Raw genomic sequence first — 55,846 nt, 5'->3', positions numbered from 1 at the left:
GAGTGGACGTCGAGTAGCGACAGCGCGTCCGGCGTAGCCAGGCCGCTGGCAGTATTGTCGAAGATGCACCAGGTAGGAATACCAGCCGCTACGGACGCGCTCAACACACGCGCATACGCCTGAACGCGTGAAGCCCCATAGCCACTGTGATAGACACGCGGTGTTCCGTGCAGACGCCAATAATGCACGCCTTGCCAACCGGCCGGCACCTCTCCCGCCGGGATCACCGGCGGGTCGGCAGCCACCCGCCCGATCTGCAGAGCCTGCATCATCTCTTCAGCCGCCAACCAGCTCGCGTGCCGTGGTTCAAGCACCACGTCACCGGTAAAACGTTGGCGCAACGCCGTGAAGAATGCGTCGGCAACACTCGGTTCGTATTGCAACGAAGGCGGTAATTGCACCAGCAGGCAACCCAGCTTTTCACCCAGTTGCAGACATTGCCCAAGAAACGCCTCCAGTGCGGCCTGGCAGCCATGCAAGCGCAATTCATGGGTGATGCGCTTGGGCACCTTGACCGAAAAACGAAAGCCCGACGGCACCGAGTGCGCCCACCGCGCGTACGTCTTCGCCAAGTGCGGGCGATAGAACGAACTGTTGATTTCCACCGCATTGAAGCGCGACGCATAACGCTCCAAATGCGTGCCCTCCTCGGCAAATGCTGCCCAGTACTCACGCGGCAAACTCCAGCCGGCACAGCCCACAAACAGCGTTGCCGTCAAAACAGCACCTTGGCGGCATCACGCATGAAAATCTCGATGGTCTTGGGCCCGACCCCGTCGAACGCCCCAAGGCGTTTTTCGAAGGCCTCTCGGCTCTCGCTGGCACTGCGCATATGAGTGATCTTGCCGGCATACTCGGCGTTCAACTTGGCGCTGAGGTCGAGTAAACGTTGGGCGGTGGTTTCATCATAGCGCACGTAATGCGCGCGTCCGAGCATGGCTACCAACTCACGCGACGTGCAGTGCTGCAGCTTACGCGCGGTATCGCGGCCTTGCTCTTCAACGATCACTTTGTAGGCCTGTGCGGCAATCGGTGCCTGGATCCGCTTGCCCATCAGGAAGCTGGCGATAAACCACTTGAACAGGCTGCCGTCATCGCCAGGTTTGAGCTCGATGCCCAACTCCGACGCAGAGATAGAACGGGCCATGTTCAGTGGCCCAGCTTGCGCTCGGCCTTGGCGGCCTGTTCGTTGATGGCATCGGTCTGGCGCTCGGTGTCCTTGATCGAGGTGGGCGTCAGCACTTTATCGACGGTTTCGGTCTTGGGATTCGGGCGTTCCAGGGTCTGGCCTTTTGTGGCTTTATCAGTGCCCTTCTGAGTTTCTTCGGAACTGATGGGGGCTGGGGTCTTATCGGCAGTCATGGTGGTTCTCCAATCAATGGCGCGGGTAAAAAGATATCGAGCGCCTATGCAGCAGAAGCCTGTGGCCCTGGATAGTTCAAGGAAATTGCCCGCGCCAACCCGGTGCAAATTTGCTGAAAATTAATTTAAACCTTTGCCACCCGACCCGGATCAACTCTCCCATATCCCATCCTTCGTACACCCATCAGGAGACACTCGATCATGAGTTCAAAGCTTAACGGCAAGAAGATTCTGGTCATCACGTCCAACACCGGTATCGAGCGCGATGAACTGCTCAAACCATTGGCAGCGCTGCGCGGTTATGGCGCGACAGTGACCCACGGCTCCAGCACAGGCGGCATCACCCAGACCTTCGTCGGCGATACCGAGAAGGACACGACGGCTGAGTCCGATGCGAAGCTGTCCGAGCTGTCGGGCAGTGATTTCGATGCACTGGTGATCCCTGGCGGCACCGTCAACGCTGACACATTGCGCCAGGATGCAGCGGCGCAGAAGTTGATCAACGAGTTCGTCAAGGCAGGCAAAACCGTGGCGGCAATCTGTCATGGCCCCTGGGCGCTGATCGATGCCGGTGTGATCAAAGGCAAGACCCTGACCTCCTATAAGAGCGTGCGCATCGATCTGGAAAACGCCGGAGCCGCCGGATGGGTCGATGAAGAGGTCAAGGTCTGCAAAGCCAATGGCTGGACCCTGATTACCTCACGCACCCCGGATGATCTGCCGGCGTTCAATGAGGCGATCGCCAAGGCATTGGCAGGCTGATAAGCCTACCGCGCAACGAAAACAGGCGCCTCGACGGCGCCTGTTCTCTATCGACTCCTGCCTCAGCTTTTATGCTGCTGCGGCATTTCGCGTTTCGGCCCGAACATCGCCCAAGCGATAAGGCCCAAAAGTGGCACAAAGATAAGCACCACCACCCACAATCCTTTGGTCTCCCAGCCCCCAGTGCTGCGCAATACGATATTGATCGCCCACAATTCCAGTAGCAGTAGAACCACCGCCAAACCGATCCAGATATATTGAATTTCCATGCTTCACCTCCTAGGTCGTACACGTTAGGTCAAGTGTTTAGCGCGAGGGTTCATTAAAATTTGCGCGAATGTCCCGGGGTTGTGGAATGCAACGTGCAACCGCACCGACCATGCAACCTGCACGACAGGTTCAGTCGCCATGTCATCGTAGGCCTTTGAATTTCCTCACGAATTAAAAACAGCTCAAGTTGGTACAACTGATGCACTCCTGTCATGGACGAGGTGTGCATGTCGACACGCCCTGATTTCCCCGTGAGGTGTCACCCATGAATGCGATTGACCTGCTCAAAGCCGACCACGAACGCGTAAAGGCCCTGTTGACTCAGTTGAGTGAATCCACCGAACGTGGGGTGAAAAAACGCACTGAGTTGTTGGCCAAGCTGGAAGCCGAAATCAGCCTGCATACCAGGCTGGAAGAAGAAATCCTCTACCCGGCGTTCAGGAAGGCTGGTGGCAAGGAACAAGACATCATGTACCACGAGGCCAAGGAAGAGCATCGCACCGTTGACACCCTGGTACTGCCGGACCTGAAGCAGACCGAGCCTTCGACAACGGAGTTTTCCGGCCGCGTCAAAGTGGTCAAGGAATTGCTGGAGCACCATATCGAGGAAGAGGAAACCGAGATGTTCCCGCAAGCTAAAAAGCTGCTAGGCAAAGCGCTGCTGGAAGAACTGGGCGCCGAAATGGAAGCGATGAAAGCAGCGCACAAGAAGTTGCAGTCGACCAAGCCCATGGCGGCTTGATCGAGGCATGACCAGGGCCTGAGAGTAATCCAGGCTCTGGAACCATCACACGAGGGGATTGCGTCATGAAGACCAGATCGTCCCAAAGGATTTTACTCATTGTCGGCCTGTCCGCTTTGCTCACTGGCCCCGCCCTCGCCGCGTTCGGCGATAACCCAGAGCCAGCCGCGAACGCCTTGAATGGTAACGGTGCCGCCGGTTCTGCCCTGCCGCCGGGGACCTACCCCAGCAGCCCCTCCGACAGCAGTAAGAAGACCAAAGACACCGACAAGCAGCCGCCCAGGCCGGCCAAGCCTGCTGATACCCATAAGCCCAGTAAAGATAAACCCCGCTCAAGCAGCTGACGGCTCATCCTTATCCGGCGGCTCGGGCGTAACGCCCCAGTCGCCGTGCTCATACCAGTCATCACCGAGCATCTCCGCAGGGTGCATGGTGCGGTCGGCTCCGTTGCCACAGGCCAGGTCGCTCGCAGCGCAGTAGCGATCACACCCCCAGCAGATACGCTCGGGATGCTTGGGGTGCAGCGGAAAAGGCTTGGCCATGGCATTTGCCTTGTTGGAGACGGTGTTCACACCCTAGTGTTAAAACACCCATGCTGCCTTGACCGAAATCAAGCGCCCAGCCTCACTCTCGATCACGCACTGTTTCGATGCTCGCCGCCGCTATTCACGCCCTGGCGAAGTGCAGTTTTTTGCCGGTATCTGGCTACACTTTAAAGCGCGCCACGGTCTGGTGCAGCGCCCCCGCCATCCCCGCCAGGTCATGCCCCGCCGTCTCGGTATGCAACGCCCCTTGCAGCACCTGCTGCGACAGATTGCGAATGCCCACCAGATTGCGATCCACTTCCCGCGCCACCAACGCCTGCTCCTCGGTGGCGCTGGCAATCATCATGTTGCGCTCGTTGATCTGCGAAATAGACCGGGTAATCTCATCCAAGGCTTCACCCGAACGCTGCGCCACACTCAGTGTCGCCTGCACGCGCTCGCTGCTGCTGTGCATGGCCGCGACCGCATGCTCGGTATCCTGGCGGATATTGCCGATCATCTGCTCGATCTCCTGGGTCGAAGCCTGGGTGCGATGGGCCAACGCCCGCACTTCATCAGCCACCACCGCAAACCCACGCCCGGCGTCCCCAGCCCGCGCTGCTTCAATGGCGGCGTTGAGGGCTAGCAGGTTCGTCTGGTCGGCAATGCTGCGGATCACTTCCAGCACACTGCTGATGTCTTGTACGCGGCCCGCCAGTTGCTGGATGCGTTCGGAGGTTTCCACTACGCCGGTGGCCAGGGTGTTGATCGACGCCACGGTTTCCTGCACCTGGGCACGACCGCGCTGGGCGGTCTGTTCCGACAGACGCGAAGCCTCGCTGGTGCTCACCGCGTTGCGCGCCACTTCATCCACGGCAGCGGTCATTTCATTCACCGCCGTCGCCGCCTGTTCGATCTCCTGGCCCTGGGACTGCAAGCTGCTGCTGGTCTGGCTGCTCACCGCGCTCAGTTCTTCGGAGGAACTGGCCACGCCGTCCACCGACGTCGCAATGTGCCGCACCATCTGGTTCAGGTTCTGCTGCATCTGGTGCAGGTTGCGCATCACGCTGCCTTCGGCGCTGTTGCCCACTGGCACCACGATGGTCAGGTCGCCCTGGGCAATATGGCTCAGCACGCGCGCGGCTTCGTCCGGCTCGCCGCCCAATGGGCGAATCACGCTGCGGGTGACGATAATCGCGGCGGCAACCACCAGGGCCAAACACAACAGGAACAACCCGATCATGTTGCGCCGGGCCTCGTCGTACAGGACCTGCGCCGCCTGCTCGCGTTCAGCGAACAGACGTCCCTGCATGGCCATCAACGCGTCCAGGCTCTTGAACACCGCAAGCTCGGCGGGCATCACCTGTTGCTTCAGCTGGGCCAGGCCCTGTTCGCGAGCGCCTTGCTTGATCAGCGCCTGCACCTGGGTGAAAGCGGCCACATAGGCTTCCCGATGGGTTTTCAAGGTCGCATAGGCGGCCTTGCCTTCGGCGGTATCGAGCAGCGGCTCAAGGGTGGCGAACGCCTCGGTGATGCGTTGCCGGGTGGTGCCGATGGCTTCCTGGGCTTGTTGGTTGTCCTGGTCGATCAGCAAGTCACGGGTGTTGCGGCCGTTATCGCGTACGCCGGTGGCGATCACCATGATCGGCGCTATTTTCGGCCAGTCCTGCTGCACAATCTGTTCGGATTGTTGCTTGAGGGTTGCGAGGTCGTGCAGGGCGTAGAACACCAAACCGACCAGAGCCAGCGGCGCAATCGCGAAACCGATGACAATGCGTTGTGCCGTGGTTAACTGCTTCATTCTGAACCTTCCTTGATGAACACCTGCCCACCAGGGGCAGCATCGATAAAAACGCGGTTGAGGGCGCGGGTCACCCTCGTAATACAAACGCGGGAAACAACTCACGCAAGCGGCCCCACAGCTCCGGTAACGCAGCCTGTGCCGGGGAACTCGGCAGTTGCGTGTCGAGCATGCTGGCGGTGCGCACCATCTGCACGGCGAAGCGCTGCACGCCACGGGCTTGCAAACGTTGGGCCAGCCGCAGCAGGCGGGCTGGGTCGATCAGGTGCCAATGCACCGTGGTACGGCATTCGTAGTCCATGCCGCTGGCGAGCAAAATATCGAGACTGCGCCAGTTGGCGGCGCCGCTGCCCTTGACCTGGGTGATCGACTGGCAGTCTTCGGCCAGGGCCTTTACGTCAAAACCAACCCAGTCGGCATGCCGCAAAGCATGGGCAAACCCCGCCGGCTTGATCCCCGCGCTGTGCAGGCCGATGTGAAAACCCATCGCCCGGACTTCATCCATCGCCGCCGGCAAACCCTCTTGCAAGGTCGGCTCGCCGCCGCTGAACACCACGGCGTCGAGCAGGTCTCGGCGCCGTTGCAGAAACAGCAACACCCGGCGCCAATCCATTTGCGTGCTCGCGCGCGGCGGGATCAGGTCCGGGTTGTGGCAGTAACGGCAACGCCAGGCACAGCCCTGGCAGAACAGCACACAGGCGAGCATGCCGGGGTAGTCGAGGGTGGTCAGGGGCACCAGGCCCCCGACCCGCAGCGCTCGACTCATTGGCGACCGGCCGCAGCGGCCGTTTCAGTGAAGTGCGCACGCTCCTTGTGCTCGGATTGCTTGCCTGGATTGAACGCCGACACCGGCCGGTGGTAACCCATTACTCGGGTCCAGACTTCGCAGCGCTGGCGTTGTGGCTGGGAGGTTTGCATGGTGAATCTCCTTGGGGTGGAGTTGAGTTGAATGGCTTCATACGGGAGCAAGCAAGCTCGCTCCTACAGGGCCAGGACTTCATCGCACTTGGGGCAGAACTCATGTTCACCGGCGAGGTAGCCATGCACCGGGCAGATCGAAAATGTCGGCGTCACCGTCAGGTACGGCAGCCGGAAACGCCCCAGCGCCTTGCGCACCAATTGCTTGCAGGCCTGGGTCGACGAGATCTGCTCGGCCATGTACAGGTGCAACACAGTGCCGCCGGTGTATTTGCATTGCAGTTCGTCTTGCAGCTCCAGGGCTTCGAAGGGGTCCTGGGTAAAGCCCACCGGCAGTTGCGAGGAATTGGTGTAATACGGCGCGATGTCGCTGCCCGCTTGCAGGATGTTTGGGTAGCGCTTGCGGTCTTCCTTGGCAAAACGGTAGGTGGTGCCTTCCGCCGGGGTGGCTTCAAGGTTGTAGAGGTGGCCGGTGTCTTCCTGGAAGCGCAGCAAAGTGGCGCGCACATGGTCGAGCAATTTGAGGGCAAAGGCGCGGCCCTGTTCGGTGTGCATGCCCTCCTCGTCAGCGCTGAAATTGCGCAGCATCTCGTGCATGCCATTAAGGCCGATGGTGGAGAAGTGATTGCGCAGCGTGCCCAGGTAACGCTTGGTGTAGGGATACAGGCCCGCATCCATGTGGTGTTGGATCACCTTGCGCTTGACCTCCAGGCTTTCCATGGCCATTTCCATCAGGCTGTCCAGGCGTTGCAGCAAGCCTGAGGTGTCGCCATTGAACAGGTAGCCCAGGCGTGCGCAGTTGATTGTCACCACCCCCAGGGAGCCCGTCTGTTCCGCCGAACCGAACAGCCCGCCACCGCGCTTGAGCAATTCACGCACGTCCAGTTGCAGGCGGCAGCACATCGAGCGCACCTGATTGGGCTGCATATCGGAATTGAGGAAGTTCTGGAAATACGGCAAACCGTAGCGCGCCGTCATCTCGAACAGGCGGTCAGCATTGTCGCTGTCCCAGGGGAAATCATGGGTGATGTTGTAGGTGGGAATCGGAAAGGTGAACACCCGGCCCTTGGCATCCCCGGCCTGCATCACCTCGATGTAGGCGCGGTTGATCAGCTCCATTTCGGCTTGCAGGTCGCCGTAGGCAAACGGCATTTCTTCACCGCCGATCACCGGCACCTGTTCACGTAAATCTTCTGGGCAGACCCAATCGAAGGTCAGGTTGGTAAACGGTGTCTGGGTGCCCCAGCGCGACGGCACGTTGAGGTTGTAGATGAACTCCTGCACGGCCTGGCGCACTTGCGGGTAGCTCAGTTGATCCTTGCGCACATAGGGTGCGAGATAGGTGTCGAACGAACTGAAGGCCTGGGCGCCGGCCCATTCGTTTTGCAGGGTACCGAGGAAGTTGACCATCTGCCCCAAGGCGCTGCTCAAGTGCTTGGGGGGGCCCGCTTCGACCCGGCCCGGCACACCGTTTAGGCCTTCGTGCAACAGCGAACGCAGTGACCAACCGGCGCAGTAGCCGGCAAGCATGTCCAGGTCATGGATATGCAGATCCGCTTCGCGGTGCGCGCGGCCGATCTGCTCGCTGTAGACCTCGTCCAGCCAGTAATTGGCAGTGACCTTGCCTGCCACATTGAGCACCAATCCGCCCAGGGAATAGCCCTGATTGGCATTGGCCTGCACGCGCCAGTCTTCGCGATCGAGGTATTCGTTCATGGAGGTGGCGACCTCTACCAGGGTCTTGCGGTCACGGCGCATGCGGCCGTGTTGTTCGCGGTAGACGATGTAGGCGCGCATCGATTGGAAGTAACCGGCGTCCATCAGCACGCGTTCGACGCTGTCCTGGATGAGTTCGACGTCCAGTTGTTCGATGCCCCTTAGGCGTGCCAATACTGCGCCCAGCAACAGGTCGGCGTCGTTCGCTTGAAACTCCGCGGTGGCAGTGCCGGCGGCGATCAGGGCTTGGCGGATTTTTTCGGCGTCGAAGGGGGCCAGGCTGCCGTCGCGTTTGTGGAGGTGGGTGCTGGTGAGCGGGGTGAGCGTGCTTTGCATTGGAAGCTCCAAACACTACATATAGACAATCCGATAACATAAAACACAATATGCAGTGATATTACGGAGAGAAGCGTTGGAAACCCTTGATCGGGATCAACGTTTTCTGATCGGGGCATATCCCTTTATTCCGTCACGGCTATCCATGGTTCCGCCCTTACGGTGCCCCCCAACCTCACCCACCGCTCATGCTCATAAAGCGCACCACCTGAACCTCCCCCGCCCCCGAAAAATCATGCCGCGCTGGCTTTCCCCTCAACGCCCGATGCAACGCCTCAACCAACGGCCGATCATCCAACGGAGACCGCCTGAGCAACTCACGAAAATCCAGCGCGTCGTCCTGCCCGAGGCACAACAAAAGCCGCCCCTCCACCGTCATCCTTAGCCGATTACAACTCCCACAAAAACTCTGTGAATTGGGCGAGATAAACCCGATGCGCGTGTCGGGGTAACGCGCCAAACGCACATACCGCGCCGGCCCCCCACTGCTTTCCGCAGTGTCGAGCAACAGATGCTCACGAGCGATCACCTCCCGCACCTCATCACTGGCACAAAACGCCTCCCCCCGCGAACGCCCTACATCCCCCAAAGGCATTTCTTCGATGAAACTGATATCGATCCCTTGCTCGATCGCATACCGCACCAACGCGGGCACCTCATCAAAATTACGCCCTTTCATCACCACGCAATTGAGCTTGACCCGCTCGAACCCGGCGTCCCGCGCCGCCTCTATCCCCTCCTGCACCTGGCGCAAATCACCGTTGCGCGTGATCGCCCGAAACCGCACGGGATCCAGACTGTCGAGGCTGATATTCATGCGCTTGACCCCCGCCGCCGCCAGCGGCTGCGCCAGCCGCGCCAACTGTGAGCCATTGCTGGTCATCACCAACTCACGCAAGCCTGGCAACGCAGCAATAGTGCGGCACAACCCCACAATGCCAGGACGGATCAAAGGTTCACCGCCGGTCAAGCGGATCTTGCGCACGCCCTGGCCCACAAACAGCCGGGCCAGGCGCTCCAGCTCTTGCAGGCTCAACACCTGCTGGCGCGGCAGGAAGGTCATGGTTTTCGCCATGCAGTACACACAGCGAAAATCACAACGGTCGGTCACCGACAGACGCAGGTAATCGATTGAACGGCCGAGCCCATCCACCAGGCTCATGTCACTGCACCAACGGCGAGTCGGCGCCTTGCAGCGCGAGACCACGGATGTCCGCGGCGCCAATCAGGGTTTGCAGGTACTGCACCAGCGCCTTCTGCCACACCCCCTGCTGCAACTGGGTGCGAATGGCGCCCGCCACTGCTTCGTAAGGCAACGGCTGGCCTTCGATGCGCTGGTCGACGCTGATCACATGCCAGCCGTAACGGCTTTCCAAGGGCTTATCGGCCAGGCCGGGCGCCAGGGTAAACAACTGGCGCTCCAGCTCCGGCACGGTCTGGCCCTTGCTGATCTGGCCCAATGAGCCACCCTGGGCCTTGGACGGGCACGCCGAATACTTGAGCGCCAGTTCGGCGAAGCTGGCGGGTGTCTGCGCCAGGCTCAGCTGTAGGATTTCTGCCTGCACATGGGCCATCTGCCGTGCCTCGGCATCGTCCGGCGCGCATTCGAGCAAGATGTGCCGCACCGCCAGCAACGGTGCGCTGTGGAAGCGCCCACGATTGCTTTCAAAATAATGCCGGCAGGTCGCCTCGTCGCACTGCGGCACGGTGATCTCGCGCTCCAGCAACAAGCGCGTGGCGGCTTCTTCTTCGTTCTCGCCGGGGGCGATGTCCACCGCCAGGCCCAACTCGGTGATGCGCTGTTGCAGCAGCTCGCGAATCACCAGCGCGCGAGCGGCCAGGTACACCGCGGCTTCGCGGCTTTCGGCAGGATGGTATTGCAGCTCCAGGGCCATCGCCTCGGGCGTGATCGACACGCCGTTGACGCTGACGATGGGCCATTCCTGTTCACTGCTGGCAATCAATTCAGGCTGGGTCATCATGTGTTCCTCACGACTTCTGCCGCACGATTTGATAACGACGGCCCAGGTACCAGACCGGCGCGCTGACCATGTGCACCAGGCGGGTAAACGGGAACAGCACGAACAGGGTCAGACCCAGCGCCACGTGGGCCTTGTAGATCAGCGACACCGGTGCAATCGACTCCGCCGCCTGCACTGGCCGCAGCAACACCACGTTCTGCGCCCAATCGGCGAGCATCACCATCACCGAGCCGTCCATATGCCCGGTGGAGGCCACAATGGTCAGCAAGCCCAGCAGCAACTGCGCGAGCAGTACCAGCAGGATCAGAATGTCGGACGCGCTCGACGTAGCCCGCACACGCGGGTCACTCAGACGACGCTTGATCAGCATCAGCAACCCCACCAGGCACAGCAGGCCGAAAAAACCGCCGGAGACCATTGCCAGCAGTTGCTTGTTTTCCGTGCTGATCACGTGGTGGTACACCGACGCGGGCGTCAGCAAGCCGACAAAGTGCCCGGCCAGCACAAACAGCACGCCGATATGGAAGAAGTTGCTCGCCACGCGCATGCCACGGTTGTTCAGCATCTGGCTGGAGCCGGCCTTCCAGGTGTACTGCGACAGGTCGAACCGCGCCCAACTGCCCAACAGGCAGATCGCCAGGGCCACATAAGGGTACACCCCGAATACCAGCAAATTCCACTTAGACATTACCCACCTCCCCGGCAGGCAGCACGGCCCGCCCTTCCTGCTGAAAATCCACCCAGTGCAACGGCACGGCGCTTTCTTCCCGCGCCTTGCCCGGAGCGCTCGGCAGCGCACTGCAACGGTCCTGCTGTTCGGCCTGCATGAAGTCCACGGCCTCTTCTTCCCACACCTTGTCAAGGGCTTCGAGGGAGTCGTCACGCGGCTCGGCAGCGACCTGGGCGCGCACTTCGGCCACCGCCTGGTGCGGCTCGGCGCCGGCGATTTGCAGCAGTGCCCGGAAGCAACTGGCATAGGCGCTTTCACGTTCTTCGAGGCGCGCCGCGAGCAACGCCAGCAAGTGCGCCACATCCGCCAGGCCCTCGCGGGCCTCGATGTCCTCGCGGGTGGAGAGAAACTCCAGGTACAGCGGGATGAAGTCGGGCAGCTCCTTGACGCCGATGGCAAAACCAGCCGCCTCGTACTGGGCCATCATGTCGACCATCGCCTGACCACGGTCGCGGGATTCGCCGTGCACATGCTCGAACAGCAACAACGACAGCGAACGCCCGCGCCCGAACAACGCGCCGTAGTGTTCCTGGCCATCCATCAGGTCGTTAGCGCAGATCAGCTCCAGCAGTTCGAACAAGGCGCCGCGTTGTTTGGGACTGATTTCCCGTGACTCGATAATCGCCTGCTCCAGCTCATCGCGGCCGCTCACCAGGTGTTCCGTGGGATAGTCCAGCAGCAGCGAGATCACTTTAAGAATGCGCATGGTTCAGTCCTCCCAGATCTGTACGGTTTTCAACACGTCGCGGCGGTTGGCCTTCTTCGCGCCGAACATATTGGTGTCGGAACTGCCGCTGCAGCCGCTGCCAAAGCTGAAACCACAGCCCGAACGCTCAGCGAAGGCATCGCTCATGGCGTCCTCGCGGTGGGCGCTTGGCACTACAAAGCGGTCCTCGTAATTAGCGATGGCCAGGTAGCGATACATCTCTTCCACTTGCGGCACGCTCAAGCCCACGTCTTCAAGGACTTGCAGGTCCTGGACGCCGTCCACCTGCTGGGAACGCTTGAAGGCGCGCATTGCCAGCAGGCGCTTGAGGGCACGCTTGACCGGCTTTTCATCGCCCGCCGTGAGCATGTTGGCCAGGTAACGCAAAGGAATGCGCAGGCTGTCCACATCCGGGATCACCCCATTCATGCCCACGGTGCCGGCAGCGGCGGCGTTCTGGATCGGCGACAGCGGCGGCACGTACCAGACCATCGGCAAGGTGCGGTATTCCGGGTGCAGCGGCAGCGCGAGCTTCCAGTCCACCGCCATTTTGTAGACGGGCGAGCGCTGCGCCGAGTCGATCACCGACTGCGGCACGCCATCGGCCAGGGCCTGACGGATCACAGCCGGGTCATTCGGGTCGAGGAAGATCTCCAGCTGTTTCTCGTACAAGTCGTGCTCGTTGGCGGTGCTGGCGACTTCGCTGATGCGGTCGGCGTCGTACAGCAGAACACCGAGATAGCGGATACGGCCGACACAGGTTTCGGCGCACACCGTGGGCATGCCGGCTTCGATGCGCGGGTAGCAGAAGATGCACTTTTCGGACTTGCCGCTCTTCCAGTTGAAGTAGATTTTCTTGTACGGGCAACCGCTGATGCACATGCGCCAGCCGCGACATTTTTCCTGGTCGATCAGCACAATGCCGTCTTCTTCACGCTTGTAGATCGCACCGCTGGGGCATGACGCTGCGCATGCCGGGTTGAGGCAGTGCTCGCACAGGCGCGGCAGGTACATCATGAAGGTGTTTTCGTACTCGCCGTAGATATCGGCCTGGATCTGGTCGAAGTTCTTGTCCTTGCGGCGCTTGGCGAACTCAGTGCCGAGGATCTCCTCCCAGTTGGGCCCCCACTCGATTTTCTGCATGCGCTTGCCCGACACCACCGAACGCGGGCGCGCGGTGGGCTGGTGTTCGCCCAGGGGCGCGGTGTGCAAGTGCTGGTAGTCGAAGTCGAACGGCTCGTAGTAGTCGTCCAGGCTAGGCAAGTCTGGGTTGGCGAAGATGTTTGCCAGCACGCGGAATTTGCCGCCGATACGCGGGTTGATCGTGCCATTGGCGTTACGGATCCAGCCGCCCTTCCACTTGTCCTGGTTCTCCCATTCTTTGGGGTAGCCGATGCCGGGCTTGGATTCGACGTTGTTGAACCAGGCGTATTCCATGCCTTCGCGGCTGGTCCACACGTTCTTGCAGGTGATCGAGCAAGTGTGGCAGCCGATGCATTTGTCCAGGTTCAGCACCATGCCGATCTGTGAGCGAATTTTCATCTCAGTTCTCCTCGATATCGGTCGGCAATGGGCGTGGCAGATCATCGCCGTCGGAGCCATCGAGCCAATCGACCTTGGCCATCTTGCGCACCACGACGAACTCATCGCGATTGCAGCCGACCGTGCCGTAGTAGTTGAAGCCGTAGGCCTGCTGGGCATAACCGCCGATCATATGGGTCGGTTTGAGCACCACGCGGGTCACCGAGTTGTGGTGGCCGCCGCGGGTTTTGGTGGTCTCCGAACCCGGCACGTTCACGATGCGTTCCTGGGCGTGATACATCATCACCATGCCCTCCTTGACCCGCTGGCTCACCACCGCACGGGCGGTGAGCGCGCCGTTGACGTTGAAGCACTCAATCCAATCGTTGTCCTCGATACCGGCGCGCTGGGCGTCGATTTCCGAGAGCCACACGATCGGCCCCCCACGGCTCAGGGTGAGCATCAGCAGGTTGTCGCTGTAGGTGCTGTGGATCCCCCATTTCTGGTGCGGGGTGATCCAGTTCAGTACGATCTCGGTCTCGCCATTACTGCGCTTGCCCTTCACCCCTTCGATGGTGCGGGTGTTGACCGGTGGTCGATAGCTCATCAACTGCTCGCCGAATGCCTGCATCCACGGGTGATCCTGGTAGAACTGCTGGCGCCCGGTGAGGGTGCGCCATGGGATGTTTTCATGGACGTTGGTGTAGCCGGCGTTGTAGCTCACGTGATCGTCTTCCAGGCCCGACCAGGTGGGGCTGGAAATGATCTTGCGTGGCTGCGCCTGGATGTCGCGGAAGCGGATCGCCTCGTGAGCCTTGGGCAATGCCAGGTGGCTGTGGTCGATGCCGGTGAACTCCGACAGCGCAGCCCAGGCCTTGACAGCCACGTGGCCGTTGGTTTCCGGGGCCAGGGACAGGATCACTTCGGCGGCGTCGATGGCCGTGTCGATTTTCGGCCGCCCCAGGCTGATGCCCGCGTCGCCTTCGTGATGGTTCAGTTCACCGAGGAATTTCACTTCCTCATCGGTATTCCAGTTGATGCCCTTGCCGCCATTGCCGAGTTTTTCCAGCAGCGGGCCAAGGGAGGTGAATTTCTTGTAGATATTCGGGTAGTCGCGCTCCACCACCGCCATGTTCGGCGCGTTCTTGCCCGGCACTGGTGCCACACCGGCACTTTTCCAGTCAGTGCCGCCGAAAGGCTGGGCCAACTCGCCGACGCTGTCATGCATCAGCGGCACGGTGACCAGGTCCTTCTCGACACCCAGGTGGCCGACCGCCATGGCCGAGAACGCCTTGGCGATGCCCTTGTAGATGTCCCAATCGGACCGCGACTCCCACGCCGGGTCGATAGCTGCCGACAACGGGTGGATGAACGGGTGCATGTCCGAGGTGTTCATGTCGTCTTTTTCGTACCAGGTGGCGGTCGGCAAGACGATGTCGGAATACACACAGGTGGACGACATGCGGAAGTCCAACGTGGTCACCAGATCGAGTTTGCCGATGGCACCATCGTCAACCCACTCGGCTTCGGTGGGCTTGCTTTCGCCGCCAAAACCGATGTCTTCGTTCATCACGCCGTTCTTGGTGCCCAGCAGGTACTTGAGCATGTACTCATGGCCCTTGCCCGACGAACCGAGCAGGTTGGAACGCCAGATAAACATGTTGCGCGGGAAGTTCGCCGGGCTGTCCGGTTGCTCGCAGGCAAAGCGTAGGGTGCCGTCCTGCCAGGCCTTGACCACATAGTCTTTGGGATCCATGCCAACAGCAGCCGCCTCACGGCAGATGTGCAACGGGTTGGTGTTGAGTTGCGGCGCGCTCGGCAGCCAGCCGGCGCGCTCGGCGCGGATGTTGTAGTCCAGGGCGTGGGTGGGGAACTGCGACTTGTCCGCCATGGGCGAGAGCACATCGTGCATGTTCATTTTTTCGTGGCGCCACTGCGAGCTATGGCCGTAGAAGAAGCTGGTACCATTCATCTGCCGGGGTGGGCGGCTCCAGTCTAGGCCGAACGCCAGGGGCAGCCAGCCGCATTGCGGGCGCAGTTTTTCCTGGCCGACGTAGTGGGCCCAGCCGCCGCCGGTCTGGCCGACGCAACCGCAGAGCATGAGCATGTTGATCAGCCCGCGGTAGTTCATGTCCATGTGGTACCAGTGGTTCATCGCCGCACCGACGATGATCATCGAGCGGCCCTTAGTCTTGTCGGCGTTGTCGGCGAACTCACGGGCGATCTGGATGGCTTTCTCGCGGCTGACGCCGGTGATCGCTTCCTGCCACGCCGGGGTGCCGGGCACACTGGCGTCGTCGTAGTCCTTGGCAACGTTGCTGCCGCCCAGGCCACGGTCGATGGCCAGGTTGGCGGCCGACAGGTCGAACACCGTGGCGACCTTGGCCACGCTGCCATCGGCCAACGTCACGCTGTGCACCGGCACGCGGCGAAACTGCACGGCATCGCCCGCCACGTGCTGGAAGTGCTCGTGGGATTCGCCGGCAAAATACGGGAAGCCCACCTCCGCTACGTCCGCCCCCATCAGGCTCAGTTTGAGGTCGATGGCGCGACCTTCCCCGCCTTCCTTGGCGAGGATGTTCCACTTGCCCTTCTCGCCCCAGCGATAGCCGATGGAACCTTGGGGCGAGACCAGCTCGCCGCTTTCGTCAAGGGCAATGGTTTTCCATTCCGGGTTATTGTCCTGGCCAAGGTTGTCCACAAGGTCCGAGGCACGCAGGAAGCGGTCAGGCTGGAACCCGGCGCCCGGTGCAAAACCGGTCACGGGCTTGAGCATCACCAGCACCGGCAAGTCGGTGAAGCGCTTGGCGTAGTCGGTGAAATAGGGGCTTGGGTGGTCGAGGTGAAACTCCTTGAAGATCACGTGATTGAAGGCCTGGGCCAACGCGGCGTCGGTACCCTGCTTGGGGTTGAGCCACAGATCAGTGAGCTTGGCCACTTCCGAATAATCGGGGGTGATGGCCACGGTCTTGGTGCCCTTGTAGCGCACCTCGGTGAAAAAGTGCGCGTCCGGTGTACGGGTCTGCGGGACGTTGGAACCCCAGGCGATGATGTAGTTGGAGTTGTACCAGTCGGCCGATTCCGGCACGTCGGTCTGCTCGCCCCACACCATCGGCGAAGCCGGTGGCAGGTCGCAGTACCAGTCATAGAAACTCAGACACACCCCGCCGAGCAGTGACAGGTAACGTGAGCCGGCGGCGTAGCTGACCATGGACATGGCCGGGATCGGCGAGAAGCCGACGATGCGGTCCGGGCCGTACTGCTTGATGGTGTAGACGTTGGAAGCGGCGATGATCTCGTTCACTTCGTCCCAGTTGGAGCGGATGAATCCCCCCATGCCACGCTTGCTCTTGTAGGACTCGGCCTTGGCCTTGTCCTCGACAATGCTCGCCCAGGCGTCTACCGGGGCCAGGGTCAGGCGCGCTTCACGCCACAGTTTGAGCAGTGGTTTGCGAATTTTCGGGTACTTGAGCCGGTTGGCGCTGTAGATGTACCAGCTGTAGCTGGCGCCACGCGGGCAGCCTCGGGGTTCGTGGTTGGGCAAGTCGTTGCGGGTACGCGGGTAGTCGGTCTGCTGGGTTTCCCAGGTAATCAGGCCGTTTTTCACGTAGATCTTCCACGAACAGGAACCGGTGCAGTTCACCCCGTGGGTGGAGCGCACGATCTTGTCGTACTGCCAGCGCGAACGGTAGACGTTCTCCCAATCGCGGGACTCTTTGCGGGTCTCGCCGTGGCCCTCGGAGAACTCGTTTTGCTTGCGGTTGAAGAACCGCAGTTGATCCAGTAGGTGACTCATGATGCTTTCCTCATCAGGCGTGCCGTGGGGTGCGTTGCCCCGCGAATTCGGGTCGGACTAGCAGGGTGTGGCGCAGCCTTTGCGGGCGTACCACCACCAGGTCACGACGATGCAGCTCAGGTAGAAACCGACAAACAGGTAGAAGGCCATGGCCGGGCTGCCGGTGGCGGCCATGGAACTGCCGAAGGATTTGGGAATGAAGAACGCGCCGAACGCGCCCATGGCCGAGCTGAACCCGAGCACGGCGGCGGATTCCTTGCTGGCGTCCTTCAAGGCCTGTTCACGCACGGCGGCGGGTTTGCCGACACTGGCTTTTTCGTGGAGGGTGCGGAAGATCACCGGGATCATGCGGAAGGTGGAGCCGTTGCCGATGCCGGTGGTGATGAACAGCAGCATAAACAGGCCGAGAAAACCGTAGAAGTTGCCGCCCTGCTGGTTCTGCGGCAAAAAGTGCAGCACGCCGAACACCATCACGATCATCAGCACGAAGTTCCACAGGGTCACTCGCGCGCCGCCCAGCTTGTCGGCCAGCCAGCCGCCCAGTGGCCGCACCAGTGCGCCAACCAGTGGGCCGAGGAAGGCGAACTTCAGCGCTACCACGTCCGGAAACGAGGTCTTGATCAGCAGCGGAAACGCCGCCGAGAAGCCGATGAACGAACCGAAAGTCGCCAGGTACAACCAGCACATCAGCCAGTTGTGCTTGCGCTTGAAGATCACCGCCTGGTCGCTGAACGACGCGCGGGCGCTGGATAGGTCATTCATGCCGAACCACGCCGCCACGGTGACGAGGATGATGAATGGCACCCAGATGAAGCCGGCGTTCTGCAGCCACAGTTGGCTACCGTCCGCCAGGGTTTGCGGTTGCCCGCCGATCAGCCCGAATACCCCAAAGGTGATCACCAACGGCACGCAGAACTGCATCACCGAAACGCCCAGGTTGCCCAGGCCGGCGTTCAACCCCAGGGCGGTGCCCTGCTGGGCCTTAGGGTAGAAGAAGCTGATGTTGGACATGCTGGAGGCAAAGTTGCCGCCGCCAAAACCGCAGAGTAAGGCGATCAACACGAAGACGCTGTAAGGCGTGTTCGGATCCTGCACCGCAAAGCCCATCCACAGTGACGGCAGCAAGAGCGACGCGGTGCTCAGGGCGGTCCAGCGGCGCCCGCCGAAGATCGGCACCATGAACGAGTAGAACACCCGCAACGTCGCGCCGGACAAACCCGGCAGCGCCGCGAGCCAGAACAACTGGTCAGTGGTGAAGCTGAAGCCAATGGCGTTGAGGCGCACAATCACCGTGCTCCACACCATCCACACTGCAAAGGCCAGCAAAAGCGCAGGGATCGAAATCCACAAGTTGCGGGTGGCGGTCTTCTTGCCGCTGGCGCCCCAGAACGCCGGGTCTTCAGGGCGCCAGTCGTGGATCACCGGCCCCGATTCGGGCTTTTGCGCGATAGACATGATCATTCTCCTTGGAGCGCTTGTTTGCCGAGCAACGGCTGTTTACGGATCTCGCTGATGTACATCCAGGTCAGGGAGACCCAGACCACGCCGTACATCAACATGAAGCAGGAGGAGCGCACACCGGTGAGGTCCACCAGGGCGCCGAATAGAATCGGCAGTACAAAGCCGCCCAGGCCGCCGGCCAGGCCGACAATGCCGGACACCGCGCCCATGTTCTGCGGGTAGTCATTGGCGATGTACTTGAACACCGAGGCCTTGCCGAACGCGAAGGCGATGCCCATCACGAACAGCAGCACGGTGAACAGGGTGGCGTTGAGGCCGAGATGGAAATAGACGGGCCCGTTGACGGTCATCACTTGCAACTGCGTCTGCGGATAGCTGAGCAGGAAAAGGCAGATCCAGCTCACCCACAGCACCCACCAGGTCACGCTGTGTGCGCCCCAGCGGTCGGACATCCAGCCGCCCACCGCCCGCAACACACCGCCAGGCAAGGAAAAACACGCGGCCAGCAGTGCGGCGCTTTGCAGGCTGAAGCCGTATTCCTGCACGTAGTACTTGGTCATCCACAACGCCAGGGCCACGTAGCCGCCGAACACAATCGAGTAGTACTGGCAGTAGCGCCACACAGCCGGGTCTTTGAGGCACAGCAGTTGCTGACGCAGGGTGGCGCCGCCAGCACTGCGGTGGGCCTTGTTTTCGCGGGTGAGGAACCAGAACAACAGCGCGGTGACAAACAGGATCGCGCTGAACACCTTGGGCACCAGGTGCCAGGTGCCGAGGGCGATCAGCGCCGGGGCCAGAAATTTGGTGACGGCAGCGCCGGCATTACCCGCGCCGAACACGCCCATGGCAAACCCTTGGTTCTCTTTATCGAACCACTTGGCGACATAGGCGATGCCTACTGAAAACGAGCCGCCGGCCAAACCGACAAACAGGCCCAGCACCAGGAACTGCCAATACGCCGTGGCGTAGGTGATCAGGTACAGCGGCAGTACACAGGCGAGCATCAACACAAAGAACACGATGCGCCCGCCGAAACGGTCGGTCAGCAACCCGAGGGGCAGGCGCACCAGGGAACCGGTCAATACCGGGGTGGCGGCCAACAGGCCGAACTGGGTTTCGTTGAGTTGCAGCAGGTCCTTGATGGGCACGCCGAGCACGGCGAACATCATCCACACCATAAAGCAGACGGTGAAGGCCAGGGTGCTCATGCCCAGCACCAGGCCTTGTCTCATACGGGGTTGAGTCACGGTATGCGCTCCAGAAAGTGATTCCATGAGCGCAGGTTAGGGGCGACCCCCTCGCAGAACTTGACCCAGATCAACGTGGGCCGGTTGGGTATGGCGCTATGCTGGCCCCGTCTACCTCCAAGGAGGTAGCCCGCAAGACAAGAGAAAGCCTTTATTTATCAATGGATTGTTCTCTTGTGCCGGCTTTTGTCCGTGGGAGGGTTCGCCGGCAATTCTTTAGAGGTAGTGCGCCAGGGAAGGCCATCTCCCCCCCTTTCCCGCTCCAGGTGCGACCATGCTGCTCTGCTGCCCCCTTCAACTGTGCCGTCATGTTTGACTGGCTGCGCAGCTCCCTGCCCGCCCGCGCCGGTCTGGCGGTGATCCTGATTGCGATCCTGGCCCTGGCCAGTTCCCTCAGCGCCGGGCTGATCGCCTGGTTCAGCCAGGGCGACGCCGCCGCGATCAACACCGCGGGCTCGGTGCGCATGGAGACCTATCACCTCAGCTGGAAACTGGCGGCCGGTGCACGCCCGGATGAGGTCGCCGAGGTCAGCCAGAGCCTGCAACGGCGCCTCGACAGCCAGTCGCTCAAGGCGGTGCTCGAAGACGGCCCCCACAGCGCCCTGCTACAGAGCTACCAGCAGATCCAGCGGCGCTGGAACGACGAGCTGCGCCCGGCGGTGATGCGCGGCGATGCGGTGCTGTTCCAGGCCAGCGCGCCGGCGTTCGTCGAGCAACTGAACCAGTTCGTCAGCCTGTTGCAGCAACAGAGCGAGCACAAGCAAAGCTGGCAGCAAGCGATCCAGGGACTGGCGTTGTTCAGCACCTTGATCATCCTGCTGATCGGCCTCTACGAGTTGCAGTACGGCGTGGTCACGCCCTTGCAGGAACTGGTGCACGCCACTCGGCGCTTTCGCGATGGCAACTACCAGACCCGCGTCAACCACCGTTCCGAGGACGAACTGGGCCAACTGGCCCTGAGCTTCAACGCCATGGCCGAGACCATCGAGGCCTCCCACCGCACTCTGGAAGCCCAGGTGCAGCTCAAAACTCTCAACCTGCAACAAGCCAATGCCGCCCTGGAATTGCTTTACCAGAGCAGCCGCAGCCTGGCCACGCGCCTGGCCAATGCCGAAGGCCTGGATGAACTGATCCGGCGCTTCCAGAAACGCCTGCCGGGCTTGCGCCTGTCGCTGTGCCTGCAAGGTCACTTCCTCGCACCGGCGCAGCAGATGCTGGCGCTGCATGGCGAGCACAGCCGCAACGTCTGCGCGATCGGCGACTGCGCGACGTGCGAACGCCACCACGCGGCGCCGCCAGAGGTATTCAGCATCAGCAACCAGGGCGCAGAACTGGGCGAACTCAAGGCGCACTTCCTCGACGGCCACCCCCCGCAGGATTGGGAAAAACAACTGATCCAGGCCCTGGCCAACCTGATCGGCACCTCGCTGTCTCTCAAGCGCCAGCGGGAACAGGACCACCGCCTGTTACTGCTGGAGGAGCGCACCATCATCGCCCGCGAACTGCACGACTCCCTGGCCCAGGCACTGTCCTACATGAAGCTACAAGTGAGCCGCATGCAGACCCTGATCCGCCGTGGCGAGCCCGTGGAAACCCTGGCCTGCGTCACCAGTGAATTGCGTGACGGCCTCAATAACGCCTACCGCCAACTGCGCGAACTGCTCACCACCTTCCGCTTGCAGATCCATGACGCCGGGTTGGTGCAGGAGCTGCGGGAGACCGCCGAAGAGTTCTCCCGCCGTGGCGAGTTCCAGGTACACCTGCACGTGGACGCCTTGGCATTCCAGCTGTCGGCCAGTGAACAGATCCACGTGCTGCAGATCACCCGCGAAGCCCTGTCCAATTGCCTGCGCCACGCTCATGCGCAAAATGCCTGGCTGCAACTGCGCCAGGTTGGTGAGACCGTGAGCCTTTGCATCGAAGACGATGGGCGTGGCTTCGGCGGCGACGTCGACCAACGCGAACACCACGGCCTGACCATCATGGACGAGCGCGCACGCAGCCTGCACGGCCATCTCGACATCAGCCCGCGTGAGCCCCAGGGCACGCGGGTGCAATTGCGTTTCCAGCCGGAATTTCTTGGCCACTCTCTACAAGGCACCGCCTCATGAACACCGCTATTCGCCACCGAATCCTGTTGGTCGACGACCACCCGATGATGCGTCACGGCATGCGTCAGATGCTTGAACTGGAAGACGATTTGCACGTGGTTGGTGAGGCCGGTAACGGCCAGGAGGCCCTTGATCAGATCGCTACGTTGCAACCGGACCTGGTGTTACTGGACAACAACATGCCGCACATGAAAGGCCTGGAGACACTGCGTCGCCTGCGGGCCATGAACTATGCGGGGAAGGTGCTGCTGTTTACCGTGTCCGACGCGGAGGACGATATTCGTGATGCGCTACGACTGGATGCCAATGGTTATCTGCTCAAGGACATGGAACCGGAGTTGGTGGTGGAGTTCATCCGTGATGCCTTGCAGGGAGCCTTGGTGATCAGCCCTGGCTTGACCCGCGTACTGGCCCAGGCATTGCGTTCGCCGCAGCCGCATGCGGCGGTGGAGCTGACTGAGCGGGAGAGGCAGGTGTTGAGGACCATTGCCGGGGGGTACAGCAATAAGGTGATCGGGCATAAGCTGGGGATTACCGAGGGGACGGTGAAGGTGCATGTGAAGAATGTGCTGCATAAGCTGGGGTTGAGGTCGCGGGTGGAGGCGGCGGTTTGGGCGATGGAGCATCTGAGGCAGGCGGGGTGACAGGGGCTTGTGGGCATATCCGTTATTGGGGTGATCGCGGGTATGGGTTCCGCAGCAACGGATATGCCCACAGTCAAACAGCCAACCCAGCCCTCTCCAACCCCCACCACAACCACCCCGGCAACACATCCGAATCCAGACTATCAATCAGATTCTTCAACCCCAACCCCAATTCCGTATCCCCTTCAATCACCAATCGCCGCCGAAAAAACAACGTATCCGGGTCCTCCTGCCGACTGGCCAACAACAAAAACTCCCGCCAATTCCCACTGATCGTCACCTCGGCAGCAGCCTTCGAAGCCACCCGCAACCCCTCCCGTCCCAACGTCAGATACCAACACACCCCCAAATCCGCAACACGCAGGCACATCCAACGCCCACGCAGCAGATCGAAACCTCCATCGCGCAAAGGCTCCGCCAAACACCGATTAAGCCCCTGCTCCAACACCAACCGCTGCGCGGCAAACGGCACCCGCCGAATCAACGGCAACACCCGATCCACGCCCTTGAGCACCCACTGCTTGCGACTCAACACCCCACCACCTCCTCAACCCGCAACATTCCTGCCTGCCCATGCCAATAACCATTGCACCCGTCCACAAACAACGGCGGCAGGGCTCCCTGGCGCACTTGATCAAAGGCACGCACCACATCAGCCATCCCTTCAGCCCGCGGGCTCAGGCGCAGTAAATCGGCACCACACGAAACCAAACCGGGATAGTCAGCCAGCAAGTTGGTCACATCGGCAGACATCGTCTGAATCCCATTCAAGGTAAACAACGCCTGCCCTTCCTGACTGGTCAACGCCATGCCATCCAGATAGTTGATACAGCAGAACTGGCAATCATCCTTCGGCCGGTTCTCCGCCCGCGCAGTGAAACAACGCGCCGAGTACGCCAGGGGCAGATGCCCGTAGGCGAAGATCTCCACTTCGGGCAATGGCCTCCCCAGTTCACGCACTTGCTCCAGCACATCGGCGATCAGATCGTGGGAGCACTCCACTGGCGGCACCCAACGCTGCATTCCCGCATCGAGCAACTGCACCAACGCGTGGCCGTTGTAGAGATTGAGTGCCGGGCCACCGACAAAGGGCAATTTGCGCTCGATCAGTAACTGCACCGCGCCCATGTCGTTTGCCTCCACCAAAAAATCGCCGTTGTCACACAGCCGTCGCAGGCTGGACAGTTCGGAGGCGGCTTCGATCAAGGTGAGGCTCGACAATACGATCTGCGCCGAGCTGCACGCTTGCAATTCGCGGCCCAGGCCCAGCCATTGATCCAGGTTGAACGCGCGGCGTTTGGAACACACCGTTTCCCCCAGGTAAATCACATCCAGGGGCAAGCCGGCCATGTCGGCATAGAAGCGCCCCAGGTGAGCTTTGTCCCAATAAAACAGCACCGGTCCCAGGCTGAGTTTCATCTGTGTCTCCTCACTGCCACGCACGATGGTAAGCACCCAAGGTGGTCTGGCTGCCTTCGGAAAGCCCGGCGAGCACCTGGCGCCATGGGGCCTTGACCACAAAGCTCGCGGGGTTGGCGCGGTGGGCGTCGAGGGCCGCACGCCACACACGGGTGACTTGCTCCACATAGGCCGGGCTGCGCTGCCGGCCTTCGATCTTTACCGCTTCCACGCCGATGGCGCTGAGTTCGGGCAGCAGGTCGAGGGTGTCGAGGCTGGTGGGTTCTTCCAGCGCGTGGAAGCGCTTGCCGCCCACCAGGAAACGGCCCTTGCACAAGGTCGGGTAGCCAGCAGGTTCGTCCGGGGTATAGCGGTCGATCAGCACGTCGCTGAGCCGTGCGCTGAGGCCGTCGGCGTCGTCGCTCCAGCGCACGGCCTTGGCCGGCGAGCACACGCCACAGAGGTTGGGCGACTCGCCGGTGATATACGACGACAAATGGCAACGCCCCTCAGCCATGATGCACAGGCTGCCAAAACCGAACACCTCAATGGGCACGGTGCCGCTGGCCGCCACCTGTCTGACCTGGGCCAGGGACAGCACCCGTGGCAGCACGGCACGGCGGATGCCGTAGTGTTCGACGTAGAACTTCAACGCTGCCGCATGGGTGGCCGAGCCTTGCACCGAGAGGTGCAACGCCATGTGCGGATGGCGTCGCGCGGCATAGCCCAGTACGCCAGGGTCGCCCGCGATCAAGGCATCGACGCCATGATCGGCGGCACGGTCCACTGCGCGTTGCCAGCGCGGCCAGATCTTCGGTTGCGGGTAGGTGTTGACCGCCACATAGAGCTTGCGCTGGTGCTGGCGGATATGGGCGACAGCGGCATCGAACTGCTTGTCGTCCATGTTCAGCCCCGCAAAGTGCCGAGCATTGGTGTCATCGCGAAACCCTACGTACACCGCATCGGCGCCTTGGCGCACGGCGGCTTTCAGCGCAGGCAGGTTACCCGCCGGACAAACCAGTTGCATGACCGCTCCTTATTCAAAACCGGTGAAGGGCAGGAAAGACACTGCCGCTCCCTTGGATACTTGCTGCTCGCGCTCGATGATCACTAGACCATCGGCCCAGCAGGCGGCGACGAGCATCGCCGAGCTTTGCTGGGGGTGCAGGACGGCGCGCAATTGCCCGTCGCTGCCGGGGCTCAGCCGTGCGCGCAGGTATTGGCGGCGCTTGTTGGGTTTCACCCATTCAAACGCGGCGGGCACGCTGATGGACACTGGCAACACTCGCTCCGCGCCTTGAGCAAGCAAAAGGAATGGGCGCACTACGATCAGCGTGGTCACCAGCGCAGCCGTCGGGTTACCCGGCAGGCCAATCCAGGGTTTACCCGCCACCTGACCGAACGCCAGCGGCTTGCCGGGCTGGATTGCCAAGCGCCAGAACTCGATCTTGCCCAGCGCTTGGATCGCTTGCTTGAGGTGGTCCTCTTCGCCCACCGACACACCGCCAGTCGTCAGCAGCAAATCGCATTCGGAAGAGGCCAGCAGCAGCGCATCACGACTGGCCGCGAGAGCGTCTGCCATCACCCCGTAATCGTGAACCGTGACGCCCCAGCCGCGCAGCAGCGCCGCGACCAGATAGCGATTGCTGTTGTAGATCTGCCCTGGCGCCAGGGACTCACCCGGCTCGCGCAGTTCATCACCGCTGCTGAGCAGGCACACGCGCAGTGGCCGGAAGACCTTGACCCGCGGTATGCCCGCGGCCGCCAGCAAGCCGATTTCCTGGGCACGCAGGCGTTTACCGGCACTCATCACACGCTGCCCGCGTTGCAACTCTTCGCCGCGCCTGCGTACGTGTTCGCCCAGGCGCACCGGCGGGCACCAGATGCGCTGACCGTAAACGCGGCAGCGCTCCTGGGGCACCACGCTGTCGGCACCTGGGGGCAGCGGCGCACCGGTAAAGATCCGCACGGTTTGCCCCGGCTGCAACGGCACGTCACTGCTATGCCCCGCGGCGATCCGTCCAACCACTTGCAAATGACCGCCCTGCTCCGGCACATCGAACGCGCGCAGCGCATAGCCGTCCATGGCGCTGTTGCTCCAGCCCGGCAGGTCGATCGGTGAAAACACCTCTTCGGCAGTGACACGCCCGAGGGCCTCGGTCAACGCAATCACCTCAGTGGGCGGTGGTGGCGGTGCCTGAGCCAGCAACCGGTCGATGGCCTCCTCCACCGGCAGCAGGTCGCCGCTGTCGCACAGGCTCATGACCGTACCCCACAGGCTTGAAGCGGTTGATCGAGTTGCGGCTTGAGGTGCGGCGCGAAGTTACACGGGCCGGTGCGGCTGTCCAGTTGGCCGACCAGGATCTGGTCCCAGGCAGTCCGACAGGCGCCCGGCGAACCGGGCATGCAGCACACCAGCACGCCATTGCTGACCCCTGCCAGGGCGCGGGACTGCAAGGTGGACATGCCGATTTGCGCCAAAGACACCTGCCGGAACAACTCGCCAAACCCGTCTACCTGTTTGTCCAGCAACGGCAGCACGGCCTGAGGGGTGTTGTCACGGGCGGTAAAGCCAGTGCCGCCGGTCATCAGTACAACTTGTACGTGAGGGTCAGCGATCCACTGGGAGACCCGTGCGCGGATCTGGTAGATGTCATCCATCACGATGCTACGGTCGATCAGCCTATGTCCGGCGTCTTTCAGGCGGTCCACCAGGGTTTGCCCGGAGGTGTCGGTGTCGTAGGTGCGGGTATCGCTGATGGTCAGCACCGCGATATGCAGGGAGACAAAACTGCGTTGGGTCAGATGGGCCATGGTCCAGGCTCCAGGTATTGAAAAGATGCATCCAGCCTGCGCCGCAATGAGCGCAGGGCCTATTCCTCGAAGGAGGTATGCCGTCAGGGAGCCAGGCGCGTGCGCTGCCACTCGCCGTCCAGCAGGCGGTAGTCGAGGCGGTCATGCAGACGGTTGGGACGGCCCTGCCAGAACTCGATGCGCCGGGGTTGCAGGCAGAAACCACCCCAATGTTCGGGCCGAGGCGGCTGGCGCCCGGCGAAGCGCTCGGTGACCTCACGCAGGCGTCCTTCCAACTCGCTGCGATGGGCCAGGGGCTGGCTCTGGGGTGAGGCCCAGCTGCCCAGTTGGCTGGCGGTCGGACGCGCCTCGAAGTAGTCGTCCGACAGTTGCGCAGCGGCCTTCACCACCGGCCCTTCGATACGGACCTGACGCTCCAGGCCCGGCCAGAAAAACGTCATGGCGGCATGGGGGTTGTCCGCCAACTCCTGGCCCTTGGCACTCTGGTAATTACCAAAAAAGAAAAACCCGTCGACGCTGAACCCCTTGAGCAACAGGATGCGGCAATGGGCATGCCCGTGGCTGTCCACCGTGGCCAGGGCCATGCTGTTGGCTTCCGCCGGGGGCACTTCGGTCTTGCGTGCCTGGTCCAGCCACTGGCCAAACAATGCCAACGGGTCGGCCTGCGCACAATCGTCGCGAAGACCGTAAAGGGTGTAGTTGCGGCGCAATTGCGCAAGGGACAGGGGCATGGCGCGGTCCTCCAGAAAGTTCGCCACAGTGTGGGAACTGCCGCGCCGCTATCCCTTGACCGCGGTCAACACTCCGCCGCGGCATGACGCCGCATCGCGGTTCACCACAACGACTTGGCGAGGACCGTCAACCGATGAACCATCCACAACACAGAAGACATTGACCTCTCCTAGCCCGGATGCCCATCGACCCGCGCCTGCCACAGCATCGGTCCATAGCGCCACAGGTACAGGCCCAACCCAATGGACCAGCAAAATCCTGCCAACCACAGGGCTGCCAAGGGCCAAACCAGCACCAACCACACGCGGCATACACACGCCAGGTTCAGCAACGCGAAAGCCAGCGTCATGCCTGGTGGCGGCTGCAACGGTCGACCGGTATGGCCCAGGCTGACCCGTGCGATCATCGCCAGGATCAACCCAGCCATCGCACCAATGGTCAGCGCGTGCACCGCCAGGCTTGGATTGAAGGCGGCACCGAAATGCCACAGCGCCATGCCCAGGCACGCCAGCGCGAGCCAGGCATAGGCCAGGTGCAGAGACCACAGCAGCGGTACTCGCCACAGGCCGCGATCCTGCCAGCGCAGCCAGCGCAGCAGATGGCCCAGGCCCAACGCGGCGAATAGCACGCCAACCCAGAGACTAGGCATCAAGGCCCATCCGTTGGCATACAACAGCGCCACCAGAATCGACCCGCTCAGCAACAGGTGGTCCAACCACGGCCAGGGCTTGACGGCTTCGGCCCGGCCCAGGCCACGCTGGGTAAAAAACGGAATCACACGGCCACCGATCAGGCCCATCATCGCCGCGACGAGCCATAAGCCGGTCAGAACCGACTGGCGCTGCAACGCTGGGTCGGACAGCGATAGCCCGTCAGCCAAGGCCAGCAACACCAGCACCAGCACAATCGGGTAATTGCGCGTCTGCCGGACCTTCCACAGCGTCCACCCCATCACCCCGGCAACTGCCAATGGGAAGCTCAACTCCAGCACGGCCAGCAACGGCATCGGAACATTCAGCAACCAGCCCACGCGAGCCGCCAGCCACAGTGCCGCCAACACCGCCAAGGGCGTCCCGCTGAGGCCGGCGCGCCCGGTCCAGGTCTGCACCGCCGTCAGCAAAAAACCGGCGATGATCGCCAGGCCAAAGCCGAACAGCAACTCATGCCGATGCCAGGCCAGCCAGCCGCCGGCCGGTTGCCACTCGCCAGTCAGCCCGCCCAGGGCCAACAGCCACAACGGCACCACCAGCGCCGCCAACAGGCACGCGCCGAGAAAAAATGGCCGGAAGGCCAGGCGCAACAACGGGGTAATCGACATTGCCTTGCGCCGATCCAGTACGTGCATGCCACGGCTCCTCAACTCATTATCGGTCTATCTATCGAGGGTTTTACCAAGTGAGGTAAAACATGCCCTTGGCCAACACCACAATCGCAACCATATGCGCAAACAAACTCAAGTGCACAAACCGCAGATAGCGCGGCCCTACACGCCCCAGGCGCATACGCAGCATTGTCAGCAGAAAGTGCAGCAGCACACTGGCGGCGAGGGTCAACTTAACGGTCAGCAAAGTCCCGAAGGACGAAGCGAAAGGCGCGGTCAGCACTGGCAAGTAACGCAGCCAGACCATGCCCAGCCCCGCGCCGAACAGCACCAGTAATACCCAGGGCATCATCACCCTGGCGCGTTGACCGACGCCTTGCTCCACCAGCACCATCACCCGCGCAGGCAATTGGTGGTGCAGGCGTGCCAGGATCAGCACTTCGAAAAACACTGTGCCGATAAAAATCAACGCAGCGAAGAGGTGCGCCAGCAGAAACAGTAGGTAAGGCATGATGGCCTCGCGGGGGGTACCGGAACACCAGTGTGACGACCTGCCAGCGTGCACACCTTGATTCCGGTCAACCCATCACATCAACGGGATGCTGTAGCTGACAATCAGCCGCGTCTCGTCCTTGTCCGCCGTGTCGTTGCCGCGCAGCACCGCGCTGCGCCAGGTAAAGCCCAGGCCTTTCAAGGTGCCGGTGGGGATCACGTAATCCAGGCGCAGGTCACGCTCCCACTCACTGTTGTCGCGGCCGACAGTGCGGATGTGGCTGCCGTGGATATACGTCACGCTGGAGCGCAACCCCGGCACGCCCAGGCCGGCAAAGTCATAGGCATAGCTGCCAACCGTGGCTTGCTCACCGGCATTCACGAACTTGAGCGACTGGGAATTGGTGATCAGGTAGAGCGAGCGGCCCTGGCCCTGGTTGATGTGCGGGAAGTCACTTTGCCCGGTGGTTTTCTGGTAGCCCAAGCTCAGCGAATGCCCGCTCAAGGCATAGGTGAACATGGCGCTCCACAAGCGGTTGTCGACTTTGCCGGCGTTGACGCCAGGCCCGTAGTAGCCCGAGCTGACATAACCTTCGCCGCGCCCGGCAACGCTGCCATTCTTGCCGTCGGCGGTGCTGTAGAAATACCGCAGGTCGCTCTTGAGTTGGCCCACCGGCAGTTGCCAGTTATGCACCAAGCCGAGGAAATGCTGCTGGTAAAAGTTCTCCAGGCTGGCGTAGTAGTACTGCACCTGCAGCCGTTTGCTCACGGCGTAATCCACACCGCCGTAGTAGAACTGGTTGCTGGCCTTACCCTTGACCGGGTCATTGGCCCCAGCAATCGACAAGCCTTGGCCGTTACTGGAGTTCCGGTCCATCACCTGCTCGATCTTGCCCGCGATCAGATTGACGTCCCTGAAGTCCTTGGACTCCACCTGATAGCCCCGAAAGGTCTGGGGCAACAGGCGACCGTCCTCAGTGGTCAGCACCGGCAGCTTGGGCATCAGGTTGCCGGCTTTGAGTTGCGTCTGGGCGATACGCAGTTTGCCGGTGACGCCGGTCTTGCTGAAATCATGGACGGCCTTGCCGTCGTCCAGCGGGAAAACGCTGCCGGGGGTGTTGTCTGCACCGGCCTTGCCGGCCCGGCCCGAGGCGTCCAGGCGCAGGCCGTACCACTCTTGCAGATCCAGGCCCAGGCCGACCGTGCCCTCGGTGAAACCGGACTGGTAATTGAACATGAAGGCCTGGCCCCACTCCTTGTCCGAGGCGGCCTTGGCGTTGCGGGTGTCCTGGTTGTAGTAGAAGTTGCGCAGGTCGAGACTGGCTTTGCTGTCGTCGATAAAACCCGACGCAGCCGCCTGCTGCGCAGCGCCGAGGGAGACGGCGAGCGCCAGGCAAGTCTTGTGGTTCATGAAGGCTCCGAGAAGTGATTGAGGCGACACCGTCGGCGTTCAGCCTGTTCTTGTTGCAGGCCTCTAACGTGTGACATTCGACGGGAGCGCGCACGGTATAGGCTTGGTCCCACGGGAAAAAGCCGTCAAAACCGCTATTCACTTTTTCAGTTTGCGTAACAATCCACGTGTCACTTCAAGGTATTCAGCCGCATGTCAAGGCACCGCCAACCACCCACTGAACCCACCCGGCGCCTTCAACGGGCACCAGGCGAAATCCCACGGTGGCGGCGGCAGCGCCTGCTGTTCGACCCCGGCACTCCGGGCGTCTTTCCAATCGACAACCCTCGACGACTGCCAGGCCAGCGCCACGCCCTGGGCCTGGCTTTCGTCCGTATTGACCCAACACGCGGCGGCCGCCGCCATGAATGCCTCGATCGGCTCGTCGTCGATCTGCGACCGATACGGCGAGCCCAGCAGCCAGCGGCAGACATTCAGGTGATAGGTCCAGTCCTGCGGCGGCCGGTTGCGGTAGGCCCAGGTCATGAAGCTGCGGAACAGGTTCAACCCTTCGGGCGGATCCAGCTTGAGCAGCGCCGGGCAGATATCGAACAGGGTGTGCCAATACGGCAATAACCGTGCATCCAGGTGCACGAAGTTGCGGGAATTGCTCGGGTATTCAGGCGGCGTCGGTACCGCGTGCAGGCGGCGGGACGCCTTGCTGACCAGGCGGCTGGCGCCTGCGGGCAACAGGTGGTTCATGAAACGCACTCACAGTCATGACGATGGAATGCCTCCTGGTCTCAGGAAGCCCAAGGCAAACGTCAGAATGCAGGGGAAGCGCGGGGGTTGGCCGAAGGCCAGGAATAACGCGGCGGCGCCTTGTTGCGACGTTCATGGGCGGGCCGTGGAGTTTGCCCCAGCCCCAGCAACCAGGCCAGACCGACCAAGAACACCAGGGCAACCGTCAAGGCGTTGCAGACCGGGCAGGCAAAGTAGTTCGAGATGTTGCTGGAAGACGGGCTGCCCAACCCTTTGTCGGAAAGTGGCGCCTGCTTGCCGTCCACCGAACAAAACGCCCCACCGATGCCATTCAGTGTCTGGCCCATCATCTGACCATGCCCCAAACCGCAGACGAACAGGTTCATCAGCACGCAGAAGTACAAGGCCCAGGCAATCAGGGAACGGTCGGGGTGGCTCAATTTCATGGCGGCGACTCTACCACCAGAGCCGCCAAAGGATGAAGTGCCGCCTGCCCCTGTGGCAGAACGTCGCAGATTACGTGCACTTCCCAGGGTTGGTAGACTGGACGCCCTCAAAGCCTGACGTATTGATCCAGAGCAATGCAGGCGTTTCACAGGATGCACAGTTGATGAGTACCTTATTCACCCGCCGCAAAGTGCTGACCGGAATGGGCCTGCTGGGCCTGGGCAGCCTGCTGGGCGGCTGTGACTACAGCCCGAAGCTGAACTTCAAGTACGGCAAGGACCTGAGCGACAAGATCATGGGCCGTACCTTCAAGCTCAAGAACACCGACGGCGAAACCGTCACCTTGAGCTCGTACCGTGGCCTGATGCCGGTGGTGTTCTTCGGTTTCACCCAATGCCCGGCCGTGTGCCCGACCACCCTGGCGCGCGCCGCCCAGGCCAAGAAACTGATGGGTCGCGACGGCGAAATCATGCAGGTGGTGTTCATCACCCTGGACCCGGAACGCGACACCCCCGAGATCCTCGACAAGTACGTCAAAGCCTTCGACCCCAGCTTCGAAGCGCTGTACGGCACCCCGGAAGAAATCGCCGTGGCCGCCAAGGAATTCGGGATCTTTTATGAAAAGATCCCTGCCGGCGACACCTACACCCTGTCCCACACCGCCACCAGCTTCGTGTTCGACACCCGTGGCAACCTGCGCCTGGGCCTGCAGGCATCCCTTACCGCTAAAGAGTGCGCAGAAGACCTGCTCACCGTCATGGAGGTCTGCTAATGACTGCCGTTCAACACCTCAAACGTACCCTTATCGGCCTGACCCTGCTGGGCCTTGCCGCCCACGCCAGTGCCCAGGTGCAAGTAACCGACGCGTGGGTACGCGCCACGGTGCCGGGCCAGCCGTCCAGCGGCGCGTTCATGACCGTCACCGCCGACAGCGACAGCCAACTGCTGAGCGTGGCCTCGCCGGTGGCCAAGGACGTGCAGATCCATGAGATGAGCATGAAGGACGACGTGATGCGCATGGGCCCGGTGGACTCGGTGGCCCTGCCCGCCGGCAAGGCCGTGACCCTCGACCCCAACGGCTACCACGTGATGCTGATGGGCCTGACCGGCCAGATCAAGGAAGGCGACCAGGTGCCGCTGACCCTCACCGTGCAAAACGCCAAGGGTGAGAAGCAGGCGATTGAAGTGAAGGCCCCGGCCCGTGGCGTGGATGGGATGGACCACAGCAAGATGCATTGAGGGCATGGGAGCTCTGTGGTGAGCGGCCTGCGCTTGCATCCGCAACTGGCTGAACAACCCGTTATACCGCCTCAATCCACAATAAACAGCTTCGCCCCTACGCTCGTCGACGAGCGATGGCCCTCCATGTCATTGCCCACCTGGTAACTCATTCCGGCCGTCAGGGTGAACTGGCGGCCGTCTTCCAGTTCCGTATGCAACTCGCCTTCCAGGCACAAGAGAATATGCCCTCTCCAGCACCAGTGATCAGCCAAGTAGCCGGGGGTGTACTCAACCTTGCGCACGCGGGTGGTTCCGAAGTGGCAGGTGCGCCATAAAGCGTTGCCGGTAATGCCTGGGTAAGTCACGGATTCGACCGTGGTCCAGTCAGTGGTGCCAAAGGGGACGGCAGTGAGGTCCATGGTGGGCTCGGTGGTTGATTAGCGGGGCTTGAGGCTATCCATCTGGACCCGCGGGCGATAGGCACAGATCCATCACTTTTCAGGGATACAGGTATCCTCCCCGCATCGCTAACAGGGATTCGCTTATGCAGATCGACCCCGCCTATGTCCTTCACGAAACCGAACACTGGCTGCTCAACCATCACCTAGCTTCATCCTTGCCCGGCTACCTGATGCTAGGCGCCAAGGCGCCGATTCACTCCCTGGCCGACATGCCGGAAGCGGCGCTGGCCGAGTTGGGTGGGCTGCTGGCAAAAACCCAGCGAGTGATGGAGGCGCAGCTCAAACCGAAATGGCTGTATATCAGCCGTTATGGGCACATGCCGGGATTTGCGCTGCACTTTCATTTCATTCCGGTGTACGACTGGGTGGAGGACGCGTTCTGGCAAGATGAGCGTTATCGGTTGCTGCAAGGTTTTGGCACACAGCAACTGACGCAGACATTGACCGACGGGGCCGAATTGACGCTGTTTGTATGGCGTGAGTTTGGAGAAAGCGCGGCACCACCGCAGGTTCAAGGAGAGTCAGTCCTGCACGTGATAGCGCGATTGCGCGCCGCTTTTAGTCGAGACATGAGCGGCAGAGAACGGCGATAAAGCGTCGATGCAACGAAATTTGACGCACGTGCATGCTCAGGCTAACGGTTGCACAACCAACAGGCTGCACGGCGGGTGATTGAGTAAGCGCTCGGCTGTGCTGCCGATGAACATGTCGCCGCCACGAGCATGGCTGGCGCCTAGCACCACGATATCGAATTCATTCTGCTGGGCGAACCGCTCAATGACCGCGTGGGGGATGCCCGTCAGCAGGTGACGGCGGTGGCCGTCAATCCCGTAGCGTGACGCAAGCACCTCGAACGCCTCCTCCTGCGCGTCATTGACCGCGTCCCTAAGGCTTTCATTCAGACTCAGCGTGGACACACTCGTCGATGTGTCTCCCACAACCGACCAGTTGCTGATACTGAGCAGGTGCAACCTGGCACCGCAGGAGGCTGCCAGTGTCGACGCCAGTTCAAGCACTTGCTCATTGACACCTTGAGTCAACTCTTCAAGGTGGGACAGGTCGATGGCAACGAGTATTTTCAGAGGGTTGGGGTGCCTGGCTTCGGTCACCAGATGAAAGTGCGCTTCACACTCGCGCAGTAACCGCCAGTCCAGTGGCTGGTGAAAGGCCCGCCCCAGTGCAGGCACGTGGTGAATATCCTTGACCACGAGATCTGCATGGAAGTCGTTCACATAATCGAGTACATGGCCAGGGCTTGCTTTAGCCCAGACGACCTCACTGGTCACCTGTCCTCCCGCAAAGCGCGCCTGCTGCTCCAACCAATGCCGATGCACTTGCAAATAACCCTCTCGGGCACGCGTCATGGCTTCATGGTCGAACAAGCCTGCTACCGCCAAGGCCTGGACGTAATCGAACGCAACCATGTGCAACGACGCTCCGGTGGCGCAGGCCAGCGCCTGCGCGCGGTCGAATGCTGGAGTACGGGTCATTTCGGTCGGTACGATCAATAAAATACGTTTAAGTTTCTGCATCACCGCGGTCTCCTGACAACAGCGTTGTACCCGACTGCAAACCCGACATCCTGTTCGGACTGCAGGCGGCGCTGTGACTGCAGTATCGGATTCGGCCCACGGCAGACTCTGATCTTTATCAAGTAAATAACGGGCCGCGAGCAAGGCGCGCTGCCGGTTCAGATGCACCCATCAATTTGGGCAGCATGGAACGGCAGGACTGTTCGTTCGAATAGCGTTCTTCTCCACTCGTCACCTTTAACCTGAAAAAGGGCAAATTAAGTGCGGACCCACACGCCCCCCGCTATGCTCAGGAGATACCTGGCGGAGCGAGACCCGATGACTGGAACCCGTCCGTTACAAGTCCAGAGCCTCAAATCAGCCTGCTCACAGTGCAGTGTTCTAGAGCTTTGTCTGCCGATAGGGCTATCGGGCGATGAAGTGAAGCGCTTGGACAAACTGATCGTCCAGCGCTTCAAGATCAAAAAAGGTACGGCGTTGTACCGCACCGGCGACCCCTTGCGCTCGCTTTACGCCGTGCGAGTTGGTTCATTCAAGACCAGCATGGTGTCAGTCGACGGTCGTGAGCAGGTCACCGGCTTTCAGATACCTGGCGAGATGCTGGGCCTGGACGCTATCAGTGCCGACATACATGCGTGCAGCGCGTTTGCCCTGGAAGACAGCGAAGTGTGCCCCATCCACTTTGCGCAACTGGAAAAACTCTCGCAGAGCCTGCCGTCGCTGCAACACAACCTCAACCGCCTGTTGAGCCGGGAAATCGTGCGTGACCAGACAATGCTGATGCTCATGGGCAACATGAACTCGGACGAGCGCCTAGCGGCCTTCCTGCTCAACCTTTCACAACGTTTGAGCATTCGCGGTTATTCCCCCAAGGACTTTGTTCTGAAAATGCGCCGAGAGGAAATCGGTTCCTACTTAGGACTACGCCTGGAGACCATCTGCCGGGGTATCGCGCACCTGCGAGACCTGAACCTGGTGGATATTGCCGGCCGGAACGTCAAGATTCAGGACATGGAGGGCCTTAAACAACTGGTATCAGGCTGCAATCGTCCGACCGTCCTCTAACGCCCGCACACTTGGCGCCCCATCGCGTACGCGCGGCAGCCAGCGCCGTGGAAAACGTTGCAATCAGGCGCATTCCCCCGACTGTCATCACGACGACAGTTTGAATAAGTACCTCACGATTGAGCACCGGCCTCACGGGTTTCTGATCCAGATCAGAATCAGGCCGCCCCATCGACGTAGAAAGGTATGACCCGCGCGGTAATCACGGCGCGCCGATCTGAACTGGATGGAGGTTTTTCATGCAAACCGTCAAAGAACACAATGAACGCGCCGTTGATGTCTACGCCAAAGTGGCCGGCCACCATTGGATCGAACCCCTTAAAGACGGCCGCCATGTGCTGATACGGCCGCTCACGGATGAAGACCGCGAGCGTGAGTATGCGTTTATCAAGCGCCTGTCTCCCGAGTCGCGGCATATGCGATTTCTTGCCCAGATCAATGAGCCGAGCAAAGCGATGCTGGATCAGTTGATGGACACTGACAACGACCAGCGCATGGCCTACATCGCACTGACTCACGATAACGGCAAGCTTACCGAGATCGGTATCAGTCGGTATGCCGCCACCGGAGAACATGTATGTGAATGCGCAGTCACCGTTGCTGATGAGTGGAAGCATCTGGGTTTGGGCACGCATCTGATGACGCATTTGATCAAGGCGGCGCGTCGCAACGCTTTCACCCAGATGTACTCGATTGACGCGGCAAGCAATACGCCGATGCGTGACCTGGCAAGAAGCTTGGGGTTCGACACGTCTAGCGACCCCGACAACTCATCTCAGGTTATCCATCGTCTTCACCTGTAAACAGTTGCCCCGCGATAACGCGCGCCTTTGCTCAAGGGCGCCGCGTCATTAAAGGTAGGGGACACGCCGTAGGCGTGGAGTGCCGGCCTGCCCTGCCGGCTGGGCCACGTATCAGTCGCGCGACGGTTTGATCGCCCATACGCTGCAAGGCGCCCTATGCAAGAGCTGTTCGGCGGTTGTGCCTAACAGTTTACTCAAGCCATGGTGCTGCACCGTCCCCATGACGATCACGTCCGTAGCGTGTTTAGTCGCGAACTCACAAATGCCTGGAACCGCCGCACCTTCGATAAAGTGACGGTTCTGCGGTGCAACATGATGGCGCTCGGCTAGCGCCGCAAACGCCTCACGCTCTGCGCTGCCCAACGCCTCATAGAGACCCGTGGCCAGCGGTAACGCACCAACGCCCATGTCCGTCGCATACACCGCCATCCAGTCATAGACATGCACCAACTCCAATGTGGCACCACATTGCTCGGCCAGCTTCACGGCGGCATCGATAATCTGATCGTTGAATACCTGATCCTGCTCTTCACTGCGCAGGACATCGACAATAGCCAGGATCTGGCGAGGTCGAGCATGCAGGTCATTGATCACTAGATGCACCGGCACTGGACAATCACGCAGCAACTGCCAGTCCAGCGGGGTGAAAAATATCCGTTTCAACGCCGACTCTTCGTGAGCATCCTTGATGATCAGTGCCAACGGCAGCTCGCTGACGAAATGCAGGATTTCTTCATAAGGATGCTGTACCCACACCACCTCACTGGAGACTGCAACGCCATGTTTGCTCATCAGCTCGGCCTGTTCCGCAAGCCACTGTCGATGAGTTTGCAAATACCCTTCCCGCGCTACACCCATCTGTTCGGGGGCAAATAGGCCGGCGACCGCTAGTGCCTGCAGATAATCAAACGCGACAATGTGCAACGGCAGTTGCATCGCCCGAGCCAGAGCCGTGGCACGCTCAAAGGCTGGAGTGCGGATCATGGCTGGAGGGGCAATCAATAATAAACGCTGGATCTGTGACATGGGGCACCTCGGGACGGGGCCATCTGGATGGCTATTGCTCTAGGTTGAGCGTTACAGGCTTCAGCTGTTTGATATTTGTCAGGTATGCCAGTCGTGAGGGTGAACATCGCCCCGAATAAAGTTGATATTGATCAACAAGTACCCCCTCGCCCCCTCATAGCCTGAACCAAAGCGTCCTGTGTCTGCAGAGAGAATAGGCAATGATCGAAAATGACCAGCAAGTGTTGGTAAGGGCATTGGACGCCGCAACAAACCCGGTGCTAATCACCGAACGCAGTGGCAGCATCGTGTGGCTCAACAAAGCATTCTGCCTGATGAGCGGCTATTCCAAGCAAGAGCTGGTGGGCAAGACCCCGCATCTGCTGTCTTCAGGCAGACAAAGCACTACGTTCTATCGCAATTTGTGGATGACGATTATGGCGGGGCTGAGCTGGCAAGGCGAAATGGTCGAGAGGCGCAAGGACGGAGGCACCTGCACCGTCAATCAGATCATCACTCCGGTGCTCGACCAGGACGGTGTGGTGACGCACTTCATCGCCATCCTGCACAACTTCAGTCTCATAGACGAAGAGCGCGCCGCCATGCAGCAACTGGCATTCCACGACGCTCTGACGGGGTTGCCCAACCGCTTGCTGTTCCTGAACCTGCTCAACCAGGCAATCAATGGTGCGATCAAATACAAGCAGCCATTGGCGCTGATGTTTATCGATCTGGATCACTTCAAATCCATCAACGACACCCTCGGCCACGCTTGCGGGGACAGGCTGTTGGTCGCGGTGGCTGAACGCCTGGGCCAGTCAGTGCGCCGCTCCGACGTGGTCGCCCGCCTGAGCGGTGACGAGTTCGCGATCCTGATCTCCGGCGTGGACCAGATTGACCAACTTGAGCCCTTGGCGAACAAATTGGTCGCCGCTATCCATCAGCCTTTCATGGTGGACAATCATCGGATCGAAACCGCTATAAGCATCGGTATCAGCCTGTTTCACGGCGATGGAAGCAGTGTGGATGATCTGCTCGCCCAAGCCGACAGCGCGATGTACCAGGCCAAGAGAAACGGTGGCAACGGTTGCCGTTTCAGCGTTCTGGACATACCGGCCGAACTCAATGCAGCAAGGTGCCCGCCCACATGGCCAGCGTCAGCAACACCTGGCCCGGGATAACATAGGCGGCAAATCGTCTGCCACCGCTGACCCAGGCCATCAGGCACTTGCTCAAAGAGTTGCTGCTGACAGCAACCAGCGCAGGGCCGACGATGGCATCGAACGGCAACAAGCCGGCCTTGGCGAGGGAGGCGATGGACGCTGTGGAGGAATGCGCGTCGGCAAAACCGGTCAAGGTCGCAGTCAACATTATCCCGACCTGACCGAAGTGGCTCAGCATGGCTGATGAAACCAGGGTGATACCGGTCATGGTCAACGTCACAATCAAGGCAAGCTTGAGATCGAATGCGCCCCCCACCTTGATCGGCCCGTTGGCGCCCCCGGCCTGGACGGGAAACATCAGGCATGCGCCATATAACCCCGTGACAGCAAATCCGCAGGCCAATGGCCCCCACATGCTGCGCAACAGTGCGGGATCAACCAGGCCAAAAATCAGCCCGACCTGAATCACGGTGGCCAAATTGGACAATATCGCCGCAGCACTCAGGGCGCGGATATTGCCAGGCTCCGTGGCGACGCGATGTCCCATCGAGGCGATGGTCACGGTACTGGAGGCGAATCCGGAGGCGATCGCACTGATAGCGTAGCCGTAGCGAGTTCCCAGCGTACGCACCGCAATATGCCCCGCGGCGCCCACCAGCATCAACAAAACAGTCAAGCTGCAGACGGTGCGCAAATTGAGGGCTGCATAAGGGCCGATGTAACGATCCGGCAGCAATGGCAGCACCACCAGCGCCGTAATCAGCAAGACGAGTCCATCGCGCATCTCAGGCTCGGTCAACTGGCTTTTGGCGAAATGATGCAGTGTCTCCCGATACGTCAGCAGCCCCGCCGCCACCACACCCATAGCGACGGCCAGTTCGGGAGCGGTACTGCACAGCGCGCCCAAGATCAGCACGGTGAGCAAAGCCACTTCGCTGGTCACGCCGGGGTCGTCACTCAGACTTCGCCAATAGGCGACAGTCGCCAGCGCGGTTAGACTGATCGCGACCATCCCGACCAGCAACGCCCCTCCCACCTGCATCGCCGCATATCCCAGCAGCGCGGTGATCGCGAACGTCCGCAATCCGGCGGAGTCGCGGGTATCTCCGGTCCCTTTGTGGCGCTCGCGCTCCAGACCGATCAACATGCCGATCCCCAGCGCGGCGGCCGCCCCCGCCATGCCAATGGTTTCAATCATGGTGGCCCTGATCCCAGTAATGAGCGGGTTGTGAGTGCGTGATCTCGAAGTTCATGAACACCTGCGAAAGACGTTCTCAAGGCGTTATCGCCACTTTCATCACACCGTCACGCTGATTGGCAAACAGCTCATAGGCCGCCTCGATGTCATCGAGCTTGAAATGGTGAGTCACCAGCGGCGACAAATCGACGGCACCGCTTTGCACCACTGCCATCAACCGGCGCATCCGCTCTTTGCCACCGGGGCACAGCGTCGTCACGATGCTGTAATCACCGAGGCCGGCGGCAAAGGCATCGAGCGGGATGCGCAAGTCGCTGGAGTACACCCCCAGGCTGGATAACCGGCCGCCGGGGCGCAGCACGCGCAATGCCGACTCAAACGTACCTTGGGTGCCCAGAGCCTCGATCGAGACATCGACTCCCCGGCCATCGGTCAGGGCCATGATTTGCTCGACCACATTTGCCTCCTTGAAATTCACCACGTGGGTCGCGCCCAACTGACGGGCGACGCTCATGCGCTGCGCCACGGCATCGACGCCGATGATGGTGGTGGCCCCTTTAAGTCGTGCACCGGCCACGGCACACAGACCGATCGGCCCGAGGGCAAATACGGCGACTGTGTCACCGATATTGATCTCACCGCGCTCCGCCCCAGAGAACCCGGTGGACATGATGTCCGGGCACATCAGCACCTGTTCATCGCTCAAACCATCGGGGATTGGGCACAAATTGGCGAGTGCATCTGGTACAAGCACGTATTCGGCTTGGCAGCCGTCGATGATATTGCCGAATTTCCAGCCACCCGTGGCGCGAAATCCGTGCCGGGTGTCGGGGCCATCCTGTGAGGCGCAGCCGCACAGGCAGGCATAACTCTGGCCACTTGGGGTAATTGCCCCAGCGATGACCCGTTGTCCCTCGACGAAACCGCGCACCTGCGAACCCAGCCGTTCGATGATGCCCACTGGCTCGTGACCGATGGTCAAGCCTTTGGCCACCGGGTACTCGCCGCGAAGGATATGCACATCGGTGCCGCAGATGGTCGTGGTGGTGATGCGAATCAAAGCATCCAGCGGGCCGACCTCGGGGATCGGTTTGTCCTCGAGCACGATGCGGTTCTTCTCAACGAATATTGCGGCTTTCATGGTGGCCATCATCGGTTCTCCTACGCAGATCGAGTTCGTGAGTGCTGCACTCACCCGAGACTGCGCCAGGGCGACCAACCGCAGATTGATAATGGTCAACAATCAGAGAATCAAAGCGCCTGCCGCAGATCGTTTGACCGGCGCTCTCACTCGTCTCTTTGACAAAAATCAAGCCCGTTGGCGTAGCCAGCGCCACCCTAGGCGCAAGGCTCACTGCCCGGACGTTCGACTGGCGAGCGTTTGAGCGATTACCAATGGGAGATTTGCCATGTCTGCGCAATCACGTTTCATGCTGGTTGTTTCGCCCCTCATGAAAAACAGCCCGGCCTTCGAGCGCGCTGCCGCTCTGGCCAAGGCGTCGGACGCCGCCTTGCACATCGTGGCATTCGACTATCTGGAGGGGCTGGCGACTGCTGGCCTGGTCAATGAGCAAGCTCTGGAACAGATGCGCTTGGGATATGTCGAGCGCCACCACCAATGGCTAGAGGATCAGGCCCGCCCCTTGCGCAAGCTCGGCGTGCACGTGACCACTGAAGTGGTGTGGGTGCAAAGCCCCCTGCAAGAGATTCTCATCCACCTCCGGGAACAACCCATGACAGCACTGGTGAAAGCTCTGGAGCACGAGTCAGTCCTGTCACGCCTGATGTTCACTCCGTTGGATATTCATCTGCTACGCGAATGCCCGGTGCCCCTGCACTTTGTCAGTCATCTGCACCACGCCCTTCCACGGCGAATCGTTGCTGCGGTCGACCCGTTCCATCGCAATGACCACTACGAAGGCCTTAACGACAGAATTCTGCACGAAGCGGCAAAACTGGCGAGCAACTGTAATGCTGAGCTGGACGTTATTTACGCCCACGACCTGTCCTCGATCAGCGCCGCCGAGTTCGGTTTCAACAATGCCTCCGCGTTCTTCTCTCCAAGCGCCGCCAAGGCGCTGTTCGATGCACAAAGCGATGCTTTCCATGAGCTGGCCAAGCGCAATAACATCCCGGCGGAAAACCAGCACATGATCATGGGTAACCCGGCCAAGGTGCTTTCCAGCTATGCGGATGCTTATGACATTGACGTTATTGTCATGGGACGCGTCGTCCATCGCGGGATCGGTCAGTTGATCGGCAGCACCGTGGAACACCTGTTATACAAAATGCCTTGCAGTGTTTGGGTGGTTTCGCCGGAAGACGTCGCCGACTGAAAATGAATGGAGTGGTCTTTCGGTCTGTCGTTGGCCTTTGCTGCTCTGTTAGCGAGTTCATCCGTCGCATCACTCGTGCCACGTTCGGGCTCAATCCGCTCGGTGAAGACTCAGCAGGCCTCTGCATCCTGTGATGCGCGCAGCTTGAGTATTGTCTTTCGTTAACAATTTTCGATTAATGTCTGTTGAATAGGCCGATGATGAATCAATCAACATGACCGACACCCGCCAGACTGACCGCCGCCACTGGACAGTTTTCCTAATTTTCCTGCGCCTGGGCCTGACCTCTTTCGGTGGCCCAATCGCCCACCTGGGCTACTTCCGAGACGAGTTCGTGGTGCGTCGACAGTGGCTCAGCGAGCGCAGTTATGCGGATCTGGTCGCCCTTTGCCAGTTTCTACCAGGGCCTGCAAGCAGTCAGGTCGGCATCGCGCTTGGGCTTTCTCGCTCAGGCTACGGTGGCGCGCTGGCGGCGTGGATGGGGTTCACTTTACCTTCCGCGATTGCCCTGATCCTCTTTGCGTTGGGCATAGCCCGTTATGGCGATGTCATACCCGTTGGCGTATTGCACGGGTTAAAGGTGGTAGCCGTGGCGGTGGTCGCGCAGGCGGTATGGGGGATGGCGCGCAATCTGTGTCCCGATACACCGCGTAGATCCATCATGACAGCAGCAACCTGCTTCGTGCTGCTCGTACCCTCCGCGTTGGGGCAAGTCGGGGTCATAGCGATGGGTGCGATCATTGGCTTGTGCCTCTTCAAGCCCGAGCCGAGCGAAGCCCGTGATCCGCTGCCCATTCGCATCCGCCGTCGTGCCGGCATGTTTTGGCTGGTTCTGTTCTGTGCTCTGTTGCTCGGGCTGCCGCTCCTGGCAACGTGGTTTCCAAGTCAAATGTTGTCGAGGGTGGATGCGTTCTACCGCGCTGGCTCGCTGGTCTTCGGTGGCGGACATGTGGTGCTGCCGCTGTTGCAGGCTGAAGTCGTACCTACTGGCTGGGTCGGCAACGATGCATTCCTGGCGGGCTATGGCGCCGCTCAAGCCATCCCTGGGCCGCTATTCACCTTCGCTGCATTTCTCGGCGCGTCGATGAACCAAGCGCCCAACGGTTGGCTTGGGGGCCTGGTTTGCCTGCTGGCGATATTTGCGCCTTCTTTCCTGTTGATCTTGGGCGCCTTGCCGTTCTGGGAGCATCTGCGGCACAACATCCGCACGCAAGCGGCGCTGATGGGCATCAATGCGGCGGTGGTCGGTGTGTTGCTCGCCGCCCTTTATCAGCCGGTATGGACGAGTGCGATTCACGCCCCGCAGGACTTTGCCCTGGCCCTTGTGGCGCTGGTTGCGTTGATGTTCTGGAAAGTTGCGCCGTGGCTGGTGGTACTCGGCAGCGGCGTCATGGGTGGGCTGTTGAGTATCGCTTTATAAGCAAAAACTCATGCTGAACTGCGCTATTGGCCGATTCTGTTGAACAGAAAGCCATCCGGGACGGCTTTATCATTTAACGGTGAAAACGCTTTCTTACGGCTGCTACGTGAGATCCATGTCAGGAAGCGCCTGCCGAAAGTGCGAATGGCTTGCAAGCGGGTAGCGAACGCTACCTGGGCATCCTTTGGAGTGGCAGGTTTTATCTTCAGCCTTTCACGCGATTTCCATGAAATCATCGTGCCATTAGCACACCTGTGCTAATCGACCCTTCCCCCCTGCGGCGCTATATTCCCCGACACTTCCAACGCTCCTCCGGCACCGTGCATTTCTTGCGCGTGGGCGTGTTGTGCGCTGGAAAAACCATAACAACCCCAAGGAAGAATCACCATGAAACTGCAATCCTCTGTTACTCGCCTGACCCTGTTGGGTGCCCTGATCATCGGCGTGGCCGGCTGCAGCAACATCAAGCCTACAGAAGACCACCTCAAGACCCTGTCGGAAACCAACCTGGGCGAGCCGGTCAAGCGTATCTCCAACGTACGCAGCGACTCGATGACCACCTACTACGTGGCCACCGCGGCGTCTGGCGAGTACAACTGCTCGGTGCCCAGCGGTGCCAGCGGCGGCGCGTTTGCGGTCGCAAGCTTTGGCCTGATGAAGCCTGCCGCCTACTGCCAGCCCAAAGGCGCACGCGGCAACCCACTGCAGGGCTTCACCCAGTAACGGACTCCTGGCTCAGGTCCCGCAGGCTGCCACGCAGTTCAGCGGGGCGTACAGGTTTGGAGAGAATGGCGATCTGACGGTCGTGCAACGCGGCCTGGATTTTCTCCACATCGTGCCCGGTGAGGATCAGCGCCGGGACCGCCCAGCCACGTTGCGCGCGCAGGGCGTCGATGCATTCGATACCGGTGGCATGATTACCCAGGTCATAGTCGGCGACGATGATGTCGCAGTCGCTGACCAGGTCACGCCCAGACGACTCCGCCTGCACCTCGCACCCCCAGCGCTCCAGCAGCGCCTGGGTGGCGAGCAGCACGTTGTGGTCATCCTCCACCAGGCACACCTTCAAACCCGTGAGCAACCCGGCCTGGCGCGTGTCGTCACGCGGTGCCGTAGTCCGCGGTGCAGTGGCCAAAGTGAGGCCATACAGGCACACGGAGGTGCCATGGCCAACCCGTGAGCGCAGGCTCACTTGCACGCCCATCAATTGCCCCAGGCGCTTGACGATGGACAGCCCGAGGCCCACGCCTTCGACGTCTTTGTCACGCAGGTGGCGTACCCGATAAAACTCCTCGAAGACCTTTGACAGATGCTCCTCGGCAATTCCCCGCCCCCGGTCATGAATCTCCACCGCCAAGCCGCCGTCGCGAACGCGCACGCCGATCAGCACCGGACGATGCGCGCCATATTTGAAGCAATTGGACAGCACGTTCTGCACCATGGTCGCCAGCAGCGCCGGGTCGACCAGCACCCAGTGCGCGCACGGCCGCAGGCGCAGCTCCACGCCGGCCCAGCGCGCAGCTTCGGCGTTCTGGCGTACCAGGTCGGCGAGGAACTCGCCCAGGTGCACCGCCTGGTATTTGGGCATCAGGCGGCCGTTGTCGAGGGTGTAGAGGTCGAGAATCGAACGGAACAGTTGCGACACGTTGAGCAGGGAGCGGTCGATATTGTCCACCAGCCTCCGTTCTTCGTCGCCCAGCCGGGCTTCGCGCAGGCAGGCAGTGAACAGGCCGATGGAATGGATGGGTTGGCGCAGGTCGTGGCTGGCCTGAGCGAGAAAACGGGATTTCTCCAGGTTGGCGGCGATGGCTTGCTCCGACGCCTTGCGCGTGCGCTCCAGCAGAATGTGCGCATACACCGGGATTACCGTGCTGGTGATCATGAGCATCAGCACCATAAAGGGTTGTGCCTGCCACACCGGCGTCAATCGATACACAACCAGCAGCGCCAGCAGCGCCAACGCCGTGGCAATCGCCAGGTAACGCGAGCCGTAACGCATGCCGTTGCCGAGGTTGACCCACACCATCACCGCATACAGCGGCAATGCCGCCTCACCACCGACCACCATGCCGAACGAGGTGCCGGTGTAGTCGTGAAGCATGCCGAAGATCCGCCGCGCCGGGTAATGTCCGGGCCATCGGGCGATCACCTGGCGCAACACGATGGAGGCCAGCAGGAACAGAAAGATATACAGGATCACCGGCAGGTAGGTGTCCACCGACTGTCCGGGCAGGAAGCCCAATGCACCGATGTAGACAATCGCAATGCTGGCCACCACGATGCGCAGGTTGGCTTGGTCGAGTTCGGAGTTGGTCTCAAGACTCATGGGGTTACGTCCTTGTACGGCAGTGATCAATTCCTTCACACACCACAGGCAGGCCCTGGGCGCGGTGGTAAGGTAGCATGCAATTGCACACCCTTGCCCCAGGAAGGAGCACCCACATGAGCAGTCGCATCATCATCGCCGATGACCATCCGATGTTTCGTGAAGCCATGCTGCGCACGGTGCAGCGCTTGTTGCCAGACGCCGTGGTGCAGGAAGCCGGGGACCTTGACGGGGTGCTCGCACTGATCCATGAAGGCGGCGAGGTCGATACGCTGATCCTCGATCTGCGCTTTCCCGGCCTGACCTGCATGAGCCAACTGGTCGAACTGCGCCAGCAACTGCGGCGCACTACACTGATCGTGGTGTCGATGGTGGATGACCCGGCATTGATCGATCAGGTGATGGCCCTGGGCGCGGACGGCTTTATCGGCAAGAACATCGCCCCCGACGAGATCGGCCAGGCGCTGCTGGCCATCCGCGAAGGTGAAGTGCTGGTCAAGTTTGCCCCTTCCGGTTTGCTGCCACTGGACACCTACGCCCTCACCGCCCGTCAGCAGGACGTGCTGCGCCTGATCGCGCAGGGCAAGACCAACAAAGAAATCGCCAAGGCCCTGGAAATCTCGCCGTTTACGGTGCGCATCCATGTGTCGTCGTTGTTGCGCACGCTGGATGTGCCGTCGCGGGCGGCAGCAGCGGTGAAGTATTCCGGGGAGTTCTAGGGGGAGCGGGAAGCACGCCTCACCCTGCGCAGCGGTACTGGAGCGCGGCCGTATTGCCGAGCGCTGGCACACCGGATGGATTTGCGCCGAAACCGGCCAGCAGGGTATCGCCTTCAGCTTATCGAGTATTGGGAGAGAGCGTTTCAGTGCCAGGCACAGGATGTTTCTCTATGATGGGGCCTTTCGCTCAATGCCTCAGGAAATACCATGCCCGCCCTCACCTTCCGCACCGCCCTCCCCGCCGATGCCGCGCGTTGCTTTGACATCGAAATCAGCGCCTACGAAGGCGACGAAGCCGCGACGCTGGAGAAGATCGCCACGCGTATTGCGCAATACCCGCAAGGTTTTTTGATCCTGGAAGCCGAGGGCGAAGTGGTGGGTTTCATCAACTGTGGGTGCGCCCATGAGGTGGTGATGTCGGACGAGGCGTTCAAGGAGTTGGTAGGCCACTGCGCCGAGGCGCCAAACGTCGTGATCATGTCGGTGGTGGTCGACCCGGCGCATCAAGGCAAGGATTATTCCAAGGCGTTGATGACTGAGTTCGTGCAGCGTATGCGCGGGATGGGCAAACAGACGATTCACTTGATGTGCAAAGAACAGCACGTGCCGTTGTACGAGCGCATGGGTTATGACTATGTGCGCCCTTCGCCATCGGATCACGGAGGAATGGCGTGGCATGAAATGGTCAGGGCGCTCTGACGATGGACATACCGTTGATTGAAATCAGCGACCAGCCCAACCCCGAAGTCGAGCGCCTCCTCGGCAGCGGCCTGGCGGCGTTCAACGAAAGCATCACGGGCTACAACGATCGCCAGCCGCAGACGGTGCTGATCAAAGACCCTGCCACCCAGCAGATCGTCGGCGGCATCACCGGTAAAACCACGCTAGGCATGGCCTTTCTCGACCTCTTCCACCTGCCCGAACACCTGCGGGGGTCGGGCCTGGGCAGCCAACTGTTGCAAGCCTTCGAAGACGAAGCCCGTCGGCGGGGTTGTCGCAATGCGGTGCTCTACACCCTGAGCTTCCAGGCGCCGGGGTTCTACGAGAAGCACGGGTGGGTGAAATTCGGTGAAGTGCCCTGCGCACCTGAAGGCAGCAGCCGGGTGTTTCTGTCTAAACCGCTGTGACTGCCGCTTGCAGCGGCAATAGCAGCGCGGATTGGTTTTTGGTAAGCGCGCTTGCTCGCGAATAACCAATAGGCCACCCCGGGTAGCCCGATAGCGCTGCGTCATCTCTCACGTTCTTCGCGAGCAAGCTCGCGCCTTCAAAGGGCATCGTTGGCCTGGCTGAGCGGTTTTAATCATTTGCACGCAGCCCGACGCTTTGCTTTAATCGCGACCAATTCTTATTTGCATGCTTTTTTGAGCTGGACGGGCAGTGTGTCGACTTCTTTTACCCACCTCTACGGCACCCATCACGGTTGGCTGCTCGGCCTGCTGCGCCGGCGCCTGAACGACCGCTGGGATGCCGCCGACCTGGCTCACGACACGTTTATCCGGATTCTCAGCCGCCCACCGGCCGAGACCGACCCCGTCCGCCAACGCTCCTACCTGGCCACCATCGCCCGTGGACTGTGCATCGACCATTGGCGCCGGCGCCAGCTCGAACGCACGTGGCTGCAAACGCTGGCCGAACGGCCGGAAGCGCTGCAACCGTCGCCGGAGCAACGGGCGATCATCGTCGAGACACTGGTTGAGGTGGACGCCATGCTCGCGCGACTGCCGAAGAAAGTCAGCGAAGCCTTCCTGCTCGCCCAGTTACACGGCCTGCCCTACAAGCAGATCGCCGAGCAGCTTGGCGTGGGCGAGCGCATGGTCAAGAAGTACATGGCCCAGGCCCTGCTGCATTGCGCAATCCTGGAAGCCGAACTCGACGGGATGCTCGTGCAATGAACGCCTCCGGCAAGCTCAGCCATGCCAGCCTTGAGCAGGCCGCGCAATGGTATGTGCGCCTGCAGGACCACGGCAGCGCCTTGGAGCAACTGCGCTGGCAGGCCTGGGTCGCGCAAAACCCTGAACACTTGGCGGCCTGGCAGTACGTGCAGCGGGTGAGCCAGCGTTTTGCCCCGCTGCAGGAACAAGCCCAGGGAGCCAGCCGCGCCTTGCGCAGTTCGCGGCGCCAGACGCTCAAGACCCTGCTGGTGCTGTGCGGCGGCTCGGCGCTGGCCTGGGGCAGTTGGCGCAACACCGCCCTGCCCAGACTGGTGGGCGGCTGGAGCGCAGACTATGCAACCACCAGCGGCGAAACCCGCGATACCCTGCTGGCCGATGGCAGCCATGTGTGGCTGAACGCGTTGAGTGCGCTGGATGTGCGTTTTGATGCGGCGCAACGCTTGCTGCTTCTGCGCTTTGGCGAGGTATTGATCGACACGGCCAAGGATGCCCGTCGGCCGTTTCTGGTCGATACCGAACACGGGCGCATGCAGGCGCTGGGCACCCGTTTCAGTGTGCTGCAAGGCGACGATCACACCCAGCTCAATGTCTTCGAAGGCCGCGTGCAGATCACCACCCAAGACCGGCATGTGCGCATCATCGAAGCGGGCCAGCAAGCCTCCTTTACCCGCGATGGCTTCAAACCCACCGCGACTGCCTCGCAAGCGCGGGAGGCCTGGAGCCGTGGCGTGCTGCTGGCGGCCAACTTGCCGCTTGGGCAGTTGATCACCGAGCTTAACCGTTATCGCCCCGGCCATCTGGGATGTGATCCGGCGGTGGCGCAGTTGCCGGTGATGGGCTCGTTCCCGCTCAAGGACAGCGATCATGCCCTGCACCTGTTGCAGGCGGCGCTGCCGATTCGGGTCGACCGGCCGTTGCCGTGGTGGGTATCGGTCGGGCCGCTGTAAAAAATCTTCAACCGCCAGTTCCCTTTTTCAACACTCGTTCGGTTAACCCTGCAGACGCTTTCAATTCGCCGATCGATTTGATCCAAAGGGAAACATCCATGTCGCAACCTGCTCGCTTCGCGCTGTGCCCATTGGCGCTGGCCACTTCGTTGTTCTGCCTTGGCGCGCCGATGGTGCACGCCGCCGACTCGCCTTCAAGCCAGGAGGCCGCGCGTGCCTACCGCATCGCCGCCGGCTCCCTGGTCAGTGTGTTGAACAGCTTCGCCGAGCAGTCGGGCATTTTCATCGCCGGCCACAACAGCCTCGCCGCCGGCAAGACCAGCCCCGGCCTGAACGGCAACTACACCCCGGCGGCCGGCTTGCAGCGCCTGTTGCAGGGCAGCGGTCTGCAGGCCCTGCCCCAAGGCAACAACGGTTACGTGCTGGACCCGATTCCCGCCAACACCGGCGCGCTGGAGCTGGGTGCCACCACGGTTTCCGGCCAGGACCTGGGCGCCACCACCGAAGACACCCGTTCCTACACCACCGGCTCCATGGCTTCGGCCACCGGCCTGCCGCTGTCGATGCGTGAAACCCCGCAATCGGTGACGGTGATCACCCGCCAGCAGATGGACGACCAGGGCACCAACAGCATCGCCGACACCCTGCGCCGCGCCCCCGGCGTGAGCGTGCAGAACTACGACAGCGAGCGCTGGGAGTTCTCCAGCCGTGGCCTGCCGATCACCAACTTCCAGTACGACGGTGTCAACTCCACCTATGACGGCGTATATGACTACGGCACCACCAGCACCGACATGGCGGTGTACGACCACCTGGAAATCATCAAGGGGTCGGCCGGCCTGCTGAGCGGCGCCGGCGACCCTTCGGCCACGGTCAACTTGATCCGCAAAAAGCCTACGGCTGCCTTCCAGGCCTCGGTAACCCAGACCTTCGGTTCCTGGGACAACTACCGCACCGAAGGCGACATCTCCGGCCCACTGACGGAGTCCGGCAACGTGCGCGGGCGTTTTGTCGGCGTGTACCAGGATCGCCAGTCGTACCTGGACCACTACCAGAACACCAAGGACATCGCCTACGGCATCCTTGAAGCCGACCTCACGCCCGACACCCTGTTGACCTTCGGCATCGATCAGCAAGACACCCGCTCCCGCGGTGCCAGTTGGACCGGTTTCCCGATGTACTTCAGCGACGGCTCGCGCACGGACTTCTCGCGCTCGTTCAACCCAGCCGCCGACTGGAGCCGTCGCGACTTCAACAACCAGACACTCTTCGCCTCGGTGCAGCAGAAGCTGGCGAATGACTGGTCGCTCAAAGTCAGCCTCGACCGCAAGCGCAGCCAGCACGACACCCTGCTCGCCTCCGCTAGCGGCGGCAACCCGGACCCGGTCAGCGGCGAGAACATGTACATGTTCATGGGCAAGTACAAGGGCGACCAGGTGCAAAACACCCTGGACGTGAACCTCAGCGGGCCGTTCAGCCTGCTCGGTCGTGAACACGAGTTGATCATGGGCTTCATGACCACCCGCTCGAAACAAGATGTGCCGGTGTACGGTTCGGTCTACCCGCCCGTAGGCGGCAGCATCTTCGATTGGCACGGCGAATACGCTAAACCGGACATCCCGCGCAGCGGCCAGAACGATATCGTGCAGCGCCAGACCGGTGCCTACCTGGCCACACGCCTGAAACCCACCGATGACCTCTCGGTAATCCTTGGCACCCGCGTGAGCAATTTCAGCGGCACCGACAACACGGACTTTTACGACCCGACCAAAGGCGACAACCGCACCCGCTACCACCAGAGCGGCGTGGTCACGCCGTATGCCGGGATCGTCTACGACCTCAACGACACCTGGTCGGTGTACACCAGCTACACCCAGATCTATCGCCCGCAGAACAGCAAGGACGCCGATCGCAAGCTGCTTGACCCCATCGAAGGCGATACCTATGAGGCCGGGATCAAGGCCGCGTTTTACGAGGGCCGCCTGAACGCCAGCTTTGCGGCGTTCCGCATCGAGCAGGACAATGTCGCCGAGTACGTCTCGGGCTTCGAGACCGACTCGGTGTATCGCCCGATTGCCGGTGCGACCACCAAAGGCTTCGAGGCGGAACTGTCGGGCGAGGTGCTGGACGGTTGGAACGTCTCCGCGGGCTACACCTACCAGCACACCCGCGATGCCAACAACGGCTACGTGTACAGCTCGGTGCTGCAAACCACCACGCCACAGCAAGTGGTGCGTCTGTTCAGCACCTACCGCCTGCCCGGCGCGCTGGAGAATGTCACCGTGGGCGGCGGCGTGAATTGGCAGAGCGAGTTCTTCGGCAACGTGTTCCAGCCTAACCCGAATGACACGGTCAATTTCGGCCAGTACGCGCGCATCACCCAGGACAGCTACTACCTGGTCGACCTGATGGCGCGCTACCGCTTCAACGAGCACCTGAGCACCACGCTGAACGTGAAGAACCTGTTCGATAAAAAGTACTACACCGGCCTGGGCAACTTCGGCACCGGTTTCTACGGCGAACCGCGCAGCCTGCAACTGGCGACCAAATGGGACTTCTGAGCTGACGACGGTGGCGGTCTGTGCAATGATCCCTTCACTCGCTCAAGGGAGGGACCCGCCGCCATGTCGCCGAACAGCCTCGCTCACCTTTCACGCTCGCCGCGCTTCTGGCGCGACGAGCGCCTGCCCTTCGTCGAAGCACGCACCATTGCCGATGGGCGCAAGGTCACCTACAGCCGTCACGCGCACGAGCATTTCTCCATCGGCGTGGTCACCACGGGGCGCAGCTATTACCACTACGGCGCCGACACCTTTGAGATCAGCGCCGGCACGGTGGTGTTGATGAACCCCGGCGACGTACACGCCTGCAACCCTATCGCCAATGAGCCGTGGTCCTACCAAATGGTGTACATCGACACGCCCTGGCTGACGGACTTGCAGCACCAACTGGGCTTCAGCACGGAGCAGGGTTATCGGCCCTTCAACACGCCCTACACCCGGGACACGGTGCTTTACGAAGGCCTGTTGGAGTTGTACGGGATACTGGTGGATGAACAGGCCGAACACCTGCAAAAACAGAGCGCGCTGGTGAGTTACTTCACTGAAGTGCAACAGCGCCTCAACCCCTCCGACACGCCGGTGCGCGAGGTCAACCACAAGCTGGAACGCGCCGCCGACTACATCCGCGAACACTGCACCGACGCACTCAGATTGGAAGATATCTGCGTGGCGGCCGAGCTGTCGCCGTCCTACCTGATCCGTGCATTCAAGCAGTATTACGGGCTGACGCCCCACGCATTCCTGGTCAACCAGCGTATCCAGTTTGCCCGCGCGCAATTGCGCCAGGGTGAGCTGATCGCCGATGTCGCGCTGGCCGCGGGGTTTGCCGACCAAGCGCATTTCCAGCGCACGTTCAAACAGCATTTCGCCGCCACGCCGGGGCAGTACCGCGACCGGCTCAAGCCATCAATAAATAACCCACACTGGCCACCAGCAACGCAGCCATTGAGCGGTTGAACACGCGAACACCCCGAGGGTTGCCGAGGTAGCGGCGCAGGAACGTCCCGGCGTAGGCCCAGCACGCCACGGACAGGTAGCAGATCACCAGGTAGAGCGCCGCAAACAGCCAGACCTGTGCGGCATCGCCATCCGCGACAAACAAGCCCATCCCCGCCACGCAGGCCAGCCAGGCCTTGGGGTTGAGCCATTGCATGATCGCCCCGTACAGCATCGATGGCGCGGTGGCGTTACCTTCGGCGTCGAGACGGCCATCGTCCGCCGCCAGTTTCCAGGCCATGTACAGCAGGAACGCCACCCCGCCCCACTGGATCAACTGGGTCAATATCGGCCAGCGTACCAGCACCTCATGCAAGCCCAGGCCAATCAACACCAACAGCAACGTGAAGCCCACAGCAGCACCAAACACATGCTTCTGGCTGGCGACAAAGCCGAAGCGCGCCCCCGAACTCAGCGCAACCACATTGACCGGGCCTGGCGTGATGGACGTGGCCAGGGCGAAGGCAGCCATGGAAATGATCAAGCTCATTGCAGTTCCTTTTTATTCGAACCCGTGATGGTGAGGCCACGGTAAACGGCGAGTCGGCCGGGGTATTGAACAAAATCACCCTCGCCGAATGATCGTGTATGCGTGTGCAGGCTTATTCCATCGTCGGCCCTAAAGGCGGCGTAACTTCTGCCTGCCTGATGCTGTCTTTTTCTGCGGTTCAAGCCGCTGAACGCTGAGAAACTTCGCCGCCTTTATCGAACGCGCTGGCAAGGAGTACGCCAAGAGCTCGCCGACGCCTAAAGAGTACGACGCGTGTGTCGAGCAGATCAGCCATATGTGGGCCAGCCCACCGAACTGGACCGACGCGCAATTGCAGAGCATCCTGTCGGCGCGCATCACCTGCGCACCCACCGATACCCGCCCTATCAGGACACCAATGCCCAACCCGATTCCACGACGGCGCGATGCCGCCGTCACCCGCGAAGCCATCCTGTTGTCCGCGCGCAAGGCCTTTGCCCAATCGGGCTATGACGGCGCCGGGGTGCGCGAGATCGCCGCTGGCGCGGGGCTCACCGAGATGCTGGTCAACCGCTACTTCGGGTCCAAGGAAGAGCTGTTTGCCGAAGTGATCGCCGAGACCCTGGCCAGCCCGATCATCCTGACGCCAGGCAACCTCAGCTCGGAAAACCTCGGCCGTACCATCGCCACCGCACTGGTCAGCCTCACCGAAGCCGGCAATAAGCCCTTGGAAGGTTTCCTGATCATGTTGCATGCGGCGTCCAGCAAACGCGCAGCCATCTTCGGTCGCGAGCAAGTGGAAAAAGGTCATCAGGCAACCATGGCCGCAGCACTCAAAGGCGCCCACCACGAAGAGCGTGCCGCGTTGGTGATAGCCCTGGTGTCGGGTTTCCAGGTCATGCGCCAGATGCTGGAGTTGTCGGCGCTGGCCAAGGCCGATCCACAGGTGCTGATCGACCTGCTGACGCCGCTGTTCCAGCAGTTGGTGGATGGCTGAAGCGCTTCAAGCCCTGAGCGAAGGCCGCGAAGAAGTGCTGATCACCGATCATGCCCTGGCGGTAAAGGCCTCGCTGTCCACCGACAGCCCGGTGCACCTCAACCGTTGATCAAGGAAAAATGCGCGCCCACGCCGGCGCGCACGCCCTCCGCCACGGCCAGCGCGACCGAACCGGCGGCGAGGGACGCATCGCCGCAGGCGAACACGCCAGGCTGGGACGTCTGGCGCATGTCATTGGTGTGCAGGTAGGGACCGGTTGGGCCGTCCGCCAGCTCACAGCCCAGTTGCGCGGCCAAAGGGCTGATTCGGGTGCGGGACATCGTGAAGATCCCATCGAGGCTGAACAGCCGCCCATCGTCCAGCTCCAGGTCGGCGCGCTCGCCACAGATGCGCCGTACCGCGCCGCATTCCACGCTGACTCCGCGTCGATCCAAGTGTGCCTGTTGCTCGGCATCCGGGATGAATACGCCGTTGGTGAATAAGGTGGTGGTGCCCCAATCCGGCAGCATCAGTGCGTGGTGCATGGCCAAGGCTGAGGTGGCCAAGACGCCTATGTGGCCTTCGTCCAGCTCGTAGCCGTGGCAGTAAGGGCAATGGAACACGTGCTTGCCCCACCGTGATTCGAGGCCTTCGATGGCGGGCAACTCGTCCACTACCCCGGTGGCGAGGATCAGGCGCTTGGCGTGAAACGTGCCGTTGCATTCAGTGCCAATGGCGAAGCCTTGCGACTCTCCACTCGCCTGAATCACG

Annotated in this window: 56 protein-coding genes and 2 pseudogenes (3 of these 58 only partly in view); 23 read left to right on the top strand and 35 right to left on the bottom strand. The window is 61.3% G+C overall.

Annotated features, from left to right (window positions below; all coding sequences use genetic code 11):
- Positions 1–17, top strand: the 3' end of a protein-coding gene (locus AB4O08_RS25290) for a DeoR/GlpR family DNA-binding transcription regulator (RefSeq protein ID WP_021492284.1). 769 nt of this gene lie to the left of the window's left edge; only the last 17 of its 786 coding nucleotides appear in the window; the start codon falls outside the window, past its left edge; its stop codon occupies positions 15–17.
- On the opposite strand, the gene AB4O08_RS25285 is transcribed toward AB4O08_RS25290, so the two are convergent.
- The 3 genes in view from AB4O08_RS25285 to AB4O08_RS25275 are tightly spaced (at most 2 nt apart) and all read right to left on the bottom strand, a layout consistent with a single transcriptional unit that may run on beyond the window.
- Positions 1–719: the 5' portion of a DUF72 domain-containing protein gene (locus tag AB4O08_RS25285; RefSeq protein ID WP_045791987.1), read on the bottom strand. Its footprint begins 19 nt before the window's first position; 719 of the gene's 738 nt are visible here — the first part of the coding sequence; the start codon lies at positions 717–719; its stop codon lies beyond the left edge, outside the window. The genes AB4O08_RS25290 and AB4O08_RS25285 overlap by 36 nt on opposite strands.
- Positions 716–1,147 (bottom strand): hypothetical protein, encoded by a 432-nt coding sequence (locus AB4O08_RS25280; RefSeq protein ID WP_010209854.1) that lies wholly within the window; start codon positions 1,145–1,147, stop codon positions 716–718. Before AB4O08_RS25280 ends, AB4O08_RS25285 begins: the two co-directional genes overlap by 4 nt.
- Positions 1,148–1,149: 2 nt before the next feature.
- Entirely contained in the window at positions 1,150–1,362 is a 213-nt protein-coding gene (locus AB4O08_RS25275) for a hypothetical protein (protein ID WP_010209852.1), read from the bottom strand.
- 201 nt (positions 1,363–1,563) lie between these two features.
- Between AB4O08_RS25275 and AB4O08_RS25270 the strand changes: the two genes are divergently transcribed.
- Entirely contained in the window at positions 1,564–2,124 is a 561-nt protein-coding gene (locus tag AB4O08_RS25270; RefSeq protein WP_047543955.1) for a type 1 glutamine amidotransferase domain-containing protein, read from the top strand.
- Positions 2,125–2,186: 62 nt separating this feature from the next.
- Here AB4O08_RS25270 and AB4O08_RS25265 read toward each other — a convergent pair whose 3' ends face one another.
- The gene (locus tag AB4O08_RS25265; protein WP_010209848.1) at positions 2,187–2,393 is read right to left on the bottom strand and encodes a PLDc N-terminal domain-containing protein; all 207 of its coding nucleotides are present in this window, start codon (positions 2,391–2,393) and stop codon (positions 2,187–2,189) included.
- Between the two features lie 266 nt (positions 2,394–2,659).
- Here AB4O08_RS25265 and AB4O08_RS25260 point away from each other — a divergent pair, with 266 nt between their 5' ends.
- A complete protein-coding gene (locus AB4O08_RS25260; RefSeq protein ID WP_010209845.1) occupies positions 2,660–3,136 on the top strand; it encodes a hemerythrin domain-containing protein in 477 nt (158 codons plus the stop codon).
- A gap of 332 nt (positions 3,137–3,468) precedes the next feature.
- On the opposite strand, the gene AB4O08_RS25255 is transcribed toward AB4O08_RS25260, so the two are convergent.
- The 12 genes and pseudogenes from AB4O08_RS25255 to AB4O08_RS25200 form a co-directional block, all read right to left on the bottom strand.
- Positions 3,469–3,678: a DUF3079 domain-containing protein gene (locus AB4O08_RS25255; protein ID WP_042572200.1), complete on the bottom strand. Its 210-nt coding sequence runs from the start codon at positions 3,676–3,678 to the stop codon at positions 3,469–3,471.
- A 163-nt stretch (positions 3,679–3,841) separates the two neighbouring features.
- Positions 3,842–5,461, bottom strand: a complete 1,620-nt coding sequence (locus AB4O08_RS25250) for a methyl-accepting chemotaxis protein (protein ID WP_021492288.1) — start codon at positions 5,459–5,461, stop codon at positions 3,842–3,844.
- A 70-nt stretch (positions 5,462–5,531) separates the two neighbouring features.
- Entirely contained in the window at positions 5,532–6,227 is a 696-nt protein-coding gene (locus AB4O08_RS25245) for an anaerobic ribonucleoside-triphosphate reductase activating protein (protein ID WP_021492289.1), read from the bottom strand.
- Positions 6,227–8,431 (bottom strand): annotated as a pseudogene (locus tag AB4O08_RS25240) (ribonucleoside triphosphate reductase); the annotation flags it as partial. The gene AB4O08_RS25245 and the pseudogene AB4O08_RS25240, both read right to left, overlap by 1 nt.
- A 175-nt stretch (positions 8,432–8,606) precedes the next feature.
- Positions 8,607–9,593 carry a GTP 3',8-cyclase MoaA gene (moaA, locus tag AB4O08_RS25235; protein ID WP_137206060.1) on the bottom strand — a complete coding sequence of 329 codons (987 nt, stop codon included), beginning with the start codon at positions 9,591–9,593 and terminating at the stop codon, positions 8,607–8,609.
- A 1-nt stretch (position 9,594) separates the two neighbouring features.
- Complete coding sequence (locus AB4O08_RS25230) at positions 9,595–10,410, bottom strand: peptidylprolyl isomerase (protein ID WP_010209833.1); 816 nt, start codon at positions 10,408–10,410, stop codon at positions 9,595–9,597.
- Positions 10,411–10,420: 10 nt separating this feature from the next.
- Positions 10,421–11,101 (bottom strand): respiratory nitrate reductase subunit gamma, encoded by a 681-nt coding sequence (gene narI / locus AB4O08_RS25225; RefSeq protein ID WP_010209832.1) that lies wholly within the window; start codon positions 11,099–11,101, stop codon positions 10,421–10,423.
- Positions 11,094–11,849 carry a nitrate reductase molybdenum cofactor assembly chaperone gene (gene narJ / locus AB4O08_RS25220; protein ID WP_010209831.1) on the bottom strand — a complete coding sequence of 252 codons (756 nt, stop codon included), beginning with the start codon at positions 11,847–11,849 and terminating at the stop codon, positions 11,094–11,096. The genes narI and narJ overlap by 8 nt, the downstream gene beginning before the upstream one ends.
- A 3-nt stretch (positions 11,850–11,852) precedes the next feature.
- Positions 11,853–13,391, bottom strand: a complete 1,539-nt coding sequence (gene narH, locus AB4O08_RS25215; protein ID WP_010209830.1) for a nitrate reductase subunit beta — start codon at positions 13,389–13,391, stop codon at positions 11,853–11,855.
- Position 13,392: 1 nt separating this feature from the next.
- Entirely contained in the window at positions 13,393–17,166 is a 3,774-nt protein-coding gene (locus AB4O08_RS25210; protein WP_460114473.1) for a nitrate reductase subunit alpha, read from the bottom strand.
- A gap of 57 nt (positions 17,167–17,223) precedes the next feature.
- On the bottom strand, positions 17,224–18,621 hold the full coding sequence (locus AB4O08_RS25205) for a NarK family nitrate/nitrite MFS transporter (protein ID WP_042572197.1): 1,398 nt from the start codon (positions 18,619–18,621) through the stop codon (positions 17,224–17,226).
- 2 nt (positions 18,622–18,623) lie between these two features.
- A complete protein-coding gene (locus AB4O08_RS25200) occupies positions 18,624–19,874 on the bottom strand; it encodes an MFS transporter (RefSeq protein ID WP_029529118.1) in 1,251 nt (416 codons plus the stop codon).
- Between the two features lie 308 nt (positions 19,875–20,182).
- On the opposite strand from AB4O08_RS25200, the gene AB4O08_RS25195 reads away from it, so the two are divergent.
- Both AB4O08_RS25195 and narL read left to right on the top strand, forming a co-directional pair.
- The gene (locus tag AB4O08_RS25195; protein WP_021492292.1) at positions 20,183–21,985 is read left to right on the top strand and encodes a HAMP domain-containing protein; all 1,803 of its coding nucleotides are present in this window, start codon (positions 20,183–20,185) and stop codon (positions 21,983–21,985) included.
- Positions 21,982–22,629 carry a two-component system response regulator NarL gene (narL, locus tag AB4O08_RS25190; protein WP_460114472.1) on the top strand — a complete coding sequence of 216 codons (648 nt, stop codon included), beginning with the start codon at positions 21,982–21,984 and terminating at the stop codon, positions 22,627–22,629. Before AB4O08_RS25195 ends, narL begins: the two co-directional genes overlap by 4 nt.
- A 73-nt stretch (positions 22,630–22,702) precedes the next feature.
- Here narL and ubiT read toward each other — a convergent pair whose 3' ends face one another.
- The 11 genes from ubiT to AB4O08_RS25135 all read right to left on the bottom strand — a co-directional run bounded on the left by ubiT (position 22,703) and on the right by AB4O08_RS25135 (position 31,984).
- Positions 22,703–23,164 (bottom strand): ubiquinone anaerobic biosynthesis accessory factor UbiT, encoded by a 462-nt coding sequence (ubiT, locus tag AB4O08_RS25185; protein WP_010209816.1) that lies wholly within the window; start codon positions 23,162–23,164, stop codon positions 22,703–22,705.
- On the bottom strand, positions 23,158–24,048 hold the full coding sequence (locus AB4O08_RS25180) for a U32 family peptidase (RefSeq protein WP_042572196.1): 891 nt from the start codon (positions 24,046–24,048) through the stop codon (positions 23,158–23,160). The genes ubiT and AB4O08_RS25180 overlap by 7 nt, the downstream gene beginning before the upstream one ends.
- A gap of 10 nt (positions 24,049–24,058) precedes the next feature.
- Positions 24,059–25,054, bottom strand: a complete 996-nt coding sequence (gene ubiU, locus AB4O08_RS25175) for a ubiquinone anaerobic biosynthesis protein UbiU (protein ID WP_045791980.1) — start codon at positions 25,052–25,054, stop codon at positions 24,059–24,061.
- Between the two features lie 9 nt (positions 25,055–25,063).
- A complete protein-coding gene (locus AB4O08_RS25170; RefSeq protein WP_460114471.1) occupies positions 25,064–26,290 on the bottom strand; it encodes a molybdopterin molybdotransferase MoeA in 1,227 nt (408 codons plus the stop codon).
- A complete protein-coding gene (gene moaB / locus AB4O08_RS25165) occupies positions 26,287–26,841 on the bottom strand; it encodes a molybdenum cofactor biosynthesis protein B (protein ID WP_010209811.1) in 555 nt (184 codons plus the stop codon). The genes AB4O08_RS25170 and moaB overlap by 4 nt, the downstream gene beginning before the upstream one ends.
- A gap of 83 nt (positions 26,842–26,924) precedes the next feature.
- Positions 26,925–27,572, bottom strand: coding sequence for a pyridoxamine 5'-phosphate oxidase (gene pdxH, locus AB4O08_RS25160; RefSeq protein ID WP_010209810.1), 648 nt, complete (start codon positions 27,570–27,572; stop codon positions 26,925–26,927).
- A gap of 170 nt (positions 27,573–27,742) precedes the next feature.
- Complete coding sequence (locus AB4O08_RS25155; protein ID WP_460114470.1) at positions 27,743–28,918, bottom strand: NnrS family protein; 1,176 nt, start codon at positions 28,916–28,918, stop codon at positions 27,743–27,745.
- A gap of 43 nt (positions 28,919–28,961) precedes the next feature.
- Positions 28,962–29,405 (bottom strand): membrane protein, encoded by a 444-nt coding sequence (locus tag AB4O08_RS25150; RefSeq protein ID WP_010209808.1) that lies wholly within the window; start codon positions 29,403–29,405, stop codon positions 28,962–28,964.
- Positions 29,406–29,480: 75 nt separating this feature from the next.
- Positions 29,481–30,797 (bottom strand): OprD family porin, encoded by a 1,317-nt coding sequence (locus AB4O08_RS25145; protein WP_010209807.1) that lies wholly within the window; start codon positions 30,795–30,797, stop codon positions 29,481–29,483.
- A gap of 195 nt (positions 30,798–30,992) precedes the next feature.
- Positions 30,993–31,538, bottom strand: coding sequence for a putative natural product biosynthesis protein (locus AB4O08_RS25140; RefSeq protein WP_010209806.1), 546 nt, complete (start codon positions 31,536–31,538; stop codon positions 30,993–30,995).
- A gap of 62 nt (positions 31,539–31,600) precedes the next feature.
- Complete coding sequence (locus AB4O08_RS25135) at positions 31,601–31,984, bottom strand: DUF2946 domain-containing protein (protein ID WP_021492300.1); 384 nt, start codon at positions 31,982–31,984, stop codon at positions 31,601–31,603.
- A gap of 164 nt (positions 31,985–32,148) precedes the next feature.
- Between AB4O08_RS25135 and AB4O08_RS25130 the strand changes: the two genes are divergently transcribed.
- Both AB4O08_RS25130 and AB4O08_RS25125 read left to right on the top strand, forming a co-directional pair.
- On the top strand, positions 32,149–32,757 hold the full coding sequence (locus AB4O08_RS25130; RefSeq protein WP_034106413.1) for an SCO family protein: 609 nt from the start codon (positions 32,149–32,151) through the stop codon (positions 32,755–32,757).
- Entirely contained in the window at positions 32,757–33,224 is a 468-nt protein-coding gene (locus tag AB4O08_RS25125) for a copper chaperone PCu(A)C (RefSeq protein ID WP_010209803.1), read from the top strand. The genes AB4O08_RS25130 and AB4O08_RS25125 overlap by 1 nt, the downstream gene beginning before the upstream one ends.
- Positions 33,225–33,295: 71 nt before the next feature.
- Here AB4O08_RS25125 and AB4O08_RS25120 read toward each other — a convergent pair whose 3' ends face one another.
- On the bottom strand, positions 33,296–33,625 hold the full coding sequence (locus AB4O08_RS25120; RefSeq protein WP_460114469.1) for a DHCW motif cupin fold protein: 330 nt from the start codon (positions 33,623–33,625) through the stop codon (positions 33,296–33,298).
- Positions 33,626–33,750: 125 nt separating this feature from the next.
- Between AB4O08_RS25120 and AB4O08_RS25115 the strand changes: the two genes are divergently transcribed.
- On the top strand, positions 33,751–34,260 hold the full coding sequence (locus AB4O08_RS25115) for an HIT family protein (RefSeq protein ID WP_069673425.1): 510 nt from the start codon (positions 33,751–33,753) through the stop codon (positions 34,258–34,260).
- Positions 34,261–34,296: 36 nt separating this feature from the next.
- On the opposite strand, the gene AB4O08_RS25110 is transcribed toward AB4O08_RS25115, so the two are convergent.
- Positions 34,297–35,199, bottom strand: a complete 903-nt coding sequence (locus AB4O08_RS25110; protein WP_010209799.1) for a universal stress protein — start codon at positions 35,197–35,199, stop codon at positions 34,297–34,299.
- A gap of 318 nt (positions 35,200–35,517) precedes the next feature.
- On the opposite strand from AB4O08_RS25110, the gene fnr reads away from it, so the two are divergent.
- Entirely contained in the window at positions 35,518–36,264 is a 747-nt protein-coding gene (fnr, locus tag AB4O08_RS25105) for a fumarate/nitrate reduction transcriptional regulator Fnr (RefSeq protein ID WP_021492303.1), read from the top strand.
- Positions 36,265–36,503: 239 nt separating this feature from the next.
- Positions 36,504–37,067 (top strand): GNAT family N-acetyltransferase, encoded by a 564-nt coding sequence (locus tag AB4O08_RS25100; protein WP_021492304.1) that lies wholly within the window; start codon positions 36,504–36,506, stop codon positions 37,065–37,067.
- A gap of 111 nt (positions 37,068–37,178) precedes the next feature.
- On the opposite strand, the gene AB4O08_RS25095 is transcribed toward AB4O08_RS25100, so the two are convergent.
- Positions 37,179–38,093, bottom strand: coding sequence for a universal stress protein (locus AB4O08_RS25095; RefSeq protein WP_010209793.1), 915 nt, complete (start codon positions 38,091–38,093; stop codon positions 37,179–37,181).
- Positions 38,094–38,293: 200 nt separating this feature from the next.
- Between AB4O08_RS25095 and AB4O08_RS25090 the strand changes: the two genes are divergently transcribed.
- Positions 38,294–39,253, top strand: a complete 960-nt coding sequence (locus tag AB4O08_RS25090) for a GGDEF domain-containing protein (protein ID WP_010209792.1) — start codon at positions 38,294–38,296, stop codon at positions 39,251–39,253.
- Here AB4O08_RS25090 and AB4O08_RS25085 read toward each other — a convergent pair.
- Positions 39,195–40,433 (bottom strand): MgtC/SapB family protein, encoded by a 1,239-nt coding sequence (locus AB4O08_RS25085; RefSeq protein WP_198832372.1) that lies wholly within the window; start codon positions 40,431–40,433, stop codon positions 39,195–39,197. The two genes, AB4O08_RS25090 and AB4O08_RS25085, sit on opposite strands and share 59 nt — an antisense overlap.
- A gap of 76 nt (positions 40,434–40,509) precedes the next feature.
- Positions 40,510–41,583, bottom strand: a complete 1,074-nt coding sequence (locus AB4O08_RS25080; RefSeq protein ID WP_010209790.1) for an NAD(P)-dependent alcohol dehydrogenase — start codon at positions 41,581–41,583, stop codon at positions 40,510–40,512.
- A 259-nt stretch (positions 41,584–41,842) separates the two neighbouring features.
- Between AB4O08_RS25080 and AB4O08_RS25075 the strand changes: the two genes are divergently transcribed.
- The 3 genes from AB4O08_RS25075 to AB4O08_RS25065 all read left to right on the top strand — a co-directional run bounded on the left by AB4O08_RS25075 (position 41,843) and on the right by AB4O08_RS25065 (position 44,912).
- Complete coding sequence (locus AB4O08_RS25075; protein ID WP_021492307.1) at positions 41,843–42,769, top strand: universal stress protein; 927 nt, start codon at positions 41,843–41,845, stop codon at positions 42,767–42,769.
- Positions 42,770–42,983: 214 nt separating this feature from the next.
- Positions 42,984–44,189, top strand: coding sequence for a chromate efflux transporter (gene chrA / locus AB4O08_RS25070; RefSeq protein WP_460114468.1), 1,206 nt, complete (start codon positions 42,984–42,986; stop codon positions 44,187–44,189).
- Positions 44,190–44,576: 387 nt separating this feature from the next.
- The gene (locus AB4O08_RS25065; protein ID WP_010209787.1) at positions 44,577–44,912 is read left to right on the top strand and encodes a hypothetical protein; all 336 of its coding nucleotides are present in this window, start codon (positions 44,577–44,579) and stop codon (positions 44,910–44,912) included.
- Here the strand turns inward: AB4O08_RS25065 and AB4O08_RS25060 are convergent.
- Positions 44,902–46,515 (bottom strand): hybrid sensor histidine kinase/response regulator, encoded by a 1,614-nt coding sequence (locus tag AB4O08_RS25060; protein WP_045791967.1) that lies wholly within the window; start codon positions 46,513–46,515, stop codon positions 44,902–44,904. The two genes, AB4O08_RS25065 and AB4O08_RS25060, sit on opposite strands and share 11 nt — an antisense overlap.
- Positions 46,516–46,631: 116 nt before the next feature.
- Between AB4O08_RS25060 and AB4O08_RS25055 the strand changes: the two genes are divergently transcribed.
- From AB4O08_RS25055 to AB4O08_RS25025, 7 genes are all read left to right on the top strand, one after another.
- Positions 46,632–47,234 (top strand): LuxR C-terminal-related transcriptional regulator, encoded by a 603-nt coding sequence (locus AB4O08_RS25055; protein WP_010209782.1) that lies wholly within the window; start codon positions 46,632–46,634, stop codon positions 47,232–47,234.
- 207 nt (positions 47,235–47,441) lie between these two features.
- Positions 47,442–47,933, top strand: a complete 492-nt coding sequence (locus AB4O08_RS25050; protein WP_460114467.1) for a GNAT family N-acetyltransferase — start codon at positions 47,442–47,444, stop codon at positions 47,931–47,933.
- A 2-nt stretch (positions 47,934–47,935) separates the two neighbouring features.
- On the top strand, positions 47,936–48,361 hold the full coding sequence (locus AB4O08_RS25045) for a GNAT family N-acetyltransferase (RefSeq protein WP_460114466.1): 426 nt from the start codon (positions 47,936–47,938) through the stop codon (positions 48,359–48,361).
- A 252-nt stretch (positions 48,362–48,613) separates the two neighbouring features.
- Complete coding sequence (locus AB4O08_RS25040; protein WP_010209776.1) at positions 48,614–49,126, top strand: sigma-70 family RNA polymerase sigma factor; 513 nt, start codon at positions 48,614–48,616, stop codon at positions 49,124–49,126.
- Positions 49,123–50,073, top strand: coding sequence for a FecR domain-containing protein (locus tag AB4O08_RS25035; protein WP_460114465.1), 951 nt, complete (start codon positions 49,123–49,125; stop codon positions 50,071–50,073). The genes AB4O08_RS25040 and AB4O08_RS25035 overlap by 4 nt, the downstream gene beginning before the upstream one ends.
- A 98-nt stretch (positions 50,074–50,171) precedes the next feature.
- Entirely contained in the window at positions 50,172–52,634 is a 2,463-nt protein-coding gene (locus AB4O08_RS25030) for a TonB-dependent siderophore receptor (protein ID WP_460114464.1), read from the top strand.
- Between the two features lie 63 nt (positions 52,635–52,697).
- Positions 52,698–53,591 carry an AraC family transcriptional regulator gene (locus tag AB4O08_RS25025; protein WP_044287325.1) on the top strand — a complete coding sequence of 298 codons (894 nt, stop codon included), beginning with the start codon at positions 52,698–52,700 and terminating at the stop codon, positions 53,589–53,591.
- On the opposite strand, the gene AB4O08_RS25020 is transcribed toward AB4O08_RS25025, so the two are convergent.
- On the bottom strand, positions 53,533–54,120 hold the full coding sequence (locus AB4O08_RS25020; RefSeq protein ID WP_010209766.1) for a LysE family translocator: 588 nt from the start codon (positions 54,118–54,120) through the stop codon (positions 53,533–53,535). The genes AB4O08_RS25025 and AB4O08_RS25020 overlap by 59 nt on opposite strands.
- Before the next feature lie 202 nt (positions 54,121–54,322).
- Between AB4O08_RS25020 and AB4O08_RS25015 the strand changes: the two are divergent.
- A pseudogene (locus AB4O08_RS25015) lies at positions 54,323–54,463 on the top strand (alpha/beta fold hydrolase); the annotation flags it as partial.
- A gap of 54 nt (positions 54,464–54,517) precedes the next feature.
- Entirely contained in the window at positions 54,518–55,096 is a 579-nt protein-coding gene (locus AB4O08_RS25010; protein ID WP_332880392.1) for a TetR/AcrR family transcriptional regulator, read from the top strand.
- A 98-nt stretch (positions 55,097–55,194) separates the two neighbouring features.
- On the opposite strand, the gene AB4O08_RS25005 is transcribed toward AB4O08_RS25010, so the two are convergent.
- Positions 55,195–55,846, bottom strand: partial view of an NAD(P)/FAD-dependent oxidoreductase gene (locus AB4O08_RS25005; RefSeq protein WP_010209761.1) — the 3' portion only. It continues 233 nt past the right edge of the window; only the last 652 of its 885 coding nucleotides appear in the window; its start codon lies off the right edge, out of view; it ends in the stop codon at positions 55,195–55,197.

Source organism: Pseudomonas sp. H3_E07, assembly GCF_054668895.1.
The sequence above is the reverse complement of the archived record's forward strand: the minus strand, read 5'-3'. Positions and strand labels throughout refer to the sequence as shown.

Excerpts from the sequence above, each read along its gene's own strand:
- AB4O08_RS25260 (WP_010209845.1), top strand. The coding sequence starts at position 2,660 with ATGAATGCGATTGACCTGCTCAAAGCCGACCACGAACGCGTAAAGGCC.
- AB4O08_RS25230 (WP_010209833.1), bottom strand. The coding sequence starts at position 10,410 with ATGACCCAGCCTGAATTGATTGCCAGCAGTGAACAGGAATGGCCCATC.
- pdxH (WP_010209810.1), bottom strand. The coding sequence starts at position 27,572 with ATGCCCCTGTCCCTTGCGCAATTGCGCCGCAACTACACCCTTTACGGT.
- AB4O08_RS25155 (WP_460114470.1), bottom strand. The coding sequence starts at position 28,918 with ATGCACGTACTGGATCGGCGCAAGGCAATGTCGATTACCCCGTTGTTG.
- narH (WP_010209830.1), bottom strand. The coding sequence starts at position 13,391 with ATGAAAATTCGCTCACAGATCGGCATGGTGCTGAACCTGGACAAATGC.
- AB4O08_RS25030 (WP_460114464.1), top strand. The coding sequence starts at position 50,172 with ATGTCGCAACCTGCTCGCTTCGCGCTGTGCCCATTGGCGCTGGCCACT.
- AB4O08_RS25170 (WP_460114471.1), bottom strand. The coding sequence starts at position 26,290 with ATGAGCCTGTGCGACAGCGGCGACCTGCTGCCGGTGGAGGAGGCCATC.
- AB4O08_RS25210 (WP_460114473.1), bottom strand. The coding sequence starts at position 17,166 with ATGAGTCACCTACTGGATCAACTGCGGTTCTTCAACCGCAAGCAAAAC.
- AB4O08_RS25125 (WP_010209803.1), top strand. The coding sequence starts at position 32,757 with ATGACTGCCGTTCAACACCTCAAACGTACCCTTATCGGCCTGACCCTG.
- ubiU (WP_045791980.1), bottom strand. The coding sequence starts at position 25,054 with ATGCAACTGGTTTGTCCGGCGGGTAACCTGCCTGCGCTGAAAGCCGCC.
- AB4O08_RS25010 (WP_332880392.1), top strand. The coding sequence starts at position 54,518 with ATGCCCAACCCGATTCCACGACGGCGCGATGCCGCCGTCACCCGCGAA.
- AB4O08_RS25025 (WP_044287325.1), top strand. The coding sequence starts at position 52,698 with ATGTCGCCGAACAGCCTCGCTCACCTTTCACGCTCGCCGCGCTTCTGG.
- AB4O08_RS25090 (WP_010209792.1), top strand. The coding sequence starts at position 38,294 with ATGATCGAAAATGACCAGCAAGTGTTGGTAAGGGCATTGGACGCCGCA.
- fnr (WP_021492303.1), top strand. The coding sequence starts at position 35,518 with ATGACTGGAACCCGTCCGTTACAAGTCCAGAGCCTCAAATCAGCCTGC.
- AB4O08_RS25180 (WP_042572196.1), bottom strand. The coding sequence starts at position 24,048 with ATGAAACTCAGCCTGGGACCGGTGCTGTTTTATTGGGACAAAGCTCAC.
- moaA (WP_137206060.1), bottom strand. The coding sequence starts at position 9,593 with ATGAGCCTGGTGGATGGGCTCGGCCGTTCAATCGATTACCTGCGTCTG.
- AB4O08_RS25085 (WP_198832372.1), bottom strand. The coding sequence starts at position 40,433 with ATGATTGAAACCATTGGCATGGCGGGGGCGGCCGCCGCGCTGGGGATC.
- chrA (WP_460114468.1), top strand. The coding sequence starts at position 42,984 with ATGACCGACACCCGCCAGACTGACCGCCGCCACTGGACAGTTTTCCTA.
- AB4O08_RS25255 (WP_042572200.1), bottom strand. The coding sequence starts at position 3,678 with ATGGCCAAGCCTTTTCCGCTGCACCCCAAGCATCCCGAGCGTATCTGC.
- AB4O08_RS25245 (WP_021492289.1), bottom strand. The coding sequence starts at position 6,227 with ATGAGTCGAGCGCTGCGGGTCGGGGGCCTGGTGCCCCTGACCACCCTC.
- narI (WP_010209832.1), bottom strand. The coding sequence starts at position 11,101 with ATGTCTAAGTGGAATTTGCTGGTATTCGGGGTGTACCCTTATGTGGCC.
- AB4O08_RS25250 (WP_021492288.1), bottom strand. The coding sequence starts at position 5,461 with ATGAAGCAGTTAACCACGGCACAACGCATTGTCATCGGTTTCGCGATT.
- AB4O08_RS25055 (WP_010209782.1), top strand. The coding sequence starts at position 46,632 with ATGAGCAGTCGCATCATCATCGCCGATGACCATCCGATGTTTCGTGAA.
- AB4O08_RS25195 (WP_021492292.1), top strand. The coding sequence starts at position 20,183 with ATGTTTGACTGGCTGCGCAGCTCCCTGCCCGCCCGCGCCGGTCTGGCG.
- AB4O08_RS25080 (WP_010209790.1), bottom strand. The coding sequence starts at position 41,583 with ATGGCCACCATGAAAGCCGCAATATTCGTTGAGAAGAACCGCATCGTG.
- AB4O08_RS25270 (WP_047543955.1), top strand. The coding sequence starts at position 1,564 with ATGAGTTCAAAGCTTAACGGCAAGAAGATTCTGGTCATCACGTCCAAC.
- AB4O08_RS25120 (WP_460114469.1), bottom strand. The coding sequence starts at position 33,625 with ATGGACCTCACTGCCGTCCCCTTTGGCACCACTGACTGGACCACGGTC.
- AB4O08_RS25145 (WP_010209807.1), bottom strand. The coding sequence starts at position 30,797 with ATGAACCACAAGACTTGCCTGGCGCTCGCCGTCTCCCTCGGCGCTGCG.
- AB4O08_RS25135 (WP_021492300.1), bottom strand. The coding sequence starts at position 31,984 with ATGAAATTGAGCCACCCCGACCGTTCCCTGATTGCCTGGGCCTTGTAC.
- moaB (WP_010209811.1), bottom strand. The coding sequence starts at position 26,841 with ATGGCCCATCTGACCCAACGCAGTTTTGTCTCCCTGCATATCGCGGTG.
- AB4O08_RS25280 (WP_010209854.1), bottom strand. The coding sequence starts at position 1,147 with ATGGCCCGTTCTATCTCTGCGTCGGAGTTGGGCATCGAGCTCAAACCT.
- AB4O08_RS25115 (WP_069673425.1), top strand. The coding sequence starts at position 33,751 with ATGCAGATCGACCCCGCCTATGTCCTTCACGAAACCGAACACTGGCTG.
- AB4O08_RS25060 (WP_045791967.1), bottom strand. The coding sequence starts at position 46,515 with ATGAGTCTTGAGACCAACTCCGAACTCGACCAAGCCAACCTGCGCATC.
- AB4O08_RS25275 (WP_010209852.1), bottom strand. The coding sequence starts at position 1,362 with ATGACTGCCGATAAGACCCCAGCCCCCATCAGTTCCGAAGAAACTCAG.
- AB4O08_RS25100 (WP_021492304.1), top strand. The coding sequence starts at position 36,504 with ATGCAAACCGTCAAAGAACACAATGAACGCGCCGTTGATGTCTACGCC.
- AB4O08_RS25075 (WP_021492307.1), top strand. The coding sequence starts at position 41,843 with ATGTCTGCGCAATCACGTTTCATGCTGGTTGTTTCGCCCCTCATGAAA.
- AB4O08_RS25205 (WP_042572197.1), bottom strand. The coding sequence starts at position 18,621 with ATGTCTATCGCGCAAAAGCCCGAATCGGGGCCGGTGATCCACGACTGG.
- narL (WP_460114472.1), top strand. The coding sequence starts at position 21,982 with ATGAACACCGCTATTCGCCACCGAATCCTGTTGGTCGACGACCACCCG.
- AB4O08_RS25140 (WP_010209806.1), bottom strand. The coding sequence starts at position 31,538 with ATGAACCACCTGTTGCCCGCAGGCGCCAGCCGCCTGGTCAGCAAGGCG.
- AB4O08_RS25050 (WP_460114467.1), top strand. The coding sequence starts at position 47,442 with ATGCCCGCCCTCACCTTCCGCACCGCCCTCCCCGCCGATGCCGCGCGT.
- AB4O08_RS25265 (WP_010209848.1), bottom strand. The coding sequence starts at position 2,393 with ATGGAAATTCAATATATCTGGATCGGTTTGGCGGTGGTTCTACTGCTA.
- AB4O08_RS25035 (WP_460114465.1), top strand. The coding sequence starts at position 49,123 with ATGAACGCCTCCGGCAAGCTCAGCCATGCCAGCCTTGAGCAGGCCGCG.
- AB4O08_RS25150 (WP_010209808.1), bottom strand. The coding sequence starts at position 29,405 with ATGCCTTACCTACTGTTTCTGCTGGCGCACCTCTTCGCTGCGTTGATT.
- AB4O08_RS25065 (WP_010209787.1), top strand. The coding sequence starts at position 44,577 with ATGAAACTGCAATCCTCTGTTACTCGCCTGACCCTGTTGGGTGCCCTG.
- narJ (WP_010209831.1), bottom strand. The coding sequence starts at position 11,849 with ATGCGCATTCTTAAAGTGATCTCGCTGCTGCTGGACTATCCCACGGAA.
- AB4O08_RS25110 (WP_010209799.1), bottom strand. The coding sequence starts at position 35,199 with ATGCAGAAACTTAAACGTATTTTATTGATCGTACCGACCGAAATGACC.
- AB4O08_RS25095 (WP_010209793.1), bottom strand. The coding sequence starts at position 38,093 with ATGTCACAGATCCAGCGTTTATTATTGATTGCCCCTCCAGCCATGATC.
- AB4O08_RS25130 (WP_034106413.1), top strand. The coding sequence starts at position 32,149 with ATGAGTACCTTATTCACCCGCCGCAAAGTGCTGACCGGAATGGGCCTG.
- AB4O08_RS25020 (WP_010209766.1), bottom strand. The coding sequence starts at position 54,120 with ATGAGCTTGATCATTTCCATGGCTGCCTTCGCCCTGGCCACGTCCATC.
- AB4O08_RS25045 (WP_460114466.1), top strand. The coding sequence starts at position 47,936 with ATGGACATACCGTTGATTGAAATCAGCGACCAGCCCAACCCCGAAGTC.